The organism is Pseudoalteromonas shioyasakiensis (assembly GCA_013391845.1).
In the GTDB taxonomy this organism is placed as follows: domain Bacteria; phylum Pseudomonadota; class Gammaproteobacteria; order Enterobacterales; family Alteromonadaceae; genus Pseudoalteromonas; species Pseudoalteromonas apostichopi.
Genome location: CP058414.1, coordinates 1,794,559 through 1,852,229 on the forward strand (window position 1 = coordinate 1,794,559; position 57,671 = coordinate 1,852,229).

The 57,671-nt window shown below is 40.5% G+C and carries 52 protein-coding genes, 15 tRNA genes and 1 pseudogene (2 of these 68 only partly in view); 38 read left to right on the top strand and 30 right to left on the bottom strand.

Annotated features, from left to right (window positions below):
* Positions 1-215 carry the end of a hypothetical protein gene (locus HYD28_08135; GenBank protein QLE08947.1) on the top strand. The gene continues 394 nt to the left of window position 1, outside the view, so only the last 215 of its 609 coding nucleotides appear in the window; its start codon lies beyond the left edge, outside the window; it ends in the stop codon at positions 213-215.
* A gap of 87 nt (positions 216-302) precedes the next feature.
* On the opposite strand, the gene queC is transcribed toward HYD28_08135, so the two are convergent.
* A complete protein-coding gene (gene queC, locus HYD28_08140) occupies positions 303-959 on the bottom strand; it encodes a 7-cyano-7-deazaguanine synthase QueC (protein QLE08948.1) in 657 nt (218 codons plus the stop codon).
* Between the two features lie 145 nt (positions 960-1,104).
* Here queC and queE point away from each other — a divergent pair, with 145 nt between their 5' ends.
* Complete coding sequence (gene queE, locus HYD28_08145) at positions 1,105-1,770, top strand: 7-carboxy-7-deazaguanine synthase QueE (GenBank protein ID QLE08949.1); 666 nt, start codon at positions 1,105-1,107, stop codon at positions 1,768-1,770.
* 16 nt (positions 1,771-1,786) lie between these two features.
* Here the strand turns inward: queE and HYD28_08150 are convergent, their stop codons facing one another.
* The 3 genes from HYD28_08150 to HYD28_08160 form a co-directional block, all read right to left on the bottom strand.
* Entirely contained in the window at positions 1,787-2,278 is a 492-nt protein-coding gene (locus HYD28_08150) for a hypothetical protein (GenBank protein QLE08950.1), read from the bottom strand.
* Between the two features lie 175 nt (positions 2,279-2,453).
* Positions 2,454-2,933, bottom strand: a complete 480-nt coding sequence (gene bcp, locus HYD28_08155) for a thioredoxin-dependent thiol peroxidase (GenBank protein QLE08951.1) — start codon at positions 2,931-2,933, stop codon at positions 2,454-2,456.
* Between the two features lie 10 nt (positions 2,934-2,943).
* The gene (locus HYD28_08160; GenBank protein ID QLE08952.1) at positions 2,944-3,477 is read right to left on the bottom strand and encodes a glycine cleavage system transcriptional repressor; all 534 of its coding nucleotides are present in this window, start codon (positions 3,475-3,477) and stop codon (positions 2,944-2,946) included.
* Between the two features lie 368 nt (positions 3,478-3,845).
* Between HYD28_08160 and bamC the strand changes: the two genes are divergently transcribed.
* Entirely contained in the window at positions 3,846-4,907 is a 1,062-nt protein-coding gene (gene bamC, locus HYD28_08165; GenBank protein ID QLE08953.1) for an outer membrane protein assembly factor BamC, read from the top strand.
* Positions 4,908-4,978: 71 nt separating this feature from the next.
* A complete protein-coding gene (locus tag HYD28_08170; GenBank protein QLE08954.1) occupies positions 4,979-6,346 on the top strand; it encodes a YjiH family protein in 1,368 nt (455 codons plus the stop codon).
* Positions 6,347-6,379: 33 nt separating this feature from the next.
* On the opposite strand, the gene HYD28_08175 is transcribed toward HYD28_08170, so the two are convergent.
* Positions 6,380-6,526: a DUF2897 family protein gene (locus HYD28_08175; GenBank protein ID QLE08955.1), complete on the bottom strand. Its 147-nt coding sequence runs from the start codon at positions 6,524-6,526 to the stop codon at positions 6,380-6,382.
* A gap of 39 nt (positions 6,527-6,565) precedes the next feature.
* Complete coding sequence (locus HYD28_08180) at positions 6,566-7,102, bottom strand: acyloxyacyl hydrolase (protein ID QLE08956.1); 537 nt, start codon at positions 7,100-7,102, stop codon at positions 6,566-6,568.
* Positions 7,103-7,337: 235 nt separating this feature from the next.
* On the opposite strand from HYD28_08180, the gene HYD28_08185 reads away from it, so the two are divergent.
* Both HYD28_08185 and HYD28_08190 read left to right on the top strand, forming a co-directional pair.
* Entirely contained in the window at positions 7,338-7,931 is a 594-nt protein-coding gene (locus tag HYD28_08185) for an ABC transporter substrate-binding protein (protein QLE08957.1), read from the top strand.
* Between the two features lie 300 nt (positions 7,932-8,231).
* Complete coding sequence (locus tag HYD28_08190) at positions 8,232-9,569, top strand: ankyrin repeat domain-containing protein (GenBank protein ID QLE08958.1); 1,338 nt, start codon at positions 8,232-8,234, stop codon at positions 9,567-9,569.
* Between the two features lie 82 nt (positions 9,570-9,651).
* Here the strand turns inward: HYD28_08190 and HYD28_08195 are convergent, their stop codons facing one another.
* From HYD28_08195 to HYD28_08215, 5 genes are read right to left on the bottom strand one after another with little or no spacing between them, the layout of a single operon-like run.
* On the bottom strand, positions 9,652-10,107 hold the full coding sequence (locus HYD28_08195) for a DUF2069 domain-containing protein (GenBank protein QLE08959.1): 456 nt from the start codon (positions 10,105-10,107) through the stop codon (positions 9,652-9,654).
* On the bottom strand, positions 10,104-10,658 hold the full coding sequence (gene wrbA / locus HYD28_08200; GenBank protein QLE08960.1) for an NAD(P)H:quinone oxidoreductase: 555 nt from the start codon (positions 10,656-10,658) through the stop codon (positions 10,104-10,106). The genes HYD28_08195 and wrbA overlap by 4 nt, the downstream gene beginning before the upstream one ends.
* Positions 10,658-11,005 (bottom strand): arsenate reductase (glutaredoxin), encoded by a 348-nt coding sequence (arsC, locus tag HYD28_08205; protein ID QLE08961.1) that lies wholly within the window; start codon positions 11,003-11,005, stop codon positions 10,658-10,660. The genes wrbA and arsC overlap by 1 nt, the downstream gene beginning before the upstream one ends.
* Positions 11,006-11,059: 54 nt before the next feature.
* The gene (locus tag HYD28_08210; protein ID QLE08962.1) at positions 11,060-12,520 is read right to left on the bottom strand and encodes a M48 family metallopeptidase; all 1,461 of its coding nucleotides are present in this window, start codon (positions 12,518-12,520) and stop codon (positions 11,060-11,062) included.
* A 1-nt stretch (position 12,521) separates the two neighbouring features.
* Positions 12,522-13,187: a hypothetical protein gene (locus tag HYD28_08215; GenBank protein ID QLE10516.1), complete on the bottom strand. Its 666-nt coding sequence runs from the start codon at positions 13,185-13,187 to the stop codon at positions 12,522-12,524.
* A gap of 366 nt (positions 13,188-13,553) precedes the next feature.
* Here HYD28_08215 and HYD28_08220 point away from each other — a divergent pair, with 366 nt between their 5' ends.
* Positions 13,554-14,621 carry an AI-2E family transporter gene (locus HYD28_08220; GenBank protein QLE08963.1) on the top strand — a complete coding sequence of 356 codons (1,068 nt, stop codon included), beginning with the start codon at positions 13,554-13,556 and terminating at the stop codon, positions 14,619-14,621.
* A gap of 118 nt (positions 14,622-14,739) precedes the next feature.
* Positions 14,740-16,995 (top strand): aminotransferase class V-fold PLP-dependent enzyme, encoded by a 2,256-nt coding sequence (locus HYD28_08225; GenBank protein ID QLE08964.1) that lies wholly within the window; start codon positions 14,740-14,742, stop codon positions 16,993-16,995.
* A gap of 64 nt (positions 16,996-17,059) precedes the next feature.
* Here HYD28_08225 and HYD28_08230 read toward each other — a convergent pair whose 3' ends face one another.
* Entirely contained in the window at positions 17,060-18,091 is a 1,032-nt protein-coding gene (locus HYD28_08230) for a LacI family DNA-binding transcriptional regulator (protein QLE08965.1), read from the bottom strand.
* A 348-nt stretch (positions 18,092-18,439) separates the two neighbouring features.
* Between HYD28_08230 and pgi the strand changes: the two genes are divergently transcribed.
* From pgi to HYD28_08255, 5 genes are all read left to right on the top strand, one after another.
* Positions 18,440-20,086 carry a glucose-6-phosphate isomerase gene (gene pgi, locus HYD28_08235; GenBank protein QLE08966.1) on the top strand — a complete coding sequence of 549 codons (1,647 nt, stop codon included), beginning with the start codon at positions 18,440-18,442 and terminating at the stop codon, positions 20,084-20,086.
* Between the two features lie 268 nt (positions 20,087-20,354).
* Positions 20,355-21,827, top strand: a complete 1,473-nt coding sequence (zwf, locus tag HYD28_08240) for a glucose-6-phosphate dehydrogenase (protein QLE08967.1) — start codon at positions 20,355-20,357, stop codon at positions 21,825-21,827.
* A gap of 5 nt (positions 21,828-21,832) precedes the next feature.
* On the top strand, positions 21,833-22,543 hold the full coding sequence (gene pgl / locus HYD28_08245) for a 6-phosphogluconolactonase (protein ID QLE08968.1): 711 nt from the start codon (positions 21,833-21,835) through the stop codon (positions 22,541-22,543).
* 707 nt (positions 22,544-23,250) lie between these two features.
* Positions 23,251-25,791, top strand: coding sequence for a TonB-dependent receptor (locus HYD28_08250; protein ID QLE10517.1), 2,541 nt, complete (start codon positions 23,251-23,253; stop codon positions 25,789-25,791).
* Between the two features lie 239 nt (positions 25,792-26,030).
* Positions 26,031-27,542: a tryptophan 7-halogenase gene (locus HYD28_08255; GenBank protein QLE08969.1), complete on the top strand. Its 1,512-nt coding sequence runs from the start codon at positions 26,031-26,033 to the stop codon at positions 27,540-27,542.
* Positions 27,543-27,580: 38 nt separating this feature from the next.
* On the opposite strand, the gene HYD28_08260 is transcribed toward HYD28_08255, so the two are convergent.
* Positions 27,581-28,303, bottom strand: a complete 723-nt coding sequence (locus HYD28_08260) for a hypothetical protein (protein QLE08970.1) — start codon at positions 28,301-28,303, stop codon at positions 27,581-27,583.
* 230 nt (positions 28,304-28,533) lie between these two features.
* On the opposite strand from HYD28_08260, the gene HYD28_08265 reads away from it, so the two are divergent.
* Positions 28,534-29,238: a SapC family protein gene (locus HYD28_08265; GenBank protein ID QLE08971.1), complete on the top strand. Its 705-nt coding sequence runs from the start codon at positions 28,534-28,536 to the stop codon at positions 29,236-29,238.
* 125 nt (positions 29,239-29,363) lie between these two features.
* Complete coding sequence (locus tag HYD28_08270) at positions 29,364-30,398, top strand: isoaspartyl peptidase/L-asparaginase (GenBank protein ID QLE08972.1); 1,035 nt, start codon at positions 29,364-29,366, stop codon at positions 30,396-30,398.
* 68 nt (positions 30,399-30,466) lie between these two features.
* On the opposite strand, the gene queF is transcribed toward HYD28_08270, so the two are convergent.
* Positions 30,467-31,312 carry an NADPH-dependent 7-cyano-7-deazaguanine reductase QueF gene (queF, locus tag HYD28_08275; protein ID QLE08973.1) on the bottom strand — a complete coding sequence of 282 codons (846 nt, stop codon included), beginning with the start codon at positions 31,310-31,312 and terminating at the stop codon, positions 30,467-30,469.
* A gap of 59 nt (positions 31,313-31,371) precedes the next feature.
* Here queF and syd point away from each other — a divergent pair, with 59 nt between their 5' ends.
* Entirely contained in the window at positions 31,372-31,911 is a 540-nt protein-coding gene (gene syd, locus HYD28_08280) for a SecY-interacting protein (protein QLE08974.1), read from the top strand.
* 50 nt (positions 31,912-31,961) lie between these two features.
* Here syd and HYD28_08285 read toward each other — a convergent pair whose 3' ends face one another.
* The 3 genes from HYD28_08285 to HYD28_08295 all read right to left on the bottom strand — a co-directional run bounded on the left by HYD28_08285 (position 31,962) and on the right by HYD28_08295 (position 33,386).
* On the bottom strand, positions 31,962-32,735 hold the full coding sequence (locus HYD28_08285; GenBank protein QLE08975.1) for a Zn-ribbon-containing protein: 774 nt from the start codon (positions 32,733-32,735) through the stop codon (positions 31,962-31,964).
* Positions 32,735-33,001, bottom strand: coding sequence for a hypothetical protein (locus tag HYD28_08290; GenBank protein QLE08976.1), 267 nt, complete (start codon positions 32,999-33,001; stop codon positions 32,735-32,737). The genes HYD28_08285 and HYD28_08290 overlap by 1 nt, the downstream gene beginning before the upstream one ends.
* Before the next feature lie 154 nt (positions 33,002-33,155).
* On the bottom strand, positions 33,156-33,386 hold the full coding sequence (locus HYD28_08295) for a DUF2789 domain-containing protein (GenBank protein ID QLE08977.1): 231 nt from the start codon (positions 33,384-33,386) through the stop codon (positions 33,156-33,158).
* Between the two features lie 147 nt (positions 33,387-33,533).
* Here HYD28_08295 and HYD28_08300 point away from each other — a divergent pair, with 147 nt between their 5' ends.
* Positions 33,534-34,181, top strand: coding sequence for a GNAT family N-acetyltransferase (locus HYD28_08300; protein QLE08978.1), 648 nt, complete (start codon positions 33,534-33,536; stop codon positions 34,179-34,181).
* Positions 34,182-34,906: 725 nt separating this feature from the next.
* Here HYD28_08300 and HYD28_08305 read toward each other — a convergent pair.
* Both HYD28_08305 and HYD28_08310 read right to left on the bottom strand, forming a co-directional pair.
* Entirely contained in the window at positions 34,907-35,206 is a 300-nt protein-coding gene (locus tag HYD28_08305; protein ID QLE08979.1) for a DUF3301 domain-containing protein, read from the bottom strand.
* On the bottom strand, positions 35,207-36,235 hold the full coding sequence (locus HYD28_08310; GenBank protein ID QLE08980.1) for a DUF3549 family protein: 1,029 nt from the start codon (positions 36,233-36,235) through the stop codon (positions 35,207-35,209).
* A gap of 126 nt (positions 36,236-36,361) precedes the next feature.
* Between HYD28_08310 and HYD28_08315 the strand changes: the two genes are divergently transcribed.
* The 11 genes and pseudogenes from HYD28_08315 (at position 36,362) to msrB (ending at position 46,857) form a co-directional block, all read left to right on the top strand.
* Positions 36,362-36,676, top strand: coding sequence for a YqcC family protein (locus HYD28_08315; protein ID QLE08981.1), 315 nt, complete (start codon positions 36,362-36,364; stop codon positions 36,674-36,676).
* Position 36,677: 1 nt separating this feature from the next.
* A pseudogene (truC, locus tag HYD28_08320) lies at positions 36,678-37,452 on the top strand (tRNA pseudouridine(65) synthase TruC).
* Positions 37,439-37,885, top strand: coding sequence for a flavodoxin (locus HYD28_08325; protein QLE08982.1), 447 nt, complete (start codon positions 37,439-37,441; stop codon positions 37,883-37,885). The pseudogene truC and the gene HYD28_08325 overlap by 14 nt, the downstream one beginning before the upstream one ends.
* Positions 37,886-37,996: 111 nt before the next feature.
* On the top strand, positions 37,997-38,728 hold the full coding sequence (locus tag HYD28_08330; protein QLE08983.1) for an RNA methyltransferase: 732 nt from the start codon (positions 37,997-37,999) through the stop codon (positions 38,726-38,728).
* A 60-nt stretch (positions 38,729-38,788) separates the two neighbouring features.
* A complete protein-coding gene (locus HYD28_08335) occupies positions 38,789-42,190 on the top strand; it encodes an AAA family ATPase (GenBank protein ID QLE08984.1) in 3,402 nt (1,133 codons plus the stop codon).
* A 37-nt stretch (positions 42,191-42,227) separates the two neighbouring features.
* Positions 42,228-42,956 (top strand): cell division protein ZipA, encoded by a 729-nt coding sequence (zipA, locus tag HYD28_08340; protein ID QLE08985.1) that lies wholly within the window; start codon positions 42,228-42,230, stop codon positions 42,954-42,956.
* An 83-nt stretch (positions 42,957-43,039) separates the two neighbouring features.
* Positions 43,040-45,061 (top strand): NAD-dependent DNA ligase LigA, encoded by a 2,022-nt coding sequence (ligA, locus tag HYD28_08345; GenBank protein QLE08986.1) that lies wholly within the window; start codon positions 43,040-43,042, stop codon positions 45,059-45,061.
* A complete protein-coding gene (locus HYD28_08350) occupies positions 45,054-45,398 on the top strand; it encodes a DUF3392 family protein (GenBank protein QLE08987.1) in 345 nt (114 codons plus the stop codon). The genes ligA and HYD28_08350 overlap by 8 nt, the downstream gene beginning before the upstream one ends.
* Positions 45,395-45,883, top strand: coding sequence for a DUF2919 domain-containing protein (locus HYD28_08355; protein ID QLE08988.1), 489 nt, complete (start codon positions 45,395-45,397; stop codon positions 45,881-45,883). The genes HYD28_08350 and HYD28_08355 overlap by 4 nt, the downstream gene beginning before the upstream one ends.
* A gap of 9 nt (positions 45,884-45,892) precedes the next feature.
* Positions 45,893-46,345, top strand: a complete 453-nt coding sequence (locus HYD28_08360) for a hypothetical protein (GenBank protein ID QLE08989.1) — start codon at positions 45,893-45,895, stop codon at positions 46,343-46,345.
* A gap of 68 nt (positions 46,346-46,413) precedes the next feature.
* The gene (gene msrB, locus HYD28_08365) at positions 46,414-46,857 is read left to right on the top strand and encodes a peptide-methionine (R)-S-oxide reductase MsrB (protein ID QLE08990.1); all 444 of its coding nucleotides are present in this window, start codon (positions 46,414-46,416) and stop codon (positions 46,855-46,857) included.
* Here msrB and HYD28_08370 read toward each other — a convergent pair.
* The 11 genes from HYD28_08370 to HYD28_08420 form a co-directional block, all read right to left on the bottom strand.
* A complete protein-coding gene (locus tag HYD28_08370) occupies positions 46,854-48,455 on the bottom strand; it encodes a response regulator (GenBank protein QLE08991.1) in 1,602 nt (533 codons plus the stop codon). The genes msrB and HYD28_08370 overlap by 4 nt on opposite strands.
* 173 nt (positions 48,456-48,628) lie before the next feature.
* Positions 48,629-48,802, bottom strand: coding sequence for a hypothetical protein (locus HYD28_08375; GenBank protein ID QLE08992.1), 174 nt, complete (start codon positions 48,800-48,802; stop codon positions 48,629-48,631).
* The gene (locus HYD28_08380; GenBank protein ID QLE08993.1) at positions 48,799-50,175 is read right to left on the bottom strand and encodes an extracellular solute-binding protein; all 1,377 of its coding nucleotides are present in this window, start codon (positions 50,173-50,175) and stop codon (positions 48,799-48,801) included. Before HYD28_08380 ends, HYD28_08375 begins: the two co-directional genes overlap by 4 nt.
* Before the next feature lie 7 nt (positions 50,176-50,182).
* Positions 50,183-51,817 (bottom strand): response regulator, encoded by a 1,635-nt coding sequence (locus HYD28_08385; protein QLE08994.1) that lies wholly within the window; start codon positions 51,815-51,817, stop codon positions 50,183-50,185.
* Positions 51,818-52,666: 849 nt separating this feature from the next.
* Positions 52,667-52,742 (bottom strand) — tRNA-Val (locus HYD28_08390).
* A gap of 33 nt (positions 52,743-52,775) precedes the next feature.
* A tRNA-Val gene (locus HYD28_08395) sits at positions 52,776-52,851 on the bottom strand.
* A 35-nt stretch (positions 52,852-52,886) separates the two neighbouring features.
* A tRNA-Val gene (locus HYD28_08400) sits at positions 52,887-52,962 on the bottom strand.
* Positions 52,963-53,005: 43 nt separating this feature from the next.
* A tRNA-Val gene (locus HYD28_08405) sits at positions 53,006-53,081 on the bottom strand.
* Between the two features lie 39 nt (positions 53,082-53,120).
* A tRNA-Val gene (locus tag HYD28_08410) sits at positions 53,121-53,196 on the bottom strand.
* A 26-nt stretch (positions 53,197-53,222) separates the two neighbouring features.
* Positions 53,223-53,298 (bottom strand) — tRNA-Val (locus tag HYD28_08415).
* Positions 53,299-53,334: 36 nt separating this feature from the next.
* A tRNA-Val gene (locus tag HYD28_08420) sits at positions 53,335-53,410 on the bottom strand.
* A 643-nt stretch (positions 53,411-54,053) separates the two neighbouring features.
* Here HYD28_08420 and HYD28_08425 point away from each other — a divergent pair.
* From HYD28_08425 to HYD28_08470, 10 genes are all read left to right on the top strand, one after another.
* Positions 54,054-54,129: transfer RNA gene (locus HYD28_08425), tRNA-Ala, on the top strand.
* Between the two features lie 39 nt (positions 54,130-54,168).
* Positions 54,169-54,244, top strand: a tRNA-Glu gene (locus HYD28_08430).
* A gap of 130 nt (positions 54,245-54,374) precedes the next feature.
* Positions 54,375-54,450 (top strand) — tRNA-Glu (locus tag HYD28_08435).
* Positions 54,451-54,618: 168 nt separating this feature from the next.
* Positions 54,619-54,694: transfer RNA gene (locus HYD28_08440), tRNA-Glu, on the top strand.
* Positions 54,695-54,862: 168 nt separating this feature from the next.
* Positions 54,863-54,938: transfer RNA gene (locus tag HYD28_08445), tRNA-Glu, on the top strand.
* Positions 54,939-55,015: 77 nt separating this feature from the next.
* A tRNA-Glu gene (locus tag HYD28_08450) sits at positions 55,016-55,091 on the top strand.
* Between the two features lie 77 nt (positions 55,092-55,168).
* A tRNA-Glu gene (locus tag HYD28_08455) sits at positions 55,169-55,244 on the top strand.
* A 166-nt stretch (positions 55,245-55,410) separates the two neighbouring features.
* Positions 55,411-55,486: transfer RNA gene (locus tag HYD28_08460), tRNA-Glu, on the top strand.
* 317 nt (positions 55,487-55,803) lie between these two features.
* Entirely contained in the window at positions 55,804-56,751 is a 948-nt protein-coding gene (locus tag HYD28_08465) for an HlyD family efflux transporter periplasmic adaptor subunit (protein QLE08995.1), read from the top strand.
* Positions 56,748-57,671: the 5' portion of an ABC transporter ATP-binding protein gene (locus HYD28_08470; GenBank protein QLE08996.1), read on the top strand. It continues 3 nt past the right edge of the window; only the first 924 of its 927 coding nucleotides appear in the window; it begins with the start codon at positions 56,748-56,750; the stop codon falls past the right edge of the window. The genes HYD28_08465 and HYD28_08470 overlap by 4 nt, the downstream gene beginning before the upstream one ends.

Genomic DNA, 57,671 nt, shown 5'->3' on the forward strand with positions numbered 1-57,671 from the left:
ATAAAGTAAATGGTGTATCGAAATGGGACGCGTACGCACAATACCTAAATTACCATGAAGGATGGGGCGGCTATAAGCGTGGTACTTATAAAAGTAAAAAGTGGTTAATGAGTGTTGCAAATAAAGTTAAACATCGAGCTAGCCGTTATGGCGCGCAACTTAAAAAGTGTGAAGCAGATCTAGATAAAAACTGGTTTGAGCGTTTATTTAGTTAATAGAGCATTGACGCAACCGTTTGGACTTTAAATTTTTACCAAATGTGTCTTTAAAAAGGCTATCAAATCTTTGATAGCCTTTTTTGTTTATTCGTATTCGATAGGATCGGTAACGTTATTAAGTGCAAAGGCTTCCAAGCGCTCTTGACAAGCACCACATTTGCCACAGGCTTTGTCACGGCCGTTGTAGCATGTCCAAGTTTGGCTGTAATCAAGACCCATTTTTAAGCCGTCTGTTAAAATATCGATTTTAGTATTGTTTAAATATGGACTGAAAATCTCAACAGCGTCGTAGTTGGCAATACGGCAAACATCATCCATTTTTTGAACGAATTCAGGGCGACAGTCAGGATAAATTGCATGATCACCAGAATGTGCGCCATAGTAAACTTTGCTGGCTTTTAAAGACACCGCATAACCCACTGCAAGTGATAGTAAGATCATGTTGCGGTTTGGCACTATTGTGCTCTTCATGCTTTCTTCTTCGTAGTGACCCTCTGGCACATCGATATCATCGGTCAGTGATGAGCCCCCAATCAATTGATTGATAGCTGAAATATCAACAATCTTGTGAGAAACACCTAATTTTTCACACACTTGAGCAGCTACTTTAAGCTCTTTAACATGACGCTGGCCGTAGTCGAACGACAGGGCATATACTTCGTGGCCTTGTTGCAGGGCTTTATTTAATACGGTAAAAGAGTCCATACCGCCGGAATAAATCACAACTACTTTTTGCGTCATATCTGTTTTGCTCTTACTTTTGATAGAGGTTTACTTCAGGGCGCGATATACTACACGGCTCGGGCCTAAATAACAATTTTTGCGCGTGTTTTTGGTTTTTTGATGGTATGCATTATATATCGTTGCGTCGTAAGTGAGATCTCTTTTGTACAAAATTAACGAAGTGTTTGAAACAATTCAAGGTGAAGCAAGTTTTACTGGTACACCTTCAATCTTTTTACGTTTACAAGGCTGCCCTGTAGGCTGTGCTTGGTGTGATACAAAACAAACATGGGACGTTGATAATGTATATAAAGTGTCACTTGATGACACGGTTGAGAAAAAAGCAGACTCAGATCATTGGGCAGAAGCAACTGCGGAGCAAGTGTTAGCGCTATTTAAAGAACGTGGCTACAACGCAAAACATGTGGTGATCACAGGTGGTGAGCCTTGCATGTACGACCTAAATCCAGTGTGTGAGTTATTACACGCAAATGGTTATTCGACTCAAATTGAAACCAGCGGCACATTTGAGATTTTAGTCCCTGAACAAACATGGGTGACCGTATCACCGAAGATTAATATGCGTGGCGGTTACAAAGTATTACGCAGCGCTATGCAGCGCGCTGATGAAATTAAACACCCAGTGGCAATGCAAAAGCATGTTGAAGAGCTAGAAGATTTATTCTTAAAAACAGGTGTTAATCCGCGTCTAGTGTACCTTCAACCAATTAGCCAAAAGACCTCAGCAACTAAACTTGCCATTGAAACCTGTATTGCAAAGAACTGGCGTTTATCAGTTCAAGTACATAAATATTTAGGAATTAGCTAGTTTATCTGGCTAGTTCCTAGTATCCACTTTTTACCTTTAACACTCTAATTGCGCGGGCGATGAAAGTGCCCGATAAAATGCCGTAAAAAGCGGCAAGAGATAACACTAGAGCGGTATTAGTAAAAAGCTCTGGTTGAATACTTGTTAAGACACCCACCGCATATTTGGTGAAGAAGATAGCCATGATGAATATCATCGGCCACCAACTACCAGGCACTTTAAATGAGGCGCTTTGGACTTGATAACTTGCTGATGAAGCTGAAAACAGGAATAAACCAATAAGCGTACTGATTAAAACGCCAACTAGCCAGAGCAGCATAATAGTTAAGCTATAACCAAAGCTTGAAGTCGCACCAAAATATGATAAAGCAAGCATGCCCATCGGCAGTATCAATAACGTGGGTTGCTTTACAAAGCGGTCATGAGTTTGTTGCCAACCAACGAAAATAAGGCCAACAAACAGACCATAAACCCAAAGTGGTGTGTGAGTTAAAATTTCAAAAATCATCTTACATCCCTGTTTTTATTATTTTTAGGAAGTTATTTAATCGTTCATTTAAAATGCAGCAATTGTTCCTATTTTATCTGCTATTTATGAAAGTTTGTCAATTGAGTCATTATCCTTCAAAAACAAAAAAAGCGTTGCACCATGGCAACGCTTTTTACTTTTTAGCTTATCGCTACTAATTCTGCGCTAAATAATCCAACACAACCTGATGATGGTCTTTGGTTTTGAATTTATCAAACACATGCTTGATTTTACCGTCTTGGCCTACAAGAAAGCTTATACGATGAATACCTTCGTACTCCTTACCCATAAACTTCTTATAACCCCAAATACCAAACGCATCTGCAATAGCGTGATCTTCGTCAGCTAATAAGTCAAAATTAAGCTCTTTTTTGGTTTCAAAATTCTTTAAACGCTTTATTGGGTCTGGGCTGATACCCACGACACGTGTGTTTAATTTCGCAAGCTCGGCTTTTTCATTACGTAAGTTTTCTGCTTGCACAGTACAACCTGGTGTCGATGCCTTAGGGTAGAAATAAACCAGTACTTGCTGGTCTTTCAAAAGATCAGTTAATACAACGGTTTCATCATTTTGATTTTGTAAACTAAAAGCAGGGGCTGTATCACCGGCCTGTAATGGATTAATTGTTTTCATGCTTTGCTCCTTAGCGAATGCGTCTGAAAATATAATCTACGTTCAAACTGCGAGAAAGATCTTCAAAGCTCACTTTAAAGTTATCAATATCGACTTCAACGGGAATATTAAACTCTAGCTCACAACGCATTTTTAGCTCATCACCTTCGTCGTACGTATCAGATTTAAGTGAACAAATGCTGATGTTATTGTCAGCAAAAAAGCGCGTAACTTTACTTAATGTTCCAGGTGTATCAATACCTGTGTATTCGAGGGTGTAACCGGCGCAAAATTCACATGCAACATGACTTGCTGTGCGTTTCATCATGGTTAAAAGGCCAAGTTCCATGCCTTTAGTTGGCAATGTATGCTCAATGCGGCTAATGGCCGACATATCACCTGCTAACAGCATGATAAAGGTAAACTCGTTGCCCAAAATAGCAATGCGACTGTCAATTATATTGCAATGGCAATCACTCACTAACTGAGTTAATTCGCTAACGATACCGGGTCTATCTTCGCCAATCGCAGTGAGCACTATCTGATGATTTGTAAAAGCAGTCATGGAATTTTAAATACCTAGTAATTAACAATACCAATGGATATAAGCTTGAGTAAGCTTTGATTTCACGTGAGTTTAATACCGCACGGCGGCGAAGTTTAACATAATTTGCATCGTTAACGATAGCGACGATTAATTAAGCCGTGAATAAAGTGCGCTCTTTCTTGTTTTTAGGGGCATCTGAAAGTACCATAGTTAAAATTTTGCAAGGCGACAAGCAAACAAATACGTTACGCTAGCCGAATCTATTCGGGTTTTTTGCATAAAAACTATAAATGTAAAGTTAAAAGTGATTTTACAGTGAACCAAATCGGCATTACCCACTCATATATTTGTTAAAAAAATTAAGGGTTTGCTAAGGAGAAATATCTGTGCAGTATTGGATCTCAAAGGCGCTTGCTGTAAGCGTAATGGTAAGTTTAACAGGGTGTGGTGTATTTACCGACGAAGCACATCAAAAACGTAATTATCGAGCAAATGAACCGGTCAAAGCACCAGCAGGTTTAGCGCAACCAGCTCTAGATCCAACATATAAAATGGATGTTGCGCAATATGACAATAATCCTGAAGCTAAAAACTATCGTCCGCCAGCGCAAGTTATTACCATTGCTCAAGGTACTTGGGTTGAAGAAGGTGACACTGAAGCGCGGGTCTATTTTGATAAAAACGATGGTATAGAAGATTTAGATGTATTTATCTGGAACTCTATAAAAGCCGTTCTAGCTGAAAAAAATACCGCAGCTTTGAAAGAAGATAAAGCATCAAATTCAATTGAAACAGGTTGGTATGCGATTATTAAACCTGAAGAAGGTTGGTTTTGGGAAAGCGAAACCGAAGTATCACAACAACGTTTTATATTTACTATTGAAGAAAAGTCGCATCAGCGTACAGCTTCTTTAACAGCTAAACTTGCTGATTATAAAAGCGACTCAGTACCGTTAACACCATTACTACAGCAACAACTTGAAGTACGTGCTTTAAACCAAGTGATTGCTGAGTTTGATTACCGTTACCGTCAACTAGAAGTTGAAATGCGTAAACAACAAGGCATTATTTCATTAGAAATGGGCTTTGATAACAAAGGTAATGGGGCACTGGTTACTGAGCAAGATTACAACATGGTGTTTGATCGTTTCTCTGGTTTCTTAGAGCGATTATCTTTCACTATCGTAGAGATTGACCAAGAACGTGGTTTGATTACGGCTGATTACAAAAAGCCTGAGTCAAGCGTATGGGATTCAATTTGGGGTGAAGAACTAGCTGAGCTACCAATTGAAGAAGGCCAATATCAAATTCTTGTTAGCCGTACCAATGATGGCGGTACAAGTTTAACTTGGATGGACTCTGAAGGTTCGACATTAGAGCCTGGTACAATGAATGACCTCCAGCAAGCATTAGAAAATGCACTGCGTCAACGCGGTATCAATATTTAATAATTAAAAAAGTTAAAACCACCACAAAAAGAGCTTCGCCGCTCTTTTTGTGGTTTTTACAGGTTGAAAATATGTCTAACTTAAACACAGCAAATCGCAGTGACTTGCGAACCTTGTTTACCTTTTTCGTTCCTTCACTTATAGGTGTCTTTTTGTTTATGACGCCGGTACCCATAGGTGAAGCAATGACTATTCCGATTGCTGTTATGGCAAAAGCAGTGCAAGAGTGGATTGCCCCATTTGCATTGGGTTTAATCACCAGTATCGTTTGTATCACCGGTGTTTTATCTTTGATAATAAAGCTGTTTAAACCACAGCCATTACTTAAGTTTTTTATCATTAAACACTTATTTGATGTTAGTTGGCTGTGGCTGAGTGTTCGGTTACTGGGCATGATATTTATTATTCTGACTTACACGAAGCAAGGTCCTGAAATGATTATTTCAGGGAATACTGGTGCGTTAGTATTAAACGACTTGCTGCCCGTATTGTTTTCTGTGTTTGTTTTAGCGGGGTTATTATTACCGTTATTATTAAATTTCGGTCTCCTAGAGCTAGTGGGTACGTTATTAACTAAGGTTATGCGCCCACTTTTTGGTGTTCCTGGTCGAAGTGCAGTTAACTGTGTGGCATCTTGGTTAGGTGATGGTAGTGTAGGTATTTTGATGACCGCTCGTCAGTATGAAGATAAACATTATACACAACGTGAAGCAGCCATTATTGGTACCACTTTCTCAGCTGTATCAATTACCTTTTGTTTAGTTGTTATTGGTCAAGTAAAGCTTGAACACCTATTTGCACCGTTTTATTTAACGGTGTGTTTAGCGGGTTTAGCAGCTGCGCTAATTGTGCCTCGCTTACCACCGCTACGCTTTAAAAAAGATCTCTATGTAGATGGAACTGAGCCTGATAAAGACGCAGAATCAGTACCTGAAGGTAAAACATTGGTTTCTCACTCACTTGACGTGGCACTTGCTAAAGCACGCACTGCACCGGGTTTTGCTGGTACAGTGAAAGAAGGCTTACATAACGCATTTGATATGGTATTTGCTGTATTACCTGTGGTTATGGCTGTGGGCACATTTGCTTTGATTATTGCTGAATATACGCCAATTTTTGAATATATGGGCAAACCTTTTGTTCCATTCTTAGAGCTATTACAAGTACCAGAAGCTGAAGCTGCTGCACAAACAATTATGGTTGGCTTTGCTGATATGTTTATTCCGTCGATTCTTGCGGCTGGTAGTATCGAAAGTGATGTAACACGCTTTATCATTGCTGCAATGAGTGTGACGCAATTGATTTATATGTCGGAAGTAGGTGCACTGCTTTTAGGTAGCAAAATCCCGGTTAATATTATCGAATTGTTCTTCATATTTATTTTAAGAACCTTAGTAACATTACCGGTGATTGTCTTAATGGCACATTGGTTAGTGTAAACAAAGCTAAAAGTTTAAATAGAAAAGCCCTGATTATTCATCAGGGCTTTTTTTATCTTCATTATCATCGCTTTTAGGCACTTTGAAGTCCATTTTTGCTGCATGTTTTAGCAACATAAGGTTACCAACTACCACACCAAATACGGCAACAACAATGGCTATAATTTGCCAAGTTTCCATCTTTAAATCCTGCCGATATACACAGCGATATAGTAGCACTTAAAATCGTCTTGCATAAGACAGTGAAATAAAATCAAGGCCAGGGTTAGGGTTTTTGAAGCCCGCATTTGAGTAATGTAAATATCTAACTGCTAATGTTGAGTCATCATCTAAGTCTGCAACTAAGCCCAATCTATCTTCAAACTGATAGTGAGTACTAACGTTTTTGCCTGCAAAATGGGTGTCATCTAACAGTGAAACACCAATCCCAAACTCCACATAAACAGGCATGTTTTTCAGATTAAATACAGGGTATTGGATCACCGGAGACATAGCTAACACGATATTAGTTTGATGTTTGTTGTCTTTGCCATACTGCCAAATATTAAAACTAGACTCGAAGTACAAACGGGCGTGTTGAAAAGGCAGCTTTTCATTGGGTATATGGTACTGGTAGGCCAGCTTTAAGCCTTTCACATCACCTTCACCTTGGATGTAATCAACGGCATAGCCATGGTTTGAAGCGGCATAAGTCGGTGTTGCTAGTAGGGCGGCTACACTTAACATAAGTGCTTTTAGTGGGTGCTTTAGTTTCATCTCGGTACTTCTCATTATGACTGTGAGCAAGTAGATAAGGGTGAGGGTAGGGGCTTTTCAATGTGCGTAAAAACACAGAAGCTGTGCACATTCTCATATTTTTTAGCAATTGACTGAAAACTATGGGAAAAATCGATTGGTGCTTAATTGGCATTAAAACGGTGTCGGATTGTTTCTTTTTTTATGGATTTAATATCGGTATATTAGCGAAAATTTTCGTTGAGAGGTGAATACGATGACCAAACTAGTTAACTCATTTTTGCTTATAGCTGCGCTTTTTACTGCAACTGCTTTTGCCAGTGAAGACCGCTCGCCTAAGCAACTATTAGAATCAGTCACAGCAGATTTATTTGTTGATATCGCAAATGTAAATGCGAAGGGTGATGCAAGTTCAGAAGCAATGGCAAGCATTGTAGAAAAACGCTTATTGCCGCACATGGATATTAAGTTTGTATCGTATAAGCTTTTAGGTAAGCACATTAAAGGCCTACGCCGTGACCAAGCCGTTGATTTTATTGCTGCGGTTGAGCATTACTTAACAGTAACTTATGCCGGCGCACTAATGAAATACACAGGCCAAAAAGTTATTTTTGATCAATCACAACTCATCGACGGTGGTTATGCAACAGTTAAAACGCAAATTGTTGATGACAATGCGCCAGCCATCGATTTGCACTTTAAATTACGCCAAGGCAAAGATAAGCAGTGGAAAGTATACGATATCGTTGCTGAAGGCATTTCACTGTTAAGCGCGAAGCAAAAAGAAGTATTGCAACGCATCAGTCAAGTGGGTATCGACGAAGTCACAAGCGAATTAGCAAGTAAGTAAGTTAGCTTAAAGCTCGATTACCTTCACCTCATCGAGCATTTTAGCTACTTTCAGTCTCCAACCAAGCAGTGAGCACCGTCCATGTGCCGCTGCTTTTCTATTTTCTTTAAAAATCACCTACTTTGCGCTAGCACCTGTAACCCTCTGTGGTAGAATCATGCTACTTTTCTTGTTTACCAAAGTATCTGTTCAGATACTATGTTATTGGTTGCAATATTAAGCAAACTGTCAGTTAAATTTTGCTATAACTGAGTGCTTAATAAGACATCTAATAATGTGCAGCGGAGTTGTGTTTTTTTAATGGAAAATGTACTGATTTGGCCAAAGGAATACCCGTTACTGATCAAAGGATTAGCTGAGCAAAACGGGGCCTATATTTTAGATGCTTTAGAAGCTTGGCCGGCATGTCGTTCTACTAATGAAGATGACGGTGTGTGTGCGACGGTTCTTCCGCCTATTTACTACCTCACTTGGTTGACTCCTCTTGAACCGTTTGAAGAGTGTTATTTCCAACACATTTCTGAGTTTGATGAAGCTGCGTTGCATTATGTTAATGCTATGAAATCGCACTTTTTAGAAAACGACTACACCCCTGAGAGTCTTGTGTTAATGCTGTGCCAGCGCTTAGAGAAATACGCCAGCGCATTTGCACAGTCGGCAGTTAAAACACCTATTACACTCATTCACCAGTTATTTAATCGTCGCTATTTCACGGTGATAGAGCATGTACTTAATCAAGGTGCGAAAATGTCTGCGGACGATGTGCTGGAGCTCTGGACTGAAGTTGACTTTAGAGAACGCTTTAGTGGTTTTATTCCAGAGTCTGTTGCAGATCTTGAACCTTTAACTGTGCTAGCAGCAGAAAAGGTAGCCCATGGCGAAGATTATTTCACGTTGCTTAAGCTCGTGTCACCAGACGTTGATTCTGCATCGTTACTTGAACAAGCTTTACTTGCTCACTTAAGCCATGAAAATGCTAAACAAACAATGGCAAAGCGGTTTATTGAGCAAGGTGCAACCGGTGCATTAGCTGACGCAAACGGTAAAACAGCCTTTATGTGGGCTACCGAAAAAGGCTATGTGAATGTTGTTGAGACTTTGCTTGAGTATCAAGATAAAAAATCCCAAGACAACAAAGGCAATACGGCATTACATTATGCAGTTTTAGCCGAGAATGGACCGTTACTTGTGCTGCTTCTAAAAGCAGGTTATGACTTTAGAGTTCGTAACAATGATGGTTTAAGTTGCTACCGATTAGCAGTAAGTATCAAAGCGGATAGCTTAGTGAAGTGCCTTGAGCATGACTTTGGCATCAAAGAGCTTTCACCTGAAGGGCAGTTTGATCGCATTAAAAAGGTACATTTATTACATGCGATTGTAACTTTGTTACTTCCTGTGCAGCTGTTCTTCTTTTTTGATGACAGTATTTCGATTAAAAGTGAGCTAACACTTAGCTTTACGCTAATTTCAATTTTATGTTTTTTCTTTGCGACAAGCTTGAAACGATGTGCGCTTTACCCACATATACGCCATCCTTGGGGACTTTTTATTTTAAGATTGTTTTCGTTGTTTAGCTTAATTGGCCAAGTGGGTCTAGCAAGTATTGTCGCGCTAGCCACCTTAGCTGAGTTGGTGTGAAGACATAAAAACTATATAAAGTGACATAAAAAACGGCAACCTAGGTTGCCGTTTTTTGTTTCATTTTTCTAAATAAAAGTGTTTATTTGTCGTGCTCATGTGCCGCTTTTTCTTCAGCCAGCTCTTCTTTTAATTTACGTATCTTAAGGCCAAGTTCTTGTCCGCGATGGCGTGCATAATAGGTGCAGCCAATGAACATTAGGCTCGCAAAGGTTAATTCAAGTAATACCCAAATCAGCTGTTCTTGCGCGACCCAAAGTAATGTAAAACCATGGATGAAATAGAACATGACAATAAAGTTCGCCCATGCATAGGTATAAGGCTTATCTTGAATGATACCTTTTAGCGGTAGCAGCAGAGGCAGGATATATACAACAAAGATAAAGGCATTACTATGGCCTTCTCTTGGGGCAATTAAAAACAACCAAACTGGCATTAAAACTAATAAGCCGATATAACCAATCAGTGCGAAACGTTGGAATCGTTTTGTAATTGGTTTTTTGGCAACAGGCTGATTTAACTCAGGTTCCAAGCTCATTGTAATTTACTCGCAATTAGTGTCAGGCGCTTACCAACGCTTTGACATATTTTAATTTCGTCTTTACTTAACACATTACTGTTATTGCTACCGGCTACATGAGTCGCACCATATGGCGTACCGCCAGTTTCAGTCGCTAGTAATTCAGGTACTTCATAAGGCACACCTAGCAACATCATACCGTGATGTAATAGTGGCAGTGATAGATTTAACAAGGTTGCTTCATTACCACCGTGCATGCTGCTTGATGACGAAAAAACGCAAGCGGGTTTATCTATCAGCTGACCTTTAAGCCATAGATCACTGGTGGTTTCCCAAAAGCTCTTTGCTTGCGAGGCCATCATGCCAAATCGAGTAGGAGTGCCAAAGGCTAAGCCATCACAATTAATAAGATCATCTTTGCTGATCATAATATCGTGTGACTGACGCTTAACAAAAGTGCGCAACAAGGCTGTTGCACCTTGTTGCTCAATCGACTCGGCTATCTCATGAGCCATAGCTTCTACAGAGCCATGGCTTGAGTGGTATAGCACAACAATGTTTATAGCCATTAAAGCACGCTTAATACGTTTTCTGGTGGACGACCTAGAGCAGCTTTGCCTTTATTTTCAACAATTGGGCGCTCGATTAGTTTTGGATTGGCAGCCATCGCAGCAATTAACTTATCTTCATTTTGTTCGTTTTTAAGCTCAAGCTCTTTGTAGATGTCTTCTTTAGTACGCATTAATTCACGCGCTGAAGTAAAACCTAGCTGACTAATTAAAGTCGCAATTTGTTGTTCATTAAGCGGTGTTTTTAGGTATTCAACAACACTTGGTTGAATATTACTGCTTTCTAATAGGGCAAGTGTTTCACGCGATTTTGAACAACGTGGATTATGATAAATAGTCACAGACATGGTGTGTTCTCACATTTAATATTTTGGCTTATTTTAGGGCAAGCGCCGCGAGACTTAAAGTCTCGCAAGCTCTTTTTGTAATTGACGGTATTGTGTAAGTAGGGCTTTTAAACGTTGTTGTTTTACTAATTCTTCAGGCTCAACAAAGTTTAGTGCTTTTTGAATTTCATCGGCTGCTTTTAAATAAGCGCCATATTGAGCGAGCACATCGGCATGAGCTTCATGGTAGGAAGCCATATTTTCTTGCTTTTTATAGACATCAGCAATGAGCTCTTTGGCTAGATTGTTCTCAGGTTTTGCTAACAAGTAAGATTTTAGAATACGCTCCGCAAGGTCAAATTGTTTTGCTTCAATAGCGGCATTTGCATAGTTTAAGGCAATCACCTGATTGTTAGGTCTATCGATATCTAACTTAGCTAAAAATTCTACAGCCTCGTTAGCTTTACCTTGAGCAATTAGTAAGTCTGTATGGGTATCGATATAAAATAAGTTTTTTGGATCTTGCTCAAGCAATGGATTCAATACGTCGGCCGCTTCATCAAGCTTTTTCTGATCCAACAGGCTAATACCTAAACCGTATTTGAGAGCTGTGTCGTTGTGAACAGTATTTGCACGCATTAATTTACGAAACAAATCTTCCGCTGCTTTTGACTTTTGCTGATAACGAGCAATCACTCGGCTTTTAGCCAAATTGAATTCTAGGCTGTCAGCATAGTGTCTTTTTGGGTATTGCTCGGCACGTAAGCGTACATCAGATACACGACTTTCTGGTAATGGGTGAGTCAGTAAAAATGCTGGCGGCTTATACTTATAACGAATTTGTGCAGCAAGCTTAGTTAAAAACTCACTTGATTGGCGGGGGTCAAATCCTGCGTTATTAAGGGTTTGCATACCAATACGGTCAGCTTCTTGCTCAGCAGCACGGCTATGCGTTAATTGACTAAATGCCGCTTGTGTTTGGTTCGCTGAAATAATTGCAATTCCGGCATCAGGTGCAACAACTGTAGCCAAAATACCAGCAATCATGCCTGCGATGGTTAATGCGCTGTTGTCTTGTTGCTGTTGAATACGGCGCGCTAAGTGGCGTTGTGTGACGTGAGCTATCTCGTGTCCAAGTACTGAGGCAAATTGGCTTTCGTTATCGGCTTGTGCGATGAGGCCTGTATGCACACCTACATGGCCGCCATAGAATGCAAATGCATTGATTTCTGAATTGTTTAGCCAGAAAAATGAAAATGGAAAACGTACATCGTTAGCGTTTGCGACCAAACGTCTGCCCAGAGTAGTGAGGTATTCATCGAGAACGGGGTCATTCACAACAGGCGATGAACCACGAATTTGCATCATCATCACTTCACCGATTGCTTGCTCTTTTTCAATCGGCAACGCTTGCAAAGCCGAGGTCCCTAAATCGGGCAGCTTAAAGTTAGTTTGTGCCTTCAACGGCTCACTATGAAGTATCGAGAATGTCAGTAATGCACTGCATAGTGTAATAAAGGCTAATTTTAGTCGCATCTTATTCCTTGTTGATTTGCTCACCTAACATGACTTTTGCTATGTCTATTTCGTCGCTGCATGCTCGGCTGTCTTTTTCGCACAATTGATAGAAATCTTTTATTGTGACTCCATCTAGCTTAACAACGTTCAATTCTCGTTGTAAAAAAGTTATGATTTTATGAGCTACTTTATGGGCATGAAGAATTAATGCTTTGTCTGCTTTATCGCCTCTTTCAAAGTAAAAACCAATGAACTTATGGAGCTGATTAAAGCGAATAAGGTTTTTCATGCTGTGCGGATCCCACACCTTAAACTCCATAAAGCGGTTGTCTTTAATAAATTGATCTACAGTAACATCTTTTGCATAAGGGTAAGCCCATAATTCAAAGCCTCGATCTGTAAAGCTTTGATGTAATGCGATTCGTGGTTTTTGCTCGCAAACAATTTCGCCCATTTCGGTTACATGGCCTCCTAATAAATCAAGGTTCCAGTTACGTGGGTCAATTAATCGCTTAACAGCATTATCAAAACCGTGGTCTAAAATCCCTTCTGATTCGCTGACTGATGATGCCACCATATGATAAAAAGGCGGCAGCTCGCCCCAGTTAATTTGTTTTTTATACCAATTTATCTCTTTAAGAGTTGGATTCGCAGGTAATTGCGCTTTATTATGCGAGCCAGGCATCATGTTTCCTTTACTACCAGTTATTGATTAAGGATAAACTATTGTTTTGCGTGTTTTAAGCAAAAAATGAGTTGTTTCTCATTATAAAGACTTATTTCCGCAAGATGCTGACATCTTATACTTATTATTCATATTAATAACGCAGTTGATTCGCTATGTTAACGGTTGATTTAAGGGACTATAAGTGCCCCCAACAATTTATTCAGTTTAAATTAGGGTTGAATAAGGCAATATCAGTTAAACAACCCGTGACTTTTACATTTAATGCTGCAGAGGCAACGGACGATATGCAGCGATTTTTAGAAAAACATCATTACCATTTTAAAATTGACCTAGAATTAGGTGTGCTAACTGTGGAGCCCATTCGTGTTTGAGTATGTAAAAGCCTGGTACGAAAATAAATTTTCAGATCCCCATTCAGTAACCTTGTTGTTACTGCTTATTGCAACCTTTGCATTTTTCTACTTTTTTGGCTCGCTAATCGTGCCTGTTTTAGTTGCCTTGGTGATTGCCTATTTACTAGATTGGCCCGTTGCTCATTTAGAAAAGCTGGGTTTAAAGCGCTTTACTGCAACGATTCTTGTTATGTTGGTATTTAGTGGCTTGATGATCATGATTATTGTTGGCATGGGGCCTGTGCTTTGGCAGCAAACCAGTAATCTAGTTCAAGAAACCCCATATATGATTGAGAAAGGTAAAGCACTGCTTTTACACCTTCCTGAAGATTACCCAAGTTTGATTACTGAAGATCAGGTTAAATCAATTGTTACCAGTGTTGAAACTAAAGCCATTGAGTTTGGTCAGTTGGTGTTATCCGTATCGTTAACCTCTATTAAAGATGTAGCAGCTTGGCTGATTTATCTGATTTTAGTGCCGCTCTTAGTGTTCTTTATGCTTAAAGATAAATTAGAGCTGACGCAAAGTGCTGAGCGATTATTGCCAAAGCAGCGCCGTTTGATCATTCAAGTGTGGCAAGAAATGAATCAGCAAATCATGAATTATATCCGCGGGAAGGTATTCGAGATTTTAATTGTGGGCACTGCATCCTTCATCTCCTTTGCAGTTCTTGATCTTCGTTATGCAGCCTTATTAAGTGTGTTGGTTGGCTTATCAGTTCTGATTCCATTTGTAGGGGCAGCATTGGTGACTATTCCTGTGGCAGCGGTGGCGTTATTCCAATTTGGCTTAGAAACACAATTTTGGACCATTCTAATTATCTATGGCGTGATCCAAGCACTTGATGGCAACGTTTTAGTGCCATTGCTGTTCTCTGAAGCTGTCGATTTAAACCCTGTGTTTATCATAGTGGCTGTGCTGTTTTTTGGTGGCTTATGGGGGTTTTGGGGCGTATTTTTCGCGATACCACTTGCGTCATTGGTTAAAGCACTTATTAATGCATGGTCTTCAAAACAGGTTGAACTAATCGAAAATTAGCTTAGTCTTAAAAAGTATAGAAAACGCACTTTACTGACTAATTGATTATTATAAATTAGCCGTGAAAAATGTAAAATAGGTTATAAGATATATCTTTTAGTAATATGGTGCGTTTTACATGGCAAATTTTTACCTTCCTGACGATGCTAATCAGCAAATTTATTTAGATGCGAATGCAACGACTCCTGTACTTCCTGAAATTGCCGATGTGGTTTCGCATACGATGCGAGTATGTTTTGGTAACCCATCAAGCTCTCATATTACTGGTATTCAAGCAAAGCACTTATTAGAGCAAACGCGTAACAAAGCGCGTGAAGTAATTGGCGCAACCGACGGCGATATTTTATTTACCTCTGGTGCAACCGAAGGTATTCAAACGGCGGTTGTTTCAACGCTTATTGCTGCGAAAAATCACCCAATTGAGAACCCGGTATTACTTTATGGGGCAACAGAACATAAAGCAGTGCCAAATACCCTAAAACATTGGAACAGCGTGCTTGATATTAATGCACAGGTGTTAGCTATTCCCGTTGATAAAAACGGTATTTTAGATCACGAATTTATTCGCAAACATGCAGCTAATGCGCTGATGATTTGTACTATGGCGGTCAATAACGAAACCGGTGTATTCCAAGACTTAATCGCTATTGAGCAAGTTATTCGTAGTGAAAACACCCATGTTGCTTGGATGGTAGACTGCGTACAAGCCTTAGGCAAAACCAACTTAGCGCTAAGCCAAACAACCATTGATTACGCCCCATTCTCAGGCCATAAATTGTATGCCCCTAAAGGAATTGGCGTACTTTATATTCGTGAAGGCAGTGCATATACACCGTTTATTGCTGGTGGCGGCCAAGAAAGCGGTATGCGATCAGGCACCGAAAACTTACCAGGTATTGCCGGTTTAAATAAGCTGTTCTCGTTATTACTTGATAAACAAAACCAAACATTCAAACCAATTGAGCAGCTAGATGCTTATCGTGAGCAATTATTAGGAGCACTAACAGACACCTTTGGCAGCATCACGTTTAACCACAGTTTTGAGCATTCAGTGCCAACAACGTTGAACTTTGCAGTTAATGAATTAACGAGTAAAGAAGTGATGGATTTATTTGATGCTGCGGGTATCCGTGTGAGTGGCGGTTCTGCATGTAGCTCAGGCGCAAATCGTAGTTTTGTACTTGATGCGATGGGTGCCAGTGATTGGCAAAGTGAAAACGCGATACGTATGTCGTTTGGCCCTGCTGTAAATCAACAAGAAATTGACTTTGCTTGCGATAAAATTCGTTCTTTAAAACCGATTCTAGAAGCAAACTGCCTTGTTGTGTCTGATAGTACATCACCTCAACACGAAGTCTGTGCGATTGGCTTAACACAACTTCGCCATCAAGCTGCGTGCTGCTGGCTTTATGTTGATAGCGATAAAAACGCAGTGGTGATTGATCCTATCATCGAGCTTATTCCACGTATGGCGAAAATTGTTGCGACACAAGGTCTAACAGTAAAAGCGATTTTAGATACCCATAACCACCAAGAGCGTTTATCGGCTCGTTGTTTGTTAACCAAAGAGCTAGCAGAGCGTTATGTTGCTAGCGAGATAGATGAACTTGGTTGGCCTAAAGAGTCACAGGCTATCGAATTAACTGGTGTACGCTTAACTAAATTAGCGACACCGGGACATAGTAAAGATAGTGCCAGCTACTTATTAACAGATACTCAAAGTGGTAATGTGAGCTATTGCTTCTGTGGCGATTTAATCTTACCGGGTGGTTTAGGTAATACGGCTATTAGTGGCGGCGATGCTGCGCAAATGGCACAGTCATTAAAGCAGCTTGCTATAGCAATACAAGATTCAACGGTGATTTGTTCGGGTCATGATTATCAACAATGTTTTGCTATGGATTGGCATGCGCAAAAAGAGACCACGCCGCTATTAGCACAGTTATTGAATGACCAAATATCAGATACGCAGTTTATTGAGTTAAAACATCAAGCTGATGAACAAAAGCATACTGCAAGTCATTCTTTATGTGGTTATGTTGAAACCCTTGAAAGCGCACCTATGAAACAGCTCACTGCAGCGGATGCTAAAGCGATGCTTGACTCTCAAGCTACTTATATAATTGATACTCGTGAGCCTTATGAACATGGCGCGAATAACCTTTCAGAGTTATTTTCCGTTGCTAATAGTAAAGTGATCAACATTCCATTGAGCCGTATGGCAAATGCCATCGTCGAAGAGCAATTAGATAAAACGCATACTTATATCTTGGTTTGTCGAAGCGGTAACCGCTCAAAGCAAGCAGCAAATAACCTGTCACAACTTGGTTTTGAAAAGGTATATAACTTAGATGGTGGTTTAGCGTTGTTGTAAAAGGTAATTTAAGTCGTTCATTAAAAAAGCCGCTATTGAGCGGCTTTTTTGTAAGCTGTTTAAGTTAGGCTGTTATGGGGCCTGAACTTTCACGTACCACTAATGATGGGGTAAAGGTCGTGATAATGTCTTTATCTTGATTCCGTGCACCACGGGTTTTTCTGAACAACAGGCGTGCTGCATGCTGTGAAATTACATCATTTGCTTGATGGGCTGTGGTAAGCTTTGGCCAAGTTTGACGCGAGAATGGAGAATCTTCGAACCCAGTAATTGATAACTGCTGTGGAATTTCAATACCCATTAAGCGTGAGGCGAATAACGCGCCAGCTGCCATTTCATCGTTTCCGCCAAGTAGGGCAGTGATGCTTTTCGGGTTACTCTCACCAAGCAATGCTTTTGCACCTTCAACACCTGATTCAAAAGAGTACTGGCCTTCGTAGATTAGCTCATCCTTCAATGAGATGCTGTGATCTTTTAATGCAGCCTGATAACCCGCTAAACGTTCAGTCGTAGATTTATGTTCTTTATCGCCGCATAAAAAACCAATGTTTTTATGACCAAGCGAGAGTAAGTGAGAGGTAATTTCGTACGCAGCCGCGTAGTCATTTACATAAATACAGGTGTCTTGGTCTTCCTCTGTAGGGCGACCGGAGAGTACACGCACATAATGAATGCCCATTTCATCAAGCATATCGATGATACTGCTTTGTTCTGATAGGGGTGGTGTTAACACTAAACCAGCCAAACGAGAGCGCTTTATCATGGTTTTGAAGTCTTCTTCCATGTTGCCATCGAGGTAGTTACAAGGGTGAATGACTAGTTCATAGCCTTCTTCTTTACAACGCGACAATACGCCATTTTGCATGTCGATGACATAATAAGCATTCGGGTTGTCATAAACTAAACCAACAGTAAAAGACGATGTGCCTGCTAGGTTACGAGCTGCAAGGTTTGGTTGATAGTTCAACGTGTTAACAGCGTCCATCACTATGTCGTAAGTTTTTTTTCTGACCGATGGCTCTTTATTGATCACTCGCGAGACTGTTTTCATTGAAACACCAGCGAGCTTGGCTACATCATTTATGGTTACTTTCATACTGTTACTTTATAGTTAGTTATATTTGTATTATAATAATATTGAAAAGTGTTCGCTAGAGCGCTTTTTCTTAATAGGTACATTAATATTTAATATAAGTTAGTTAGTGTATCTAATGTTCTACTAAATTAGCAGTAAAATAATTGAGATAATTTTTATGATACCGGTGTCAAAAGAGAAAAATTGCGCTATTATCTCGACTATAAAATGTAAAAGTAGAGCATTGACAGCGTTGTCATTTTGACTTAGTGTTAATTTTCATCTTATTTTTTATTGCTGTCTTTATTCAACATTAATAAAAAGATATTTAAAAATCAGTTTGTTGCAAGTTTTTAGGGGATTATATATATGAGCAGCCGTTCGCAATTAGCTAGTTGGCAAGCACTATCTGAAAGTGCCAAAAAGATGAAACAAATTCATCTTAAAGATTTATTTGCCAAAGATAGCACGCGTTTCGAGCAATTCTCTGCTCAGATCCCAGGTGTATTATTCGATTACTCGAAACAACAAATTAATAAAACTGTTTTTGAACAATTAATTGCTTTAGCGAAAGAGTGTGACATTAGCGCATGGCGAGACAAAATGTTCAGTGGTGAGAAAATTAACATTACTGAAGACCGTGCTGTACTTCATACTGCTTTACGTAACCGCGCTAACACTGCTGTAATGGTTGATGGCGAAAATGTAACGGACGCTGTTAACGCAGAGCTTGCTAAAATGAAAGCGTTTGTTAGCAAAGTGCGCAGTGGTGAGTGGTTAGGCTACACAGGTAAAGCTGTGAAAGATGTTGTTGCAATTGGTGTGGGTGGTTCAAACCTAGGTCCGCAAATGGCAACAGAAGCGCTTGCTGCTTATGCTGATGACACATTAAATGTTCACTATGTATCTAATGTTGATGGTGTTCAGATTGCATCTGTTTTACAAGGTTTAGACGTTGAAACAACATTATTTGTTATCTCATCTAAAACGTTTACGACCTCAGAAACTATGACTAACGCTAAATCGGCTGTTGAGTGGTTTCTACAAACAGCCCAAGCTCAAGAGCATATTGCTAAGCACTTTGTTGCTGTAAGCACCAATTTAGAAAAAACAGCGGCCTTTGGTATCGCTGATGAAAACGTATTCACAATGTGGGATTGGGTAGGCGGTCGCTTTTCTTTATGGAGTGCGATAGGATTACCAATCGCCTTGTACCTAGGCTTCGACGCGTTCGAAGAGATCCTAGAAGGTGCGTTTGAAATTGATGAGCATTTTAAAAATGCTGAATTTGAAAATAACGTACCATTGTTAATGGCGCTTTTAAGTGTATGGAACACTAGCTTTTTAGGTTATACCGCACAAGCAATTTTACCGTATGACCAAGCATTACACATGTTACCTGCGTATTTACAGCAAGGTGAAATGGAAAGTAACGGTAAGCATGTTACTTTTGCTGGTGAAACTGTTCCTTATACGACGGTTCCTATTATTTGGGGTATGACAGGTATCAATGGCCAACACGCATTTTACCAATGTCTGCACCAAGGTAATGTAATTGTGCCTGCTGACTTTATTGCTTCAATTGAGCCGCAAGTAAATGTTGGTAAGCACCATGATATTTTATTATCAAACTTCTTTGCACAAACCGAAGCGATGATGGCCGGTGTTGATGCAGAGCAAGTCACTGCTGATTTGACCGCAAAAGGTAAATCTGAAGCAGAAATTGCAGAATTATTGAATCACAAGATTCACCAAGGCAATCGCCCAACAACGTCAATGTTATTAGATAAAGTTGATGCGAAAACGGTAGGACGTTTAATTGCGCTTTATGAGCACAAAATTTTCTGCCAAGGCATTATTTTAGAAATCTGTTCATTTGACCAATGGGGTGTAGAGCTAGGTAAAGGACTTGCCTCGAAAATTGAAGCTGAACTATTTGATGGCTCAGTTAGTCATCCACACGATAGCTCAACCAACGGACTGATCGCTTACTATAAGACACATCGTAAGCAGTAACAGATTCGCAGCTGCTGCTGCAAATAGAATACCTTTGAACGGGTAGCGCTGGAGTTCTTAGGGCCTGTATTTTTGTGAGAGGATTTACAGAGCCCCTAAGACTCATTTACTTCAGCCAACATAAGAATAATGAGTGAGCTACTTACAAACAAATTCAACAGGCTTTGTTAAAGGGATCATCTAACACAGCCAATCAACCAGATAACAACACGCACTGCCATACTGAATGAGTCGATTAACATGGCATTGCCAATGTAGAGAGTGATATATGTTAAATCCATTTGATATCGTAATTTTTGGGGGCGGCGGTGATCTTGCGCTACGCAAATTACTTCCTGCAATGTATCGCGCTTATCAAGAGGGCAACCTTCCTCAAGGTTCTCGTATCCTGCCTACGGTACGCGAAGAAAGCAAACGTAAAGAATATATCGAAACAGCGCACAAAGCCTTACAGGACTTTTTAGGTAAAGGTGAATACAACGCAAAAGATTGGAAAGCTTTTTCTGCTTACCTTGTGCCAGTTGTATCAAATGTGACTGAAGCAGATGATGACTGGGATAAACTAAGAGATATCCTTAATGAACACGACGCTGATAAGTCTCGTGTTTTTTACCTTTCATTACCGCCTGCAGTATACGGTAGCTGCTGTGAAATCTTATCTAAGAAAGGCCTGATCACAGAAACATCACGTGTTGTTGTTGAAAAACCAATTGGTTACTGTGGTGAATCAGCTGAAGCCATTAATGCGAAAATTGCAGAGTACTTTAGTGAAGAACAAATTTTCCGCATTGACCACTATTTAGGTAAAGAAACTGTACAAAACCTAATGGCATTGCGTTTTTCAAACTCACTGTTTGAAAACCTGTGGGATGCTAAATCAATCGATAACATCCAAATCAGCCTATCGGAAACTGTTGGTTTAGAAAGCCGCGCTGGTTTCTACGATAAAGCGGGTGCATTACGTGATATGGTACAAAACCACTTGCTACAATTACTTTGCCTAGTAGCGATGGAATCACCAAACAAATTAAATGCTAACAGTATCCGCACGGAAAAACTGAAAGTACTTGAGTCGTTACGTCCGTTAGTGGCTGAAGATGTGGATGCGAACATTGTACGTGGTCAGTATGTGCCAGGTAACTTAGACGGTAAAATCGTCCCTGGTTATTTAGAAGAGCTAAACGAAGGCGCAAGTAAAACAGAAACTTTCGTTGCTATTCGTGCGCATATCGACAACTGGCGTTGGGCTGGCGTGCCTTTCTACCTACGTACTGGTAAACGTATGAAAAAGCGTTGTGCTGAAATCGTTGTTGAATACAAAAAAGTTTCACACAATGTTTATACAGACAATGTAGGTAATATTGAGCCAAATCGTCTTGTTATTCGCCTACAACCTGAAGAAACAATTCAATTAACACTGATGTCTAAGCGCCTTGATAATCTTGAGATGCAATTAGAACCAGTGACGATGAACATTGAGTTATCACAGGCATACAGTAATGGTTTCCATTCTGATGCTTATAAGCGCTTAATGTTAGATGCAGCTGCAAATAATCCATCACTGTTTATTCACCGTGATGAAGTTCGTCAGGCATGGAAGTGGATCGACCCAATCATTGAACGTTGGCAAGAAAAAGGTGCACCATCTTTATACCGTGCAGGTACATGGGGCCCAGAAGATGCTGATGAATTGTTAGAAGAAAACAACCATGTATGGTTTAACACAGGCGATAAGGCGTAATTAAGATGGCAACAATTGTTGAAAAATTCTTTGCAAACAAAGACGAATTAACAGCTGAGCTTTCTTCAAGCCTTGAGCAAAGCCTTGTTGCAGGTATTAAAGAAGATGGTCGCGCGGTACTGATGGTATCGGGTGGCTCATCGCCAGCACCTGCTTATAAACACTTATCAAACCTTGACCTTGACTGGGCAAACATTGATGTTGCTATGGTTGATGAGCGTTGGGTTGATGCTGATCATGAAAAAAGTAATGAAGCTTTTATCAAAAGCACGCTATTACAAAACCATGGCGCTGCAGCTAATTTTGTAACAATGAAAAATGACGCATTAACGGCACAAAACGGTGTAGCTGAATGTGAAGCTGCATACAAAGCATTAAAGCGTCCTTTTGATGTGACAATTTTAGGCATGGGTCCTGATGGTCATACGGCTTCTCTTTTCCCTCATGCTGAAGGTCTAGAACACGGCCTTGCGACAGATGATTTAGTATGTGCAATTAACGCTATTGAAAGTGATGTGACTGGTAAAATCACCGAGCGTATGACGTTAACTTTATCTGCTATCGCAGATTCTAAAGTAGTGAAGCTTTTAATTAGCGGTGAAGAAAAACTGGCTGTTTATAAGCAAGCGAAAGAGGGAGGGGCAGTTGCTGATATGCCTTTACGTGCAGTATTGAATCATCCACATATCAATATTGAAGTTTATTGGGCCCCTTAAAAGCAGATTAAACCTAACTTTAAAAGCGAGCTGTTATGCTCGCTTTTTTGTTTTTAAATAATCACTTTTTGTGATTCATTTGAATCAATACGCTTTCTTTAAATAACGCTATAAAGTGTTAGACAAGAACAAAAGGGCTCTATATAATTAAAAATGACAACGCTGTCATTGTTATTGATTTTTATTCTCATTATTCCTTTAGCTCATTCTGCCCAGAAAAAGTTAAAAAAATTTGTCCATGACAGCATGCTTTTGGAAACAAGCAAGTTTATTAAGCTAATTTATTGTTAGTTAAAAGGTTTTATATAACTTTTAGTTATGGTTAATAATTGCTCAGTGGAAACTAAAGCTTACAAAAATAGATGTTATTTTTAGTTATTGTCAAAATCTCACTCCTCAGGTCTTTTCATCTGCGATAACAGTCATGCTATATTTGCGCCGTTTATTTGTAACAATTCTTAAAAACTCAATATTAAACATTAGTTATATCAATAACTTGATTATTTTGTTGTAAATTTTTTGCACAAATCAACCAAAAAGATGTAGCACAAATGTAATTTAGAGTGTATGGTTTGTTACTGGATGACAGCGTTGTCATCATCACTGGGCAGAAGTGATATAAAAAACCAACAAAATGATTCAAGGGGAATCCTGTGTTAGCTAAAAATTTTAAGAAAAGCTTATTAGCAGTTAATATCGGCCTCGTAATGAGTGCTGGGTTCACTGGTGCTGCATACGCAGCAGAAGAAACTAAAGTTCAAGAAGATGTTGAAGTAATTGAAGTCCGCGGTATTCGCCGTTCACTTGAAGCTTCAATGAATACTAAGCGCTTTGCTGACAGCGTTGTCGATGCTGTTTCTGCTGAAGATATTGGTAAGTTTCCTGATGGCGATGTAGGTGAAGCACTTGGTCGTATTTCAGGTGTTGCAGTTAATCGTCAATTCGGTCAAGGCCAACAAGTGTCGATTCGTGGTGCTTCAAGCCAATTAACACGCACACTTTTAAACGGTCAAACTGTTGCATCAACAGGTTGGTATGACCAACAATCAATCGACCGTAGTTTCAACTACACACTTTTACCACCTGAACTAGTTGGTGAAATCCAAGTTTATAAATCTTCTCAAGCTGACGTTGTAGAAGGTGGTGTTGGTGGTACGGTTATCGTTAACACTCGTAAGCCGCTTGATCTTGACGCTGGTACGACTTTCTTAAGTGTAAAAGGCGATTACGGCACAATCTCTGAAGAAACAGATCCTCAAGTTTCTGGTTTGTTTAGCTGGAAAAATGATGAGGAAACATTCGGTTTACTAGGTTCAGTATCTTGGGCAGAAACAAATTATCAACGTAACGGTATTGAGTCACTTATCGGCTGGGGTGATATTGTGCCTACTACGTTCCAACAAGAACGTGAGCGTACTGCACTAAATGCAACTTTCCAATATCGTCCTACAGAAAACCTAGAGTTAGGCTTAAACATTATGAGCCTTGAGTTAGATGCAAACAATGCAAACACCTCAAACTTCGTGATGTTCCCAGACGACAAAGAAGCTGCATGTGAGCAAACAAATGCATCTGGTACATGTACTTTCTACCGTCGTACTGGTGAAGGTGCAAACCCGGGTTGGACTCAAACTTGGGCACGTATTGCAAGCATGTCATCTGACACAGCTGATTTCAGCCTTAAATACGAAGGTGAAAATTTCACATTAAAAGGTCGTTTCGGTACAACTGAATCAGAAGGTGGTACAGACCTAACTGCAAACTACGGTAACTTCATTGGTGTTCCATCTGATTATGCTGGTACTTATGATGCAACTGGCGATGTGATAAAAATTGATATTAATAACAAGTACTTTGAACCATCAGACTTTGCAGGTCCATTATCTCCAGCTGGTTGGGCTCTGAAAAAACAACCTAACACAGATGAAGAAACTTATGCACAGGTTGATCTATCTTTCCCTGTAGACTTTGGTGCTATTACTGCAATCAAAACAGGTTTCCGTTGGGCAGATCACGAAGTAAAACAAGAAACTTACTCAACTACTTTAGTTGATACATTACCTAGTGGCGATGGTGAGACTTACTACTCAGGTACTATGTCATCAGGTGCTGGTTTCACTTTACCAGAGCCAGATTTTGACAAGATGGTAGCTGATGCACGTGCTGCAATTTCAAGCTTCGATAATGATTCAGCTGTATATCGTTCAGGTTACGGTACAATCGAAGAAGAAAACTTTGCAGTTTACGCAATGGCTGAATTCTCTGCAGAATCTATCCGCGGTAACTTCGGTTTACGTTATATCTCAACAGATGCAGAGTCAGATTACTACGGTTTTGCAAACGGTGAGTACGAGAGTTCACTTAGCACTGATAAAGCAAGCTACAACGACGTATTACCTAGCATCAATATCGCATTTGATTTAGCTGAAGATGTTATTTTACGTACCTCTGCAGCACAAGTTATTGCACGTCCTAACTACACTGATATGTTCTCTGCATCATCTTTTGCAGGTTACGCTGATGGTACAGCAAATAATGAGGTACTAACTAAAGGTAACGTTGGTCTTAACCCATTCAAAGCAACTCAAGCTGATTTAGGTATTGAGTGGTACTTTGATGGTGATGGTATGGTAAGTGCAACTTACTTCTTCAAAGACATCACATCATTTGTTACCTCAAGCCAAATCTTAAATCAACAAATTGGTGTCGTGGACCCTGATACTCAAGGTGATAACTGGACTCTATCTACTAAGCTAAATGCAAGTGGTGGTCAAATCGAAGGTATCGAGCTACAAATTCAAGATGGCTTTGATAGTGGCTTTGGTTACTCAGCAAACTACACATTTGTTGATGCACCATCAGAAGCTGAAAACTACCCAGATATGATCCCATTATTCTCAGATTCGTCTAAGCATACTGTGAATCTTGTGGGTTACTATGAAACAGATACTTACTCAGCTCGTTTAGCTTATAACTGGCGTTCAGAGTACATGATCCGTGAGCTTCCAGGCTTCTACGGTAACCGTGAGCACCAATCATACGGTACACTTGATTTCAGTGCTAACTACAGCGTAACTGATAATATTGACGTAACGTTTGAAGCTGTTAACTTAACGGAAGAAGATAGCGTACAAATCGGTGTTGCTCCTTCAGATGCAGAAGTTGTTCCAGAGCTTCGTAACGGCTACCCAGCTTGGAGCTTTGAAGGTGAAGCACGCTACAAGCTAGGTGTATCACTACGTTTCTAATTTGATTTAGATAACGAAATTAAGAAAGCCCAGCTCGTACTGGGCTTTTTTGTGAGTAATACCAATCCGCAATAATACTTAGTTATTTTGAGGGATTAAACCTATCGCTACCTGCGTTAAAAATTTCTGATTTAGAACAACTAAATAACGAAATTTTTGCCTTGTTATCAACGAGGTTTTATTGCCTCAAAATAGACCATTTAATTAAGCGAATTGGTATAAAAAGTGGGCGAGTATAAATGATAAAAAAAATCGCAATTGTTGGTGGCGGGACCGCAGGTTGGTTAGCTGCTAACCATTTAGGTCATGCACTGTTACAAAGTGGCATTGAAATTACATTAATCGAGTCACCTAATATTGCCAGCATCGGGGTTGGTGAGGGTACAGTTCCTTCGATGCGTAACTCTTTACAAAAGTTTGGTATCAGTGAAAGTGACTTTATCAATGAATGTGATGTTACTTTTAAGCAGTCAATCAAGTTTGTAAATTGGCTAGATAAACACAAACATGGTGCTAACTTTTACCATCATTTATTTGATCACCCACATATTTTTGGTGAGCAGTTAACACAGCAGTGGCTTGCTGAAGGTAGCGGTAATGATTACGCTGAGTTTGTTTCTAAGCAGCATGCGTGCTGTGAAAATAATTTAGCACCAAAAACAATTGCGACTCCACAATATGCCGGTGTCAACGGTTATGCCTATCATTTTGATGCTAAAAAGTTTGCTGCATTCTTAGGAAGTCATGCCACGCAACATTTTGCTGTTAAACACCTGTTTGCAGAAATTAAAGATGTCACCTGTGATGAGCATGGCTTCATTACACACCTAATCGACTCAGAAGGTACTGCCTTGCAATTTGACTTTATTATCGATTGCTCTGGTTTTTCGGCTGCCTTTATAGGACAAAAGCTGGGAGTTGGTTTTGTTGATAAATCAGATAGCTTATTAACTGATACTGCAATCACATTGCAAGTGCCTACACAAAGCGATGATGAAATACCGCCCTACACAATTGCAACGGCACATCAAGCAGGGTGGATTTGGGATATTGCGCTTACAGAGCGAAGGGGAGTGGGTTTTGTTTATTCATCTAAGTATATGAGCGACGAACAAGCTCATGAAAAGTTACATCGTTACTTAGGTAACAAATTTGAGCACTTAACGCCAAGAAAGATCCCGATGAAAGTAGGGCACAGAGAAAAAATGTGGCACAAAAACTGTGTCGCCGTAGGATTGTCGCAAGGGTTTGTTGAGCCACTTGAAGCCACAGCCATTTTAATTGCAGATTTTTCTGCGGGTTTATTAGCCAAACGCTTTCCTCGTACCCGAGATGATATTAACTTAGTTGCTGATGATTACAATCAGCATGTTAATTATGTATGGCAACAAACCTTTGATTTTATAAAAATGCATTACTGTATTTCGGATAGAACTGACTCGGCCTTTTGGCGTGATAACAAAAAAACCGACCAGTTATCAGAAAAACTAAAAAGTAACCTAGCACGCTGGCAGCGCTTTACACCGGTACGAGAAGACTTTGCCAGTAAGTTCGATTTATTTGACTTAGAAAACTACTTATATGTACTGTTTGGTATGCATTATGTACCGGCAAGGCAGCAAACCAAGCAGAGCGACAATCAACAAGTTGCTGAATTTAAACAGCAACGCATAAAGCAGTTATTGAATGAGCTACCTGAGCACAGGGAGCTGTTAGATAAAATAAAGAAATTTGGCTTACAGAAGTACTAAATTTCACTTAGATGATCTGGCTATCAAAGCTAGCCAGTTCATTCTATTCTAAAAAAAGAAGAGACAGATAATCGGCTGTTGTTTATGTCATTACTATACTTTTTGGTATTAAAAAGAGCTGCGCTATGCAGTAAGTTACTCTTATAAATTACTAGTCTATTCACTTTGGCTTCTATATTAATCACTTTTTCAAAAAGCTCTGTTGTTTCATTTAAGTAACCTTGATGAGTTGCGCTGTGTTTTTCTGTATCAGCAATCATTTGATGCACACTATTTTGATTATCGGCTGTCACTTTAATAATGTTATCGGGTAAGTATTTGTATATCCCTGTGCCACCCCATTCTTTTGGAGACAAATAATGCACAGCTGCAAATGTTTTATCATCGGTTGAATCAATATGTGGCATACGCTGCAACGTATTTAATTCATTTGCATTTTGAGTAACTAGTGAAAGTTTGCAGCGATGGAGATATAAATTGTTTTTACCACTTGTAATAGTTCCATGCTCTAAAAGCTCGCTAATTAACTGCTCAAAAGCACGATAATAGGGGGCTGGCATTTCATCACGCTTGCCTGGGTAGAGTGTTCCATCACTACCAAGAGGCTGAAAGTACGCAGTATTTGCGGCAAAGTGATAAACTGGCTCTAGGTATTTTAAAAAGTCATCAATAATGATCACTGTTTCATTAATTTCAGTAATGAATACACTGCTTACTTTATAGTCTTTATTTAATTGATAGCCTTCCATTGTTTGTCTCACTCATTCCATAATTATTGAATATACTAACAAAAATAGTGGCTTATGAGTGATAATATTTGCGTGGTTATAGTTTGTTTTTTCGCCGTTTAAGGTTAATTGATAAGGTAGCTAAATTTGTTAATTTATAATGTACAAACTGCCACAAAATTTTCACTTCCTTTTTGTTGCCAAAACCTATAGGCTTTGGGCACTAACAGCAAAAACATATATAAAATTAATGGAGCAGTATCATGGCGGAGCAACAAGTACAGCCTTTACATAACGAAAAACATGCCAACATTAAAGTTCAAAATGGCATCAACATTGAGTTCATGAAAACTCAGCACTTAGTACCTGTGGTTGCACACGAATTTGCACGCATGGCAAATGAATTCCCAATGGCATTTGTTAAAAACAACGAATCAGGCCAATTCCAAGCAGTTGCTTTATTTGGTCTAGAGCCAGGCGAAAACCTTTTCATTCAAGATGATAAATGGACAGCTGCATTTGCACCTATGTCTATGACTCGTTACCCTCTTGGTCTTGTTAAGCACCCAGAAGCTGATCAGTTTGGTATTGTAATCGACGAAGCAAGCCCGCTTGTAAGCGAAGAAACGGGTAACGCACTTTTCGAAAACGGTGAAGAAACTGAATACCTTAAGCGTCGTAAAGAAGCACTTGTTTCTTTCATTGAGTTTTCTCAGGTAACTGAAGCATTCACTAAATACCTTGCAGATAAAGAACTACTTGTTGCACAAACGCTAACTGTAGAAATCAAAGGTGAGAAAAAAGACATCAACGGTATTTACCTTGTTGATGAGAAAAAACTTAACTCACTAAGCGATGAAGAGTTCTTAGATCTTCGTAAACGTGGCTATTTAGCACCTATCTACTCTTTCTTAACGTCTACTCACCAAGTAGCTCGTTTAGCACGTTTAAAAGCAGCAAAAGCTTAATTTTAAACTGCTAAAGAAAAAGCGCCATTAGGCGCTTTTTTTGTTTCTTTCATCGGTTAATGCTTGAAAAGCAGCGCCGAATTATTCACATTGGGCTTACAACTAAAAGAAATATAAGTGCCCCTATGCTAAAAACATTACTCACCTCAGCCATTGCGCTTAGCGCATTATCATTAAGTACCTTAAGTCACAGTGCCGAGCAGCCCTTTGCTATTGCCATTCATGGTGGTGCAGGGACGATTGAAAAGAGCCGCTTTACTCCAGAGCAAGAAAAAGCTTATCGCGCAAAATTAAAAGAAGCAGTAGAAACAGGCTATACCGTGCTTGAAAAAGGCGGCGAGAGCCTAGATGCCATCACCGCGGCAATTAATGTACTTGAGAACTCTCCGTATTTTAACGCCGGTCGCGGTGCTGTATATACCTATGATGGTGCCCATGAGCTTGACGCATCAATTATGGATGGCCGTACGCGCCAAGCAGGTGCTGTTGCTGGGGTTAAACATATTGAAAACCCCATCAATCTTGCTCGCCTAGTGATGGAAAAATCAGTGCATGTCATGCTCAGTGGTCAAGGTGCAGAAGAGTTTGCAAAAACGCAAGGTATGCCGCTGGTTGAAAACAACCTATTCGATACAGAAAATCGCTACAAAGCGTTATTAAAAGCGAAAGAAAAACTCGATAAACAAAAAGTAACGAGCAAAGATTACCAAGCAGCACACAAAGCGCTACCAGTTAATTATAAAATGGGTACGGTAGGTGCGGTTGCACTTGATAAAAACGGCAATATTGCTGCAGGTACTTCAACCGGTGGTATGACGGCAAAACGCTTTGGCAGAGTAGGCGACGCACCAGTAATTGGTGCAGGTACTTTTGCTGAGAACGAATCATGTGCAGTATCTGCAACCGGCCATGGTGAGTATTTCATTCGTTACAATGTGGCAGCAGACATTTGTGCTCGCGTAAAATACCAAGGTAAAACTATTGTTGAAGCAGGTAACGAAGTGATCCATGATGTTTTAATGCCAGTGGGTGGTACTGGTGGAGTGATCATCATTGATACCAAAGGTAATATTAGTTTGCCGTTTAACACTGCCGGAATGTATCGTGCGAGTAAATCAAATACATCACCAACTTATGTGGGTATTTTTAAAGGCGAATAATGGCATTCAGTAGGTGCCAGACATAAAAAACCGAGTTTGTAACTCGGTTTTTTATTGCTAATAAGGATTTATTGGCGATTAATCTTCACTTTGAATGGTGTTTCGTCTTGATTCGTTGAGCGATAAGGATTGATATCTAAACCGCCTCGGCGTGTATAGCGGGCATATACTTCAAGCTCTTCGAGATTTAGCTGTTGCATTAAATCACAGTAAATACGCTCTACGCATTGCTCATGAAATTCGTTATGAGTACGAAACGAAATCAAATATTTTAATAAGGCTTCATGGCAAATAGCTTGGCCTTTATAACGAATAATCACACTAGCCCAATCTGGCTGTGAGGTGATCAAACAGTTCGATTTTAGTAAATGGCTGTGTAGTGTTTCTGAGACAATGTCATCACCATGGTGGCGAAGTGAGCTTGCATCAATATCATAGCTCGTAATTTCGATATCAAGGTCATCGATACATTCTCCCGGTAACGCTGTAAATGGTAAACAGTTGAAATCGTCTGCTTGGTATAAATTAACCGTAACAGGCGCATTCACGGCCTCTGACAAGTCTTTACTAAGCGCGTGGTGTACATCTTCAATAGCTGCAAAACGTGTCTGATTAAAACTATTCAGATATAGCTTGAATGATTTTGACTCAATGATGTGACTGCTTTGGCAAGGAAATACAAATATTGCCACAGCGACCATAGGCTTACCCTTGCTATTTAGCCACGATAATTCATAGCCAGTCCAAATATCTTGACCTTTAAATGGTAAGTTATCTTCGCTAACCCCTAATGCATCACGGTTTAGTTTGCGGGCAATAGGAAACAATAAGCTTGGTGTATAGGTATCTACGTACTCTGTGCTTTTACCAAGAACACTGTTTTTCAGTTCGGGTGAGTTGCTGTAATCTGTCATCTTTACACTTTTGTAGTTACAATGGAGGCATTATACCTAAAGCCAATGAGTTTCGCAGTATGTCTGTTTCTACAAAATTAGATAAGTTACATCAAGCATTTAGTGAAAAATGCCTAGAACGCACAGGAAAGCTTCCTGTTATTGAACATGATACAGCATGGCCAAGTCCATGTGAGCAGGGCGAGGTTGATGAGCAGGGTCTTATTCAGTGGTGTGCAGTCCCACAGCAACCTGCCGGAAGTTTAGATGACTTAGCCAAAGCGCTTGAGTTATCTTTTCCTGATGACTTAAACCCATTGTTTGGTCATTTATATGCGGGTAATTTGTTATTGAGTGTTGATGATCATCACATTGAACTGCTCCAAGCATGGAATGAAGATGATTTTAGCCGCTTACAGCAAAATATTACCGGTCACGTGCTGATGAAGCGTAAGTTAAAGCAACCAGAAACGGTGTTTATTGGCCTGACAGAACAAGATGATTTACTTATTACTGTGCTAGTAGAAAGCGGTGAGGTTTGCTTAGAATACGTAGGTAAGAAACCACATCATGTGTTAGCAAATAGCATTAGTGAATTTTTAGATAAAGTAACGGTTTAACCGTTTGGTTAAAAAGGGGCTATCGCCCCTTTTTTGTGTTTGAAAGCAAGTTATTGAAAATCCCACGAGATATTAGAAACAATACCGCAAGGCTCACAACAAAAATCAAATAAACCAAACCAAGGTTCAGATAATTTCCAGTCGCCATCACAGCTTGGGCAGCGACGTTTTAGCTCTGACTCTTTATCCACTCCGCCAACACGATATAAATAATAATAAACCGGCTTCTTTGTTAAGTAACTAATACGCTTAGTGATATCGCGACCACGGCGATATAAGTCACTGTTGATGCTAGTCAGCTCTTCAAGAGCAGAAAATTCACAACGGGTAGCACCATTAATCTGAATTTGATCGCATGCTTGCCAGTCTTCTTGCCATTTTATCAGTGTTTTGTAATCGCCATTGGCAATCGCCGGAATACGAAATAACGGTACAGGTAAAAAGTCATCACCGCAATAAAGAGGGCTGCAGGTGTGAACATAAGTGGTATATAAAATATAGCATGAGGGGTCATTACACATGTCTGCGCCATTTGAGTGAATGTCTTGGCCGACCACTTTAACTTTTGGTGCTAGTAATCCTGCAGTGTTTAATTGCTCAATACTGTGCTTTACAAACGGGCTATGATTGAGTGGATGCATTGCATCTTCGGTTGGGCACATCACTCGGGTAATAAAAAATCCATCCTTTAAAACGGTTGGAAATTCGTCACCAATAATTTGGCCGTTAAAACGAAGTGCATTGACCAGGCGATTTATCGCCTGCTCAGCAAGTTCTAAGGTAGTATCTTGGTAGCAATCAAAAGTCAGATCGACAACAAACATTATTTCTTCTCAAGCAGTGCTAATAACTTATCCAATTTAGCTTCTATACGATCCAATTGACTTTCTTTTGGTGTAATTAGTTGTTCATTCGACGGGTTATTTATGAAATTATTAATTGAATCCGGGTTGTTTTTATATTGGCTAACAGCTGCGATGATCACAGGCATCGGCATTGGTTGAGTTAGCTTACTTTTGGTTAAGGCAACTGTCGGGGTTTTACCTTCATCAAGAAGGGTTTTAATTGCATCAAATACAACGGCATTCATTTTTGTGTTAACTCTTTAATAAAGACTAAAAAGCACCGCAGTATATGGGCTGCAGTGCATGCGTATGGTAGCAATAATAGATGTGGAGTGAAATTACTTTCCTTATTTACGAGCTAAAAATTGTAATTCGAGCTCGTAAATAAGTTAGCTGGAGTTACTGGCGTAACCTTGCATCTAATTCATCAATCACTTCACTCCAAGCACCATCTTCAGCAAGTGATTCTGCTAAAAAGTGTTGCTGAGCTTCATCCCAAAAAGGTGCCTCCTGCAATAGGGTCGTATCAGACAGTTGATGTGATGCTATAAAAGCATCTATTTCACTTTCTTTGCTTGGCAAACCAAGTTGTGCAAATAGTGTCGAAATGTCATGTTTTGCCGTATCCATAGTTCTGCTCCTTGTGTATGGCGATAATTATTACTGCTTGAACTTAATGATGATGAACAGCAGTTTAACTTACGCTGAATTTGTCTTTAATCGCAGTAGGGTATATACCTTATAGTCTAGTACTAAAATAATAAAACAAATAAAAGGATGAGTATTTTGACAGTTGCTGAACCCGAAACCTTAAGTGTGCAATACCTAAGTGCTGAAGATATTAGCACTGCTGCAAGCCTTATTTATCAGGCTTATCATGATGACCCTGTTCTTCAGAATGTACTAGGTTTTCAAAAAGATAGCCCAAGTAAATATGAAACTAAATTACGTGCTTTGGTGCGTGAAGAGCTGGCAAGTTTTTGGCAAGAAAAACAGCCATTAATAGGCCTTTACTCGCAAAGTAGATTAAAAGCGATTGCTTGTGTATTTGATTCTGCAAGTGAACTACAAGCTGAACGATATTGGCATTGGCGCTTAAAGTTGATGCTCAGTGCAGGCTATTTACAGACAAATCAGCTTATAGAAAAAGAGCGCACTATCCGTGAAGCTCTTTCGAGCAAAGGTCATTATTTGTTTTTAGCCTTCATTGCCGTTGACCCACACTTTCAGGGGCAAGGCTTAGGGCGCTATTTGCTTCGTGGTCTTAATGATTTAGTTGAATCAAGCAATCAAGCAAGCGGGTTAGCAGTATTTGTTACCCGCCCTGAGCAACGTGAATTTTTTAGCTCTGAAGGGTTTGACGTATTCAAGGGTCTTAGTTTTAATCAAGTCGAAGGAGATTTGATGTTTAAAGCTGCAAATTGATGAAAGGACGTTTTGGAAATAGCAATGTGAGATAAGTCTTACATTGCTGTGCGCATTGTCAGTTTAATGCTGTTATTTTTGTACCTAAAATCGTTCATCTTAGTGATTTTAAAGGGTTTATTGTTTTTGTCTTTTTTGTGACATGGAAAAAATTACTTTTTATGCCTATCAAGAATTCCTCGTTTCTCTAAACTTAACAATGTCAGTAAGACACAGGTTCAATGATTGAACTGATGCCAAGGATTAGGATTATGGCAACAAAGCAAGATGCTTAGCAGGAAGCAAAGGGACAAGAGCTAGGGAAGCAAGGAAGAACGAGGACACTGCCAGGATGCAGTACAATCGCGGAGCGATTGAAAAGGACTGACCAAAGGATGAATTTAGCAGGAAGCTAAAAGGAGCGTTTGGAAAACGAAGTGGATAGCCATTGACGGCAAGAGGACGGCACTAGGATGTGTTAAATGTTACATGAAGTAGCATGGTGGGTGTATCGGATGTATACCCGTTCAGGGGAAAGATAAAAAGGCAGCTTCGGCGTAAGTAAGGATACTTAATCATGGAAGTAGCAAGATTGGGGCGTGGCTAATAGCTACGCCTTAGTTCTTTATAGGGTTTGCATTTTTCGCAGTAACAGTTAATTTGTAAAACTCGCAACTCGCAACTCGCAACTCGCAACTCGCAACTCGCAACTCGCAACTCGCAACTCGCAACTCGCAACTCGCAACTTAAATCTTATGGGGCGGTATTACTACACTTTTAAGCAGTTCATTTTCCATGATCAAAACACCTTGATACACGCTTTGTCCATCACTTGAAAACTCAAAAATAAACTCGCTTTTAATGCCTGGTTTACCGCTTTTTAAAATGCCAATTCTGCGTTTGTTACAAGCAACACTCATCAATTGCACATTCAATTGCTCAATTTGTCTCTGCGCATGAAGGTTAGCAGCTTCGGCTACTTTTCTGTTTAACCAAAAAAAATAGATGATGCTGCCAATGATGATGAGTGTCCACAAACCTGCCATTTACGAAAATAACCTTCCAATTGCTCGAGCGAGTGTTTCGCTACGATTTTCTTGTCTTAATAAACCAAGTAAGTGAGGGCGAATACTAGGAATTGCAACTAAATCGGTGAAAATACTCACAAACAGCTGCTCAATCTCAGTATGGTGCGCACAGCAATCCATAAACACATGTAAGCGGTCAGGGTCTTCTAGCGTGCTAAAACAACGCCCTGCAATCGTTAATAGTACATCAGAGTGGTTGTTCATATCCGAGCGTAATACAGCATCAACAAGTTGTGCAGTTAAACCTTGCGCCGGTGTTTTTGATAAACTTCTAAGAGCTGCGGCAAGGGCGATGTCGTCTTTATGCTCTATGGCATTTAAACCATAGGCTAACAATTGCTCTGCAAACACGGGTTCGATTGCAACATGTTCAAGCATGGCACTAAGCGGCTGTAATACTTCTACAGGTAATTGCCCCCAAGCTGCTTGTAGGTTCGCTAAGTTGTTGTCGTTATCTAAACGCATTGCAAAATCAGCAATACCTTGTACTGCAACACTTTGCCAATTATCAAAACCAAGCTTGCCTGAAAAATAAAGCTGAGCATATTCGTAATACTGTGAGGCACTTTGTTTAAGTAAACATTTAACCTGCGCATTAAATGCTGCTAGCTTGTTCGCGTTTGGCGTAAATACATACGGATTGTTATCTAGTTTGCCTTCGGCATTTTCACTGGTAATTTCAGTGCCGAGTGCTTCAATTACCATATTCGCGAAGTGGTCGCGGCTTGCGCTTACTAGGCGGCTTTGCTCATCTAGTGGGAATTTTAAAAACCATACATAAGGTTCTTTAGACGCTTTTACATCCCAAAATTGAATAGCAAGCCAAGCATGACCAGCAAGCGGGTATGGGTAAGGGATTTTTGTCTCTTCAATGGCAAGAAATTGTTTTTTGTCTAATTTAGTGATGTGTCTGCCAATATCGAAGGCACGCCAAGTGGTACCTGCTGCATCCAGAAGTTGCCCTAAAGTGGCGATCTGCTCAGTCATAAAATCTCAATTACCGTTATTAATCTATATCAGTCGTGAATTATACGCCATACCATGGCGCCTTGGAACAGGGTATACTAGGGTCTGTTTACCTTCCCTAAGTAAAAAGGTATTAAGAGTTTTACAATGCATCAACAGACTTTGGCGCTGCTGCGCGAATTAGAATCCACATTACAACGCCATTCATTTTGGCAAACAACAGCCATTGACCCAAGTGCGCTCAATTCAAGTGTACCGTTTTGCCACGACACTATGGCCTTTGAGCAATGGCTGCAATTTGTTTTTCTTGAAAAAATGCATACCTTAATTGCACATGCTCAGCCTTTACCCCGTAATTTTGCAATTGCACCTATGGCTGAAATGATGCTGGCACAACACAGTGGCGGAAATGATGTGATTACCGTTTTACAAAAACTCGATCAACTTTTAAGTGATAACTAACATGCAAGAGATTGTTAAGCCACAATTTGACGAGTTAACGATTTTGTACCGCGATGAAAATTACATTGCGATTGATAAACCGTCAGGTTTATTGGTTCACCGTTCGTTTTTAGATAAACACGAAACCCAATTTGCTATGCAAATGCTGCGTGACCAAGTTGGTCAACACGTGTTTCCTGTACATCGTTTAGATAGACCAACGTCCGGCGTATTGCTGTTTGCGTTAAGTTCAGAAGCAGCCCGTGACATGAACCAGTTATTTATTGATGGGCAAATTGAAAAACGTTACTTAGCTTTAGTCAGAGGCTTTTTAAACGAATCAATCTTCTTAGATAAACCTTTAAAAGAAGAGCTTGATAAAATTGCCGATAAGTTTGCTGATCAAGATAAAGCACCGCAAGAAGCACAAACGCAATTTCATTGCCTGCACCAAGCAAGCTTACCTATTCCAATAGGTAAGTACCCAACAGTTTCGTTACTCGCTGGTGGAGTGTTTTCCAAAAACTGGTCGCAAGCATCAAATTCGTCGTCATTTAAAGCATTTATCATTGCCAATTATTGGTGATGTAAATCATGGTGATAATCAGCATAATCAATTTTTTAGAGAACATTTTCAGCTTCGTCGTTTAATGTTATTTGCCTCTGAATTAAAGTTTGTGCACCCTTATAGCAAGCAACCAATAACAATTAAAGCGCCATTAGGCGATGCAATGTTAACGATTTGCCAGCAACTTGGCTGGCCAACAGAAGAAAAGGATTATTATGGCAACCATTAGTATTTTTGTCGGCAGTGTTTACGGCGGTGCCGAGCGCTTAAGCGAACAAGTTATTGAAGTCATTGAAAAGTCAGAGCATCAAGCGCAATTAGTTGAAAATGGCACGGCCGATGACATGCTGGCTGCGTCACATATTTTAGTGATCACTTCAACGACGGGTCAGGGGGATATTCCTGATAACTTAGTCGCTTTATACAGCCAACTGAATGATCAATTCCCTATGTTAACAGGCAAGCAATACGGCATTATTGCTATGGGTGACCGTAGCTATGGCGATACGTTTTGTGGCGCAGGTCGCAGTTTTGATGAGCTGTTTCGTGATTTACAGGCAAAACCTGTTGGTCATCGCTTAGAAATTGATGCCTGTGAAGATTTTGAGCCTTGGCCTGTTACTGAGCCATGGTTAAATGAATGGCTGACAAAAATTAGCTAGTGTCTCTTAAAAGTGCTGATTGAATAAGCAATTGGCACTTTCCCCTTGGTTTTTCGAGTACAGAATCTGTGACCTTGGTGATATACTAGACCATCATTTTATGAGGCTGTTATGATTTCAAAAAACCAACTGAAACTAATTCGTGCATTAGGTCAAAAGAAATACCGAAAGCAATATAACCAGTACCTTGTTCAAGGCGAAAAAAATGTACTTGAATTACTAAACAGTGGTTTAAGTGTTGCCCATATTTTTGCGACCCCTGCATTTATTTCTGCGCACCAATCTGCGCTTGCAGCCCATCAAGTCATTGAAGCAGACGAAGACAGCCTAACTAAAGCCAGTACGCTCGTTAGTAACAACGCCGCCATTGCTGTTGTTGATATGCCAAGTCAGCAAGCATTACCAACATCAGGACTTATTTTAGCCCTTGATGGTGTGTCGGATCCGGGGAATTTAGGAACGATTATTCGTGTTGCTGATTGGTATGGTATTAAGCATATTGTTACCAGCACAGACAGTGCGGATGCTTATAACCCGAAAACTATTAGCGCAACCATGGGCTCATTTGCTCGCGTGTGTGTCTCACAAACCGACTTAACCAGTTACTTACCTAGCTTAAATCTTCCTGTGTATGGTGCATTTTTAGAAGGTGAGAACATTCACAAAACTGCTCTTAAGCAAGATGCCGTATTACTTATGGGCAGTGAATCTCATGGTATACGTGCTGATTGCGAAAGCTTAGTTACTGATAAAATAACCATTCCGGCTTATGGCCAAGCAGAATCGCTTAATGTAGCCATGGCAACGGGTATTATTTTAGATAATTTTAAACGCCACGCTTAACCTTTTACCCTAAAATGGGTTAAATTGAAGAATAACAATAAAAATCGGTAAAACAATTAGATGCGCTTAAGCACCATAAAATTAGCGGGTTTCAAATCGTTTGTTGAACCCACTAAGATCCCATTTCCTGATCAGATGACGTGTGTTGTCGGCCCGAACGGCTGTGGCAAATCAAATGTCATCGATGCAGTGCGTTGGGTGCTAGGTGAAAGCTCAGCTAAAAACTTACGTGGCGATGCCATGACCGATGTTATTTTTAATGGCTCTACTAATCGAAAACCTATTTCGCAAGCCTCTGTTGAATTAGTTTTTGATAACACTAGTGGTCACCTTCCAAATACCTTTGCTGATCGAAACCAAGTGGCGATTAAGCGTTTAGTGACGCGAGATGGCCAGTCAATTTATTTCCTAAATGGCAGTAAATGCCGTAAGCGTGATATTACCGATATCTTTTTAGGCACTGGTCTTGGCCCGCGCAGCTATGCGATTATTGAGCAGGGCATGATCTCGCGTTTAATTGAGAGCAAACCGGCTGATTTACGTGTTTTTTTAGAGGAAGCCGCGGGGGTTTCAAAATACAAAGAGCGTCGACGTGAAACGCAAACCCGCATTAAAAGTACCCGCGAAAACCTTGAACGTTTACTTGATGTAAGACAGGAATTACAAACACAGCTTGATAAGCTTGCGGTGCAATCAGTCGATGCTAAAAAATACCGAGAGCTAAAAGCCACTGAGCGCACCTTAAAAGGGCAAATTGCGGTTTTAAAGTGGCAGAAGTTACACCAACAACAAATCGAGAAAGCTGAGCAAATTAATAAACTTAAAGAGCAAATCAAGTTCTTTAAAGAAGCGCATTCTGGCCATGATGATGTTTTAGCAAGTCTTGAAAATCAGGTGCAGCTTGAGCAGCAAAAACTGCAAGACGCACAGCAGGCTCAGCATCAAACACACACTGATTTGACGCGCAAAGAGCAGCAACAGATCAGCTTAAAGCAGCAACAGCAAACACTTAGCCAAAACCTTATCAAACAGCAACAACTGCAGTTACAAAATAAAGAGCTGCAAGAAGAGCAACACGCCTCAGCCGCCATTTTACAAGAGCAGCTACAAGAAGCGATTGAGCAAAGTTTGTTGTGCGCTGAGCAAGTAGCAGAGGTTGAAGAACAAGTTGCTTTGCAACAGCAAAGCACGCAAAGTGCTAATGAGCAATATCAAAGCGTATTACAGAAAAATCAAGCTCATAGCAGTGATATTACTGTCGCAAAAAGTCAGCTAAGGCATTTTGCACAGACACTTGCACAACTTGAATCTCAGCAGGCACAACTCGCCGCTGAAATTAGTGAGCTTGAAGCCACCCCAGTTGCAGCACAAATTGCTGAGCAGCAACAGCATATTCAAACATTGACAAAAGAACTTGCGCAGCAGCAAAGTGCGCTGAATAAGCTAACTCAGAATCTAGAACAAGCTGATAAAGAGCAACAGCACTTAGAACAGGATTTTAGACGGGTTCAACAGCACAGTAATGAAAATAGAGCCAGCATTGCTGCGCTTAATTCCTTGCTAGTAGAGCAAACTGACAGCGGGAGTGTCTCTTTATTAGCGCAGTTAAAAGTTACTTCTGGCTTTGAGCCTTTAGTTGAGCAAGCTCTGCTAGGTCTAGAGCATCTAAAGGTGAATCAACATAAAGAGGCTAACAGTGTTTGGCCTGCGACTGATAGTGCTGCGTTACCAAAAGAGTCATTAGCTAATTATATCGAAACGGGTGTTTACCCTGATTTATTAGCACGGTTTGCTTTTCAACCCCATTTTGATGAAGCTATTTTAGCGGATCCTTTTTGGTTAGCTGTTATTGATGAAGAAGGCCATATTCATGGGCGTAACTTTCACTCTAATGCCAATAAAGACGCCGATAATTCATTGCTTTTAAAGCATGCCCAGCTCAGTGATGCACAGCAGTTAGATGAAGAACTCAACGAGCAATTAGAAACAAAGCAGCAATTGCTAAATGAGCATCTAGCACATAAGAAAACGCTTATCGCTGACAAAGAGCAATACAGAGAGCGAATTCACCAAGCGGCTCAGCAGATAGCATCGGCCAGCACGCGACGTGACATGTTGCTAGAGCAGCAAACGCAGTGGCAAAACCAGCTTGTAAAGTTACAGCAGCGTCAAACTTTATTGGCTGAGCAAAAGCAAAATGCTGATGAGCAGCAACAAACTCAGCAGTGTTTACTTGAACAATTGCTAGAGCAGCAATTAGAACTTGAAATTGAGTTAGAGCAAGCAAAACACCAGCAAACTGAGGCAAATAACCGTTATCGCCAAGTTGCTTCTCAGCTTGAGCAATATAAAACTCAGGCGCATCAAGCAAACTTGGCTGAGCAAAAAGCTCGCAGTGAGTGTCAACTTAGCGAAACTAAATTGCAACACGCCAATGCAGCGCAAAATGCTGCGAGTGAAGCGGTATTAGAGCTCAACGAGCAGCTAGAAGAATTAGTGATCCCGCTTGAAGAGGTGACAGAGCAAATTATGCTACTGCTTGAAAAGCATCAACAAAGTGATGTTGAGCTGAAAAACTTGCAAGCGGCCTTGAGTCAAGCTAAAAAGGAGCTTGCTGATAAGCAAACAGCGCTGAAATCATCGCAATCTGAGCTAGTTACGCTACAAGAGCAGTTGCAAGCATTAGCACTGGATGAGCAAAGTTTAATCGTTAAAGCTCAAGCGGCTTTAGAGCCACTTGCAGAACTGGAACAAAATTTAAAAACAGTACTTGAAGAATTGCCTGACAATGCCAATTTAAATAGCATGCAAACTAGGCTGACAAAAACCACACAAGCTTTAAATGAGCTCGGCGCTGTGAATTTAGCGGCAATTGATGAGTTTGAGCAGGCTAAACAACGCAGCGATTATTTAAATCAGCAACTTGATGATTTAACGCAAGCGCTAAATACCCTGGAAGGGGCGATTCAAAAAATAGACCGAGAAACAAAAAACCGTTTTAAGGCGACGTTTGAACAAGTAAATACAGACTTTGGGGAATTATTCCCGAAAGTATTTGGTGGTGGCAGTGCTTACCTCGAATTGACCAGTGATGATCTACTTGAAAGTGGGGTGAGCATCATGGCTAGACCACCTGGAAAGAAAAATTCGACAATTCACCTGCTTAGTGGTGGAGAAAAAGCGCTGACCGCATTATCATTGGTGTTTTCAATATTCAGGCTCAATCCAGCTCCATTCTGTATGCTAGATGAAGTGGATGCACCATTGGATGATGCGAACGTGGGTCGTTTTTGCCGTTTGGTAGAAGAGATGTCACAATCAGTACAATTTATTTATATTAGTCATAACAAAATTGCTATGGAAATGGCAGGCAGGTTGACTGGTGTAACTATGGCTGAGCCAGGCGTATCTCGTATGGTGGCTGTAGATATAGAACAAGCTGTGCAAATGGCACAAGCATAAAATTTAATTAGGCATATCAAATAATAAAGGTGAGGGGATGGCCGAAGAATTAAGATGGGCTTTAATCGTAATCAGTGTATTTGTCATTGGTGGTTTATTAATTCACGGCTTATGGTCGGTGCGAAAAAAGGACAGCCCAGATGCGCCTTCAGTGGAACGGGTTGAACCAACTGAAACAACCAGTGAAGTTCAAGAACCAACGAAAGCAATGTCACAAGAGCGTGATGAACCAGAGTTTGGTGATTTAAGCTTTTCAGCAGAAAGTCACGATGAACCGGTTGTTTCAGAAGAAGTGGTTGAAGAAACTGAGATTCAGCAAGAAGAAACAGATCAAGAGCAAGCAGATGCTCAAGGACCAAGTGATTTCATTATTGTGCATTTACAAATGCCAGAAGGCTTAACCATGGCTGGCAGCCAACTATTACCAGCTGTTAATATGTTAGGTTTTAAGTACTCTGAAGAAGGTTTCTTTAACCGTCATTTAGACCCAGCAGGCACTGGTCCTGTTTTATTCCGTTTAGTGAATATGTATAACCCTGGCACGTTCGATATTGATAATATGGAACAATTTAGCACTGCGGGAATTAGCTTATTTATGACCCTTCCATGTGATGGTGATGGTCTAAGTGCATTTAATATGTTGCACAGTGCAGCTAAAAAGTTAGCCGATGAATTTGGCGCAACTATTTTAGATAGCAACCGTGAAGAAATGACGGTTGAAAGCGTTCGTGAGTATGTTGAGAAAGTTCGCAGCTTTTCAGCTTAATCGCACGCACAGATGATAAGTATTAGGCCACTTGGCGTTAAGTCGTCTAAGTGGCTTTTTTTATGTAGATTTTTGAGGTTTTCATGTCCAGCCCTATCTTTGAGCAAATTAGCCAACTACGTGCCCAGTTAGAAGAGCATAACCATAATTACTATGTGCTGGATGCACCAAGCATTCCTGATGCTGAATATGACCGTCTAATGCGTGAGTTAAGTGCGCTTGAGCAAGCGAATCCTGAGTTTCAAAGCCCAGATTCACCCACGCAAAAAGTCGGTGGCGCTGCACTTGATAAGTTTGAACAAGTAACTCACCAAGTGCCTATGCTGTCACTTGATAATGCTTTTTCAGAAGAAGAGTTTGCTGCCTTTAACCGTCGTATAAAAGAACGTGTAATGGATAACAAAGAGCTAACCTTTTGCTGTGAGCCAAAGCTTGATGGTTTAGCGGTATCAATTATTTATCGTAATGGCGTTTTAGTACAAGCCGCTACTCGTGGCGATGGCATGGTGGGCGAAAATATCACCCAGAATGTAAAAACGATTCGCAATGTACCGCTGAAGTTACGTGGCGATGACTTCCCCGCAGAACTAGAAGTACGCGGTGAAGTATTTATGGATAGCGCTGGTTTTGCCAAGCTTAATAGTGAAGCTGAAAAACGCGGCGACAAGGTGTTTGTAAACCCGCGTAATGCTGCTGCTGGTAGCCTACGCCAGCTTGATTCTAAAGTAACAGCAAAACGTCCACTGATGTTTTATGCCTACAGTACTGGGCTTGTTGCGGATGGGCAGCTACCAGAAGATCATTATCAACAGCTTGCTAAACTTACTGATTGGGGGTTACCTCTGTGCCCAGAAACAAAACTCGTTGAAGGTCAGCAAGCTGCTCTTGATTATTATCAAGACATCTTGACGCGTCGTAGTGATCTTGCCTACGAAATTGACGGTGTTGTTATCAAAGTAAACGACAAAAAGCTACAAGAGCGTTTAGGCTTTGTGGCACGTGCACCACGCTGGGCAATTGCCTTTAAGTTTCCCGCACAAGAAGAAATCACACAATTACTTGATGTTGAGTTTCAGGTAGGTCGCACTGGCGCAATTACACCAGTTGCACGACTAGAGCCAGTATTTGTGGGGGGCGTTACAGTGTCTAATGCAACGCTTCATAACGGCGATGAAATTGCCCGTTTAGGCGTTAAAATTGGCGATACTGTGATTATTCGCCGAGCGGGTGATGTTATTCCGCAAATTACCCAAGTTGTACTTGAACGTCGCCCTGACGATGCTAAAGAAATTGAATTTCCAGCTACTTGCCCAATTTGTGACTCACATGTGGAACGCATTGAAGGTGAAGCGGTTGCTCGTTGTACCGGTGGTTTAGTGTGCCAAGCGCAGCGTAAGCAAGCAATTAAACATTTTGCGTCACGAAAAGCCCTTGATGTTGATGGTTTAGGCGATAAGATTGTTGATCAACTTGTTGATCGTGAGCTTATCAAAACGCCTGCTGATTTATTTATCCTTAAACAAGGGCATTTTGAATCATTAGAGCGAATGGGCCCTAAATCTGCTAAGAACTTAGTTAATGCACTACAAGATGCGAAACAAACAACCTTAGCTAAATTCTTATATTCGTTAGGTATTCGCGAAGTGGGTGAAGCAACCGCGCAAAACTTAGCAAACCATTTTTTAACGCTAGAAAAAATCACTCAAGCAAGCGTTGATGCGTTAACAGAAGTAAGTGACGTAGGTGAGATTGTTGCCAAGCACGTTCGTGGCTTCTTTAGCGAAGAGCACAATATGGACGTGGTTAATGCGCTAATTGAGCAAGGTATTCACTGGCCAGAGTTAACGGCTCCAAGTGCCGATGCGCAGCCATTAGCTGGCTTAACTTACGTACTGACCGGCACATTGAGTGAACTTAACCGTAATGATGCAAAAGCACGTTTACAAGCGTTAGGTGCAAAAGTGTCGGGTAGTGTATCGGCGAAAACAGATGCGCTTATTGCGGGTGAAAAAGCGGGCTCAAAATTAACAAAAGCACAAGACTTAGGTATTGATGTGTTAACTGAGGCTGACCTCATTGCACTTTTAAGTGAGCACAATGGATAGTCTATTGCAGGCATTGTCGTCAGTTGCTTTTACAATTGGCAGCTGGCTGCAACCACACCTTTACAATATTTCATTATTGCTGGTGGTGTGCTTTTTATCCTTGTATGCAAACGACATTATTAAAGTGACCAAGCGCTTTGTAGCGCGTCGTCACTTTATTATTCGCGTGCTTTGCTTTGTGTTGGTCACAGGGTTTGGTATGGGCTTACTTGTGGTGTTTGTAACTCCATTTTTAAGTAAGTTGCTACTGCTACTCGGTGTTAAATGGCTGGCGCTTACACTTACGGCTGCGTTTTTTGTACTTGGCATCATTGCCGATAAGAAGAACCAGATATGAATCGCTATGGCCCAGAATACTGGGATAAACACGGTGCTTATCGTACCCCATTAGCGTTTCATTTAACCTTACTAGTGCTTTTGCGAAGTTATTTTATCTGGATAATAGCGGCGCTGAGTCGCCGCCCTGATTTAGATATAATGTCGCTGTTTTTTAAAGCTAAAAGCGATTTCTTTACAGCAATTGCGATTGCTGCGATTGCCTTATTACCGGCAGTGATCTTTTGCTTACGCAGGCCACAAGAAAACGCCATAAGTGCAAAACGTTTAGCGTCTATTTGGCGGTTTATGCGCTGGCCATTAATTCTGTGTGCAATTACAGATTTAAGCTGGTTAACCTATCAGGCAGCACACAGCCATTATCAGTTTTCGTTGTTTTTAGCCAGCCAAATGGTACTGGTGTTATGGGTGCTGTTATATTTATTAAAAAGCAGATATCTATCAGTTTTTTTTAATGATTGGCCAGATCCAATAGAGAAAAAATAGGGCAGCACAATGCTGGTAATTAATAAGCTTTTAGCAAAAATATCATTCACAATCGCGCTCGTTTTAATTGCTTTATGGGTATTTACACCACTTTGGCACAGTGCTGCATTCTCGTTGTTTGTGATGTTATGGGGTTTTATAACCCTATCAAGCCTTTATCGAGTTACGCCGTTATTTGTAGCACGCAATCCCATTACTGACTTATTAAAACGTGATGTGAATCAGCTAGCACTAATAAGCTTAGCGGGTTTATTCGATTTCAAACGCAAAGCTGAGTTTGTATTAATTGGCCAAATAAAGCAGATTGAAATTGGTGAAGGTATCATCCATGTAACTGATATCAAAGAGCAGAAATCAACCGCAATATTAAGTGTTCGCAGCGATATAATTAAAAGTCATTTAGAGCAACTACTCTCTGAGCGCGAGCGTTCTAAAATAGATATCCGTTTACAATTAAACTAATGTTGCTTGCCCATTGCAGTGCTTGTGTTGTACTGTGCAACTGTTGTATTCAACCCTGAGGGAACACTATGTTAACTTGGCAAGATATTCTAGAGTTTGCCCATAATGGTAACCCAACACCTCCACGTCGAGTCGAGAAGTCGCCATCTGAGTGGCAAGCTGAGCTCGAACAAGACACATTTTATGTTACTCGCTTAAAAGGCACAGAACGCCCGCACAGCTCTGATTCATGTACATTATTTGAACCTGGTCAATATGCGTGTGCCTGTTGTGACAATTTATTGTTTGACGGCGATGAAAAGTTCGATAGTGGCACCGGCTGGCCTTCGTTTACACAGCCTAGCAGTCTTGAAAGTATTGCTTATGTGGCTGATTCTAGTCATGGTATGCAACGAATAGAAGCTATTTGCAATGTTTGCGACGCGCATTTGGGCCATGTCTTCCCTGACGGTCCACCACCAACTGGTTTACGTTATTGTATGAATGCCATAGCGATGAAAAAACGCGACTAATCTAAATATTGAGCGATGATAAAAATAAGGTGCTCGCGGTAAATTGGCTTACTAATAATGTAGTCTGTCAAAATATTCGATTGCGCCTTATCATCTTTTAGCGTTGACGCTGTAACTGCAATGATTGGAATATGTTTAAAGCGATCATCACTACGAATTAATTGACTTGCCTCTAAACCGCCCATTACGGGCATTTTTAAATCCATAATGATCAAGTCAGGTTGATGTTGCTCCATTTTATTAAGCGCATCTTCTCCGTTGATAGCTGTATCTATAGTAAAGCTCCAGCGTGATAAGAAGGACTCTAAATAGTCTCGGTTATAAGGGATATCATCAACAATTAAAATACGTGCAGGATTAAAATGATAGCTTGAAATGGCAGGGTAATTACGATGCTCAACTTCGGTTTTTGATTCGGCCAATTCAACGTTTGGTAACGATACAATAAATTCACTACCTCGGCCTTTTTCGCTGATCACTGATAAATCACCACCCATTAGCTTGATAAAGCGCAAAGAAATAGCTAGACCTAATCCGGTTCCACCAAACTCAGAACTACGTTGGCCTTGTACTTGTTCAAAATCATTAAAAATAAGATCTTGTTGATCTTTAGGAATACCTTTACCTGTGTCTTTAACATGAATACATATGTCGATATTACTGTTATCATCGTGAGCTTTAAAGTCAAAATACACTTTGACACTGCCTTGTGCAGTGAACTTAATGGCATTACTGATTAAGTTGGTTAGTACTTGGCGCACTTTATTGCTATCAAGTAATACAGGGGTTGTTAACTCGGGATGAGAGCTTATTTGTAAGTCGAGATCTTTTTGTGCACTGAGTTGTAAAAACATCATATTAAGCTCATGGCACATTTTAGGGATTTCTACACGCTCAATATCGAGTTGCATTTTACCAGCATCGATTTTTGATAAATCTAGAATGTCATTTAGTACATTAAGCAGGGAATTACCCGAGATTGAAATTGCTTCTAAGTAACGACGTTTATTTTTATCTGTTTCGCTATCTTGCAGTAACTGGCTGAAGCCTAACACTGCATTAAGCGGAGTTCTAAGTTCATGGGACATATTGGCTAAAAAGCGGCTTTTAGCCTGATTTGATTGCTCAGCTTGCTCTTTAGCATCAAGATACTCTTGAGTTCGTTTAGCAACGGTATCTTCGAGTAAACTATGTTGTTCATGCATGCTGTTAATCTGTTGCCTAACCGCAGCACGCATCATTTTAAAGCCACTGGCAAGGGTGCCAATCTCATCTTGGCTTTTTATGTTAATAGGGCAGTTTAGGTCACCAGTGGTCACAGCATGAGAAAACTCAACAAGCTGATCAATTGGCTGCAAGATAATACGGCGAATAATGATGTAGGCGATGATGAGTGCAGTTAAAAGGTAGATTGCAAATAGTGACACAGCATTACTAATGATAGATTTAGTTTTTAATGCTAAGTCTTTATCTGAAAAGCTCACAATAACATAACCGATATTTTCGCCCTGAAAGTTGCTAATTGGTACAGCAACAGCATATTGTTGCTCCATAGCTACAATGGTATTTTGCTTTGGATTAAGCTGCTTTAATAGCATTTGGTTAGTTTCAAGGGTATCAACTTTACTGTTATCAGGATGGGCAGCAATAAAGTTATTTTGATCGATAAAGTAAATCGTCTGTAAGTCATCAAAGGTATTATTTTTTAGAATATTTTTTAATGTTAATCCCTGAATTTTAAGTACCCAACTTCCTACCGTATTGTCTTTAGTTAAGCTTTTATTTCTGACAACATGGGCGAGACAATAGCGTCAGCTTTTTCACTCATGTTCAAAAGTGTTTGCTCTTTTAGCTCCATAACATGCAAAGACGTACTTGCCCCTAAAATAAGGGTAATGGTAAAGCCGATGATCATTAAAATTTTATGGGCAATACTAATTCTCATTGCTGAATATTGCTCCGTACTTTTAGCGCTTGCATATTAGTGTTTATTTTTTCGTCAGCAGTTTTAATAGATTGCTTTATATCTGCACCATAGAAAATTTGGCTAAAGGTTTGCGAGATAATTTTGCCAATAACAGGAAACTCGACCATACCAGACTGCAGGCGGTCCGGAGTTGCGTGATCAAATACCCATAACATGGTTTTATTAAAGCCAGGCTTGTTTACTAAAGTAAATAGTTTTTCGTGCCACACCTTTTGCCTTGGTGGTGAACCACCGGTACTCAGTAGTGCGGCTGTTTGTTCACTTGTTGCCCATTGAATAAATAACCATGCAGCATGTTTTTCATTTGATTTGCTATTTATCGCGAACGCCCATGCCCATGGCGATGTTTCTCGGGCTATTGGGCCAGCAGGCAAGGGGGCGGCCTCCCATTTATTCCAAATATCAGACTCTTCTGCGGTATCTATTTCATTATAAAAATGAGAGGCCAAAAAGGCCGAGGCAAGTTGGCCTTCTTTAAAAAGGCGACGAATTTCATAAAAGTGAAGTAAGCGGCTGTTATCAGGGGTGCCGAACCCCGTGACTAGATCACGATACACTTGTAAGCTTTTTGCTGTCTGAGGACTACCGAAAACAGATTGACCTTGCTTATTGATAACCTCAGCACCATAAGCTCGCATAATAGGTAAGACTGTCCAGGTGTTTAATCCTGCCCCCGGCAGTGTGCGTGAGGCAAATGCGTGCATACCATTCAAAGAAGGGATGCGGTCAATAGCCTTTTGCAGCTTAATTTTAGTCGCTTGCAGTTGCTCGTAGGTATTGGGTACTTCTAGGTTGAAGCGCTCGAAAAGATCTTTACGGTAAAAATATATCGGTGCAGAAAAATCAAACGGTAACGAATATAGTGTATTGTCGATCTTACAAAGGGCTAGGCTACGCTCACTAATATCTTCTAACTGATACCACGCTTTGTCTGTAAGTCTAGGGTTTTCAATGTATGGCTGTAAAGGGTCAACCCAGCCTTGGCTTTGAGCTTCACCTAAAAATGTGATTCCCATAGGCAGTACATCATAAAGACCTGTGGCTTCGCTTAAATCTTGATGTCGACGAGCACGCATTTGCGATTGTTCTAAGGCATGAAAACCAACAGAAATTCCTGTTAGCTTTTCAAACAAAGGAATGTAGGGTTTTAAAGCCATAAATGCGGGTTGCTCGTCAGCCAAGATATTTATATGGCTACCCGCTTCACTTTGCCAATTTATAGCTGCTTGCTGCCAATGTTGTAACGTTGCGGAGGCAAAGCTACATTGACAAAAAACCAAAAGCGCAACGCTGAGGGGGAGATTTTTAAGTTTTAACAAACGAAACGCCATAAAGAAGTTACTCTGCAAGTTTAATTTTTAATTTTGCAGCCTGTGCTTTAATTTTTTCGAAACGGGTTACTTGTTCATCTTCTAATGTTTGAGCATCTAACAGGGCAAAACATTTTTTCGCGAGTGTTAAATTAAACGATTGGCCTTGGTTATTTGTATCGAATAAACACTGCAGTAAATTTAAGGCGATGCTGGCATTTTTTGGCATTATTCTAAATGCCTGTGTGAATGCTTCAAGTGCAGTATTTAGCTGGCCTTTATTAAACTGCGTCACAGCGTGGTTATTGAGCTCTTTTGGACCTAACTTAATATCACGCCGCTCAGTTTGTTGCTGTTGAATATAACGTAAATATACCGGATCGCTTATTGATGGGTGACGTTCACAGTGCGTTATTATTTGGTTAAATAGCATCTGTGCTTTGTGGTGAAAACCAAGCTCATGAAACGCTTTCGCCTTATCGAGCGCACCATCTACTGAACGAATTTGAGTGTCACTTTCATCCAGTTGATTGATAAGTGCTTTAGCCTTTTGATGTTCATCCTTTAAATAATGCAAACGCGCATTGAGAACGTCAATCTGTGTTTGGTTATTACTATTCGGAAACTGCTTTTTTAAATCACTTAAGTATTGGTTTGTCTGTCTTGAAATACGATTAACTTGATCGGTCTGATCTGTAGTTAAAGCAAAATCAATACCGGCACGAGCCGCATTTAAATACACATCAGGGTTGTCGTGAATAGAGTGCTTTGCGTAACTAGCAATGTCTTTTTGAGTTAGATAATTCTTTTCGTAGTCGTGATTAAGTAACGATACATGACTCAAGGTTTTTTGACGGTCAATATTACGTGGCGCAATTTCAACAGCTTGACTAAAAAACTGCTGAGCCTCATCAAACTTATGCAGCTTTATTTCTAATCGACCGAGTAAATCAAGAGCAACGAGTCGAGTTTCACTGCGCTGCAACATTGTCTTCAGCATACGATGTGCAAGTGTGTGTTCATTATTGGCAATGAGTGCTTCTACTAAACCTACTTTTGCCCATGTGAATTTTTGAATATCGAGCACTGATTTAAAGAATGTTTTTGCATCTTCAAAGCGTTTGAGGCGAAGTAGGGCATCACCTTTTAATCTCAATAGAATCGCGCTGTAACTATTACCTTTGTTTTGCAGCAAGGTATCAATTTGTTTAATTGCTTTGGAGTCATTCCCATCATCAATAAGTTGATAAATTTGATGTAGGTTACTTTTGCGCAATAACACTTTTTCAATACGATTTTTTAATTCGTTAATTGTAAAGGGTTTAACTAAGAAATCATCTGGTTGTAGCTCGAGTACACTGTGAACTAAAGAGCCACTTGTTTCAGCTGAAATAAAAATAAAGCCGGTAGAGTTTTTTATAAGGCGCTTCATTTTCAGCTCTTCATAAAGCTGATAACCATCTTGATGTTTACTTAAGTTAAATGAACAAACGATGAGGTCAAATTGCTCAATTTGACATTGTTCTTTTGCTGCAATGGCATGCTCTGCAAAACGCAATTGACGAAAGCCCAACCCTTCTAAGGATTGTTTCATATAGCTTTGAGCAAGAGGCTGCTCTTCAACTATTAAAATTTTGGCTTTCGAAAAAATCTTTGCAGGCATTGGACTTGCGACTAAGTGACATTAACAACGACTATAATAAACAGTCTAGCTGCTGACAAGGCAAATTACAGCTTTTGCAGCGATTTAAAATTTACTTTTAGGCTATATCAATAGTGGTGAGGTTGGTATTAGAGTTTAAATCTCAAATGTCAGATAAAAGGAACTAGATACTAGAGGTTTATATGTGGTGGGTCGTACTGGACTAGAACCATCGAGCCTGTGTTTTGTTAATGGTGGCGATGCTTTTGAAAGCTAAGGGTAAAATAAGGAAATATATTTAATGAAGTGTCTATATGTGGTGGGTCGTACTGGACTTGAATCATCGAGCCTGTGTTTTGTTAATGGTGGCGATGCTTTTGAAAGCTAAGGGTAAAATAAGGAAATATATTTAATGAAGTGTCTATATGTGGTGGGTCGTATTGGACTAGAACCATCGAGCCTGTGTTTTGTTAATGGTGGCGATGCTTTTGAAAGCTAAGGGTAAATAAGGAAATATATTTAATGAAGTGTTTATATGTGGTGGGTCGTACTGGACTAGAACCATCGAGCCTGTGTTTTGTTAATTGTGGCGATGCTTTTGAAAGCTAAGGGTAAAATAAAGAAATATATTTAATGAAGAGTCTATATGTGGTGGGTCGTACTGGACTAGAACCATCGAGCCTGTGTTTTGTTAATGGTGGCGATGCTTTTGAAAGCTAAGGGTAAAATAAGGAAATATATTTAATGAAGTGTTTATATGTGGTGGGTCGTACTGGACTAGAACCATCGAGCCTGTGTTTTGTTAATGGTGGCGATGCTTTTGAAAGCTAAGGGTAAATAAGGAAATATATTTAATGAAGTGTTTATATGTGGTGGGTCGTACTGGACTTGAACCAGTGACCCTCGCCTTGTAAGGGCGATGCTCTCCCAACTGAGCTAACGACCCACATATAAATTGCCTAGTGGCTTAAAGATTAAATGGTGGGTCGTACTGGACTTGAACCAGTGACCCTCGCCTTGTAAGGGCGATGCTCTCCCAACTGAGCTAACGACCCATATAATCTTTTTCTTCGCTTACCATCGGTGAAAATGGTGGGTCGTACTGGACTTGAACCAGTGACCCTCGCCTTGTAAGGGCGATGCTCTCCCAACTGAGCTAACGACCCGCGAAGATTAATCTAAATGAGAACACCACTAAAATGTGTTTAATGGTGGGTCGTACTGGACTTGAACCAGTGACCCTCGCCTTGTAAGGGCGATGCTCTCCCAACTGAGCTAACGACCCATTTAGATTTTTTGTAATATGAACACCATTAGTGAATAATGGTGGGTCGTACTGGACTTGAACCAGTGACCCTCGCCTTGTAAGGGCGATGCTCTCCCAACTGAGCTAACGACCCATATTACATGCAGCCCTATTTCTTAATGGTGGGTCGTACTGGACTTGAACCAGTGACCCTCGCCTTGTAAGGGCGATGCTCTCCCAACTGAGCTAACGACCCATTAAGAATTTAGATATGAACACCATTAGTGAATAATGGTGGGTCGTACTGGACTTGAACCAGTGACCCTCGCCTTGTAAGGGCGATGCTCTCCCAACTGAGCTAACGACCCATATCTAAAACAACTCATTGCTGCGTTGTTGTGGGGCGCTATTATAGATAGAGTTGTAAATGTGTCAACACTTGAATGAGTAAAAATGTGTTAGATGCAGCTTTTATAAACAATGACATGGCATTTAAGCATTTTTTGGTGAACAAATATGCAATTTATATTCATAACCTTGTATTTATAAGTTGATCTATAGCTCTATGACCTTAGTAAAATGATCGAAGTGATATGAGAACAGTAAAGCTTTATAGCAGTTTCTTCGTATCAATAAGTTTGCATCAGTTAAAAGCGACCTATTTTGTATATTAAAAAACAACATAGGGTACGCTTAGTTTCTTTATTTAAAGCTTTAGGTAGCGATCTTTGTTTTGCATATAAATGTATACCTTATTTAAATAAGCAAGTTTATAGGCAGGAAGCCTTTAAATGAGAAACCAGTACTGTAAGTAGCTCAAAATAGCGAATTTGATAGCACTTTGTTTAAAACACCACCGTAACGGATTGATATTTAGTCAGCTTGTTGAAATTTAAATCATTTAAATAAACTTAGATAAAAAACTGTTGACTTTATTTGGGGGGCTGCATAGAATGCGCCCCGCACTCAGCGATACACAGCCAACATTAATTGGTGGTGTGTATGCAAGTCGGGGCTATAGCTCAGCTGGGAGAGCGCTTCGCTGGCAGCGAAGAGGTCTGCGGTTCGATCCCGCATAGCTCCACCAGATTTGCATAGTGTTTGTCCTAGGGTTGCAGTTTTCTGCGTCCCCATCGTCTAGAGGCCTAGGACACCGCCCTTTCACGGCGGTAACAGGGGTTCGAATCCCCTTGGGGACGCCACTTACTTCAAGTAAGTGAGCAATTGCCAAGAAAATAAATATGTTAGTCTCGAGTACTTACATGTTAATTTAGTAACCTTAACTCCGATATGAGTCAAACTATCATTTAATGTCCTAGTGACACATTATGTGTCCCCATCGTCTAGAGGCCTAGGACACCGCCCTTTCACGGCGGTAACAGGGGTTCGAATCCCCTTGGGGACGCCACTTATTTAAGTAGATTATGTGTAGTGGGGCGGTGAACACCGCGCAATCTATGCACGACGTTATCAAGAGTACGAATCTCTTGGGGACGCCACTTACTAAAAGTGCTGTGTTATTAAAACTCGTCTGAATCGAGTCTAACTATTCAGTTGTCCTAGTGATACATTATGTGTCCCCATCGTCTAGAGGCCTAGGACACCGCCCTTTCACGGCGGTAACAGGGGTTCGAATCCCCTTGGGGACGCCACTTATTTAAGTAGGTTATGTGTAGTGGAGCGGTGAGCACCGCGCAATCTATGCACGACGTTATCAAGAGTACGAATCTCTTGGGGACGCCACTTACTAAAAGTGTTGTGTTATTAAAACTCGTCTGAATCGAGTCTAACTATTCAGTTGTCCTAGTGACACATTATGTGTCCCCATCGTCTAGAGGCCTAGGACACCGCCCTTTCACGGCGGTAACAGGGGTTCGAATCCCCTTGGGGACGCCACTTACTAAAAGTGCTGTGTTATTAAAACTCGTCTGAATCGAGTCTAACTATTCAGTTGTCCTAGTGACACATTATGTGTCCCCATCGTCTAGAGGCCTAGGACACCGCCCTTTCACGGCGGTAACAGGGGTTCGAATCCCCTTGGGGACGCCACTTACTAAAAGTGTTGTGTTATTAAAACTCGTCTGAATCGAGTCTAACTATTCAGTTGTCCTAGTGACACATTATGTGTCCCCATCGTCTAGAGGCCTAGGACACCGCCCTTTCACGGCGGTAACAGGGGTTCGAATCCCCTTGGGGACGCCACTAACTAAAAGTGTTGTGTTATTAACACTCGTCTGAATCGAGTCTAACTATTCAGTTGTCCTAGTGACACAGAAACTTTCTGTTTAAGCTAAGGCCATTCGCCTCGCAGGCTCGGTCTCATCTTACACAGAAATAGCAAATCGGTGATTTGCAAACCAATTTCTGCGTCCCCATCGTCTAGAGGCCTAGGACACCGCCCTTTCACGGCGGTAACAGGGGTTCGAATCCCCTTGGGGACGCCACTTACTTAAGTAGGTTATGTGTAGCGGTTCGGTGAACTCCGAACAATCTATGCAAGACGTTATCAAGAGTACTAATGTCTTAGCGCGATGCCACATATTGACATAATCTTATGTTAAGTAGGAATAATCACCTTGTAATCTAACTTCAAATGGTTAGATAAACATATCTAGAATTTCATCGCTTTAACTCTCCAACATATCTCTGCGATATTATTTTTTTAATTTCTAAAAAATCAATTTTTACAGAACACTTTTACTGAACATTTTATTACTTTATAGTATTTAGCAACTCATCAGCTAACCGTAAGGAAATTAAAATGTTAGCTAAACGTGTTGTACTCATATTTATTTCTTTAGTTATTTCAGCTTGTTCAGACTCTAATGAGGGAGTAGCGCTAGGGACTCTTGAGCGTGAACGTGTGATCCATCCTGCAACAACTAACGAAGTACTGATTGATTTACCCGTCTCAGCAGGTCAGTTAGTTGAAAAAGGGCAGGTAATTGCACAGTTCGATGCTGAGCTTCAACAAGCCATTGTAGCCAAAGCTCAAGCGCAACTAGCTCAAGCAACAGCATTTCTTGAAAAAACTTTAAATGGTGCTCGCCCAGAAGAGGTTGCTGCGACATCAGCCAAAGTAGCAGCGGCAAATGCTGCATACACACAAAGCGAAGCTAATTTTCGCCGAGCAAAAACGTTAGTTAAAGATAAGCTCGCAAGCCAAGAAACCTTAGACAGCGCAACAGCCGCACGGGATGAAACTTTTGCAAATTTAGAATCAGCAAAGCAGAACCTAAAAGAGCTAACAAATGGCTCTCGTGTCGAAGATATTAATAGTGCAAAGGCGCAAGTTCAAGCCGCAGAAGCTGAGCTAAAAGTACAACAAAAATATCTTTCAGATCTGACAATTAAAGCGATGCGTTCCGGCAGAGTCGATAATTTGCCTTGGCATGTAGGTGAGCGAGTTACTAAAGGAAGCCCTGTGGTTATTATTCAAGCGAACAGCGCACCATACGCACGCGTATATATCCCAGAACCATATCGCGCCAAGCTCAAACAGGGCATGAGGCTCATGGTTCGCGTAGACGGCATAGATCAAGAGATTGAAGGCGAACTTACTTGGATCGCCACAGAGCCTGCTTTCACTCCTTTTTATGCCCTTAATCAGGAAGAGCGCGCGCGTTTAATGTATCTTGCTGAGGTAACACTACCTGCAACTGAGAATAACTTACCAACAGGCGTACCTGCCCAAGTGGTTATGCCATGACTGAGTCGGTGATCCATGCCAAAGGCTTGATAAAACAATTTGGCGATTTAACAGCGATTGATAACCTTGATCTAGACGTTCAGCAAGGCCAAATTTATGGCTTTTTAGGCCCCAATGGTTGTGGTAAAACGACTGCAATACGTATGCTTACGGGTTTATTGAAGCCAACCGCCGGTGATATCAATGTGCTTGGCTTGAGCCTGCCAAAAGATGCAGAAAAGCTGAGAACACAACTTGGTTATATGACTCAAAAGTTTTCACTTTATAGCGACTTAACTGTACTTGAAAACCTCCAGTTCATGGCTGCGCTTTACCCTTTAAAAAAGCGGCAAAAACAACAAAGAATTGATGAATTGCTCCATACCTACGGTCTTGATCAAAGAGCGGAACAAATGGCCGGAAGTATGAGTGGGGGCCAAAGGCAGCGCTTGGCATTGGCTGCTGCAGTGATCAATAAACCGAAAATTTTATTTCTTGATGAGCCAACATCGGCAGTCGATCCACAAAATCGCCGTGACTTTTGGGAAACACTTTTTGATTTAAGTAATGCCGGTACCACAATATTAGTCACTACTCACTACATGGATGAAGCGGAGCGCTGTCATCGTTTAGCAATTTTAGAATCCGGTATTAAACGCGCCGATGGCTCACCAAAACAATTAATGACAGACATGCATGCCTATGTTGTAGAAATAGCTGGGGCGCAAACTAGAGAATTAAAAAAACAGCTCGCAACAATCGATCAAGTTATCTCGGCGACTCAGTTAGGCGCACAATTGCGAGTATTAGTGAAAAAAGATGTTCAAGATCCCGTTGAGTTTATAAAACAGCAATCATTTTGTAAGGATACGTGGCAAGTAAATATTGTTCGCCCAAGCCTTGAGGACGTGTTTGTAACTTGTACAGGGCAGGGCAGACAA

What these genes read in the sequence shown, in the direction of transcription:
- HYD28_08370 (QLE08991.1), bottom strand. Translation starts at nt 48,455, where the DNA reads ATGCTATTAAAGCAGCTTAATCCAAAGCAAAATACCATTGTAGCTATG.
- HYD28_08185 (QLE08957.1), top strand. Translation starts at nt 7,338, where the DNA reads ATGACCAAACTAGTTAACTCATTTTTGCTTATAGCTGCGCTTTTTACT.
- HYD28_08375 (QLE08992.1), bottom strand. Translation starts at nt 48,802, where the DNA reads ATGAGAATTAGTATTGCCCATAAAATTTTAATGATCATCGGCTTTACC.
- zwf (QLE08967.1), top strand. Translation starts at nt 20,355, where the DNA reads ATGTTAAATCCATTTGATATCGTAATTTTTGGGGGCGGCGGTGATCTT.
- bcp (QLE08951.1), bottom strand. Translation starts at nt 2,933, where the DNA reads ATGAAAACAATTAATCCATTACAGGCCGGTGATACAGCCCCTGCTTTT.
- HYD28_08255 (QLE08969.1), top strand. Translation starts at nt 26,031, where the DNA reads ATGATAAAAAAAATCGCAATTGTTGGTGGCGGGACCGCAGGTTGGTTA.
- HYD28_08290 (QLE08976.1), bottom strand. Translation starts at nt 33,001, where the DNA reads ATGAATGCCGTTGTATTTGATGCAATTAAAACCCTTCTTGATGAAGGT.
- HYD28_08360 (QLE08989.1), top strand. Translation starts at nt 45,893, where the DNA reads ATGCTGGTAATTAATAAGCTTTTAGCAAAAATATCATTCACAATCGCG.
- HYD28_08170 (QLE08954.1), top strand. Translation starts at nt 4,979, where the DNA reads ATGTCTAACTTAAACACAGCAAATCGCAGTGACTTGCGAACCTTGTTT.
- arsC (QLE08961.1), bottom strand. Translation starts at nt 11,005, where the DNA reads ATGTCTGTGACTATTTATCATAATCCACGTTGTTCAAAATCGCGTGAA.
- HYD28_08150 (QLE08950.1), bottom strand. Translation starts at nt 2,278, where the DNA reads ATGATTTTTGAAATTTTAACTCACACACCACTTTGGGTTTATGGTCTG.
- HYD28_08230 (QLE08965.1), bottom strand. Translation starts at nt 18,091, where the DNA reads ATGAAAGTAACCATAAATGATGTAGCCAAGCTCGCTGGTGTTTCAATG.
- HYD28_08350 (QLE08987.1), top strand. Translation starts at nt 45,054, where the DNA reads ATGGATAGTCTATTGCAGGCATTGTCGTCAGTTGCTTTTACAATTGGC.
- HYD28_08250 (QLE10517.1), top strand. Translation starts at nt 23,251, where the DNA reads ATGAGTGCTGGGTTCACTGGTGCTGCATACGCAGCAGAAGAAACTAAA.
- HYD28_08325 (QLE08982.1), top strand. Translation starts at nt 37,439, where the DNA reads ATGGCAACCATTAGTATTTTTGTCGGCAGTGTTTACGGCGGTGCCGAG.
- HYD28_08385 (QLE08994.1), bottom strand. Translation starts at nt 51,817, where the DNA reads ATGCCTGCAAAGATTTTTTCGAAAGCCAAAATTTTAATAGTTGAAGAG.
- queC (QLE08948.1), bottom strand. Translation starts at nt 959, where the DNA reads ATGACGCAAAAAGTAGTTGTGATTTATTCCGGCGGTATGGACTCTTTT.
- HYD28_08175 (QLE08955.1), bottom strand. Translation starts at nt 6,526, where the DNA reads ATGGAAACTTGGCAAATTATAGCCATTGTTGTTGCCGTATTTGGTGTG.
- HYD28_08380 (QLE08993.1), bottom strand. Translation starts at nt 50,175, where the DNA reads ATGGCGTTTCGTTTGTTAAAACTTAAAAATCTCCCCCTCAGCGTTGCG.
- HYD28_08210 (QLE08962.1), bottom strand. Translation starts at nt 12,520, where the DNA reads ATGCGACTAAAATTAGCCTTTATTACACTATGCAGTGCATTACTGACA.
- HYD28_08285 (QLE08975.1), bottom strand. Translation starts at nt 32,735, where the DNA reads ATGTTTGTTGTCGATCTGACTTTTGATTGCTACCAAGATACTACCTTA.
- queF (QLE08973.1), bottom strand. Translation starts at nt 31,312, where the DNA reads ATGACAGATTACAGCAACTCACCCGAACTGAAAAACAGTGTTCTTGGT.
- msrB (QLE08990.1), top strand. Translation starts at nt 46,414, where the DNA reads ATGTTAACTTGGCAAGATATTCTAGAGTTTGCCCATAATGGTAACCCA.
- HYD28_08190 (QLE08958.1), top strand. Translation starts at nt 8,232, where the DNA reads ATGGAAAATGTACTGATTTGGCCAAAGGAATACCCGTTACTGATCAAA.
- HYD28_08195 (QLE08959.1), bottom strand. Translation starts at nt 10,107, where the DNA reads ATGAGCTTGGAACCTGAGTTAAATCAGCCTGTTGCCAAAAAACCAATT.
- HYD28_08300 (QLE08978.1), top strand. Translation starts at nt 33,534, where the DNA reads ATGAGTATTTTGACAGTTGCTGAACCCGAAACCTTAAGTGTGCAATAC.
- HYD28_08315 (QLE08981.1), top strand. Translation starts at nt 36,362, where the DNA reads ATGCATCAACAGACTTTGGCGCTGCTGCGCGAATTAGAATCCACATTA.
- HYD28_08335 (QLE08984.1), top strand. Translation starts at nt 38,789, where the DNA reads ATGCGCTTAAGCACCATAAAATTAGCGGGTTTCAAATCGTTTGTTGAA.
- HYD28_08160 (QLE08952.1), bottom strand. Translation starts at nt 3,477, where the DNA reads ATGACTGCTTTTACAAATCATCAGATAGTGCTCACTGCGATTGGCGAA.
- wrbA (QLE08960.1), bottom strand. Translation starts at nt 10,658, where the DNA reads ATGGCTATAAACATTGTTGTGCTATACCACTCAAGCCATGGCTCTGTA.
- HYD28_08355 (QLE08988.1), top strand. Translation starts at nt 45,395, where the DNA reads ATGAATCGCTATGGCCCAGAATACTGGGATAAACACGGTGCTTATCGT.
- HYD28_08270 (QLE08972.1), top strand. Translation starts at nt 29,364, where the DNA reads ATGCTAAAAACATTACTCACCTCAGCCATTGCGCTTAGCGCATTATCA.
- HYD28_08265 (QLE08971.1), top strand. Translation starts at nt 28,534, where the DNA reads ATGGCGGAGCAACAAGTACAGCCTTTACATAACGAAAAACATGCCAAC.
- HYD28_08180 (QLE08956.1), bottom strand. Translation starts at nt 7,102, where the DNA reads ATGAAACTAAAGCACCCACTAAAAGCACTTATGTTAAGTGTAGCCGCC.
- HYD28_08465 (QLE08995.1), top strand. Translation starts at nt 55,804, where the DNA reads ATGTTAGCTAAACGTGTTGTACTCATATTTATTTCTTTAGTTATTTCA.
- HYD28_08330 (QLE08983.1), top strand. Translation starts at nt 37,997, where the DNA reads ATGATTTCAAAAAACCAACTGAAACTAATTCGTGCATTAGGTCAAAAG.
- HYD28_08305 (QLE08979.1), bottom strand. Translation starts at nt 35,206, where the DNA reads ATGGCAGGTTTGTGGACACTCATCATCATTGGCAGCATCATCTATTTT.
- zipA (QLE08985.1), top strand. Translation starts at nt 42,228, where the DNA reads ATGGCCGAAGAATTAAGATGGGCTTTAATCGTAATCAGTGTATTTGTC.
- pgl (QLE08968.1), top strand. Translation starts at nt 21,833, where the DNA reads ATGGCAACAATTGTTGAAAAATTCTTTGCAAACAAAGACGAATTAACA.
- pgi (QLE08966.1), top strand. Translation starts at nt 18,440, where the DNA reads ATGAGCAGCCGTTCGCAATTAGCTAGTTGGCAAGCACTATCTGAAAGT.
- HYD28_08225 (QLE08964.1), top strand. Translation starts at nt 14,740, where the DNA reads ATGGCAAATTTTTACCTTCCTGACGATGCTAATCAGCAAATTTATTTA.
- syd (QLE08974.1), top strand. Translation starts at nt 31,372, where the DNA reads ATGTCTGTTTCTACAAAATTAGATAAGTTACATCAAGCATTTAGTGAA.
- ligA (QLE08986.1), top strand. Translation starts at nt 43,040, where the DNA reads ATGTCCAGCCCTATCTTTGAGCAAATTAGCCAACTACGTGCCCAGTTA.
- HYD28_08215 (QLE10516.1), bottom strand. Translation starts at nt 13,187, where the DNA reads ATGCCTGGCTCGCATAATAAAGCGCAATTACCTGCGAATCCAACTCTT.
- HYD28_08295 (QLE08977.1), bottom strand. Translation starts at nt 33,386, where the DNA reads ATGGATACGGCAAAACATGACATTTCGACACTATTTGCACAACTTGGT.
- HYD28_08310 (QLE08980.1), bottom strand. Translation starts at nt 36,235, where the DNA reads ATGACTGAGCAGATCGCCACTTTAGGGCAACTTCTGGATGCAGCAGGT.